General features: G+C 67.6%; 51 protein-coding genes and 2 pseudogenes (2 of these 53 only partly in view). 41 read left to right on the plus strand and 12 right to left on the minus strand.

Annotation, left to right across the window (positions count from 1 at the left end; all coding sequences use genetic code 11):
- Positions 1 to 204: the 5' portion of a UxaA family hydrolase gene (locus tag ACHMXA_RS07670; protein ID WP_395319813.1), read on the minus strand. 1323 nt of this gene lie to the left of the window's left edge; only the first 204 of its 1527 coding nucleotides appear in the window; the start codon lies at positions 202 to 204; its stop codon lies off the left edge, out of view.
- 33 nt (positions 205 to 237) lie between these two features.
- Positions 238 to 954, minus strand: a complete 717-nt coding sequence (locus ACHMXA_RS07675; protein ID WP_176667709.1) for a FadR/GntR family transcriptional regulator — start codon at positions 952 to 954, stop codon at positions 238 to 240.
- A gap of 140 nt (positions 955 to 1094) precedes the next feature.
- On the opposite strand from ACHMXA_RS07675, the gene ACHMXA_RS07680 reads away from it, so the two are divergent.
- The 16 genes and pseudogenes from ACHMXA_RS07680 (at position 1095) to ACHMXA_RS07755 (ending at position 17747) form a co-directional block, all read left to right on the plus strand.
- A complete protein-coding gene (locus ACHMXA_RS07680; protein ID WP_395319815.1) occupies positions 1095 to 1859 on the plus strand; it encodes an SDR family NAD(P)-dependent oxidoreductase in 765 nt (254 codons plus the stop codon).
- Between the two features lie 57 nt (positions 1860 to 1916).
- The gene (locus ACHMXA_RS07685; protein ID WP_176667711.1) at positions 1917 to 2765 is read left to right on the plus strand and encodes a fumarylacetoacetate hydrolase family protein; all 849 of its coding nucleotides are present in this window, start codon (positions 1917 to 1919) and stop codon (positions 2763 to 2765) included.
- A gap of 108 nt (positions 2766 to 2873) precedes the next feature.
- Positions 2874 to 3654 (plus strand): annotated as a pseudogene (locus ACHMXA_RS07690) (GntR family transcriptional regulator).
- A gap of 20 nt (positions 3655 to 3674) precedes the next feature.
- Positions 3675 to 4877, plus strand: coding sequence for an ABC transporter substrate-binding protein (locus ACHMXA_RS07695; protein WP_395319818.1), 1203 nt, complete (start codon positions 3675 to 3677; stop codon positions 4875 to 4877).
- Between the two features lie 127 nt (positions 4878 to 5004).
- Positions 5005 to 5877: a branched-chain amino acid ABC transporter permease gene (locus ACHMXA_RS07700; protein ID WP_019656876.1), complete on the plus strand. Its 873-nt coding sequence runs from the start codon at positions 5005 to 5007 to the stop codon at positions 5875 to 5877.
- Positions 5874 to 6854: a branched-chain amino acid ABC transporter permease gene (locus ACHMXA_RS07705; protein WP_395319820.1), complete on the plus strand. Its 981-nt coding sequence runs from the start codon at positions 5874 to 5876 to the stop codon at positions 6852 to 6854. The genes ACHMXA_RS07700 and ACHMXA_RS07705 overlap by 4 nt, the downstream gene beginning before the upstream one ends.
- Positions 6847 to 7608 (plus strand): ABC transporter ATP-binding protein, encoded by a 762-nt coding sequence (locus ACHMXA_RS07710; protein WP_395319822.1) that lies wholly within the window; start codon positions 6847 to 6849, stop codon positions 7606 to 7608. The genes ACHMXA_RS07705 and ACHMXA_RS07710 overlap by 8 nt, the downstream gene beginning before the upstream one ends.
- Positions 7605 to 8315 (plus strand): ABC transporter ATP-binding protein, encoded by a 711-nt coding sequence (locus ACHMXA_RS07715; RefSeq protein WP_395319824.1) that lies wholly within the window; start codon positions 7605 to 7607, stop codon positions 8313 to 8315. Before ACHMXA_RS07710 ends, ACHMXA_RS07715 begins: the two co-directional genes overlap by 4 nt.
- 38 nt (positions 8316 to 8353) lie before the next feature.
- Entirely contained in the window at positions 8354 to 9310 is a 957-nt protein-coding gene (locus tag ACHMXA_RS07720) for a tripartite tricarboxylate transporter substrate binding protein (RefSeq protein ID WP_395321248.1), read from the plus strand.
- On the plus strand, positions 9307 to 10611 hold the full coding sequence (locus ACHMXA_RS07725) for a 3-isopropylmalate dehydratase large subunit (protein ID WP_395319826.1): 1305 nt from the start codon (positions 9307 to 9309) through the stop codon (positions 10609 to 10611). The genes ACHMXA_RS07720 and ACHMXA_RS07725 overlap by 4 nt, the downstream gene beginning before the upstream one ends.
- Positions 10608 to 11129, plus strand: a complete 522-nt coding sequence (locus ACHMXA_RS07730) for a 3-isopropylmalate dehydratase (RefSeq protein WP_395319828.1) — start codon at positions 10608 to 10610, stop codon at positions 11127 to 11129. Before ACHMXA_RS07725 ends, ACHMXA_RS07730 begins: the two co-directional genes overlap by 4 nt.
- Positions 11122 to 12819 (plus strand): hydantoinase B/oxoprolinase family protein, encoded by a 1698-nt coding sequence (locus ACHMXA_RS07735; RefSeq protein ID WP_395319830.1) that lies wholly within the window; start codon positions 11122 to 11124, stop codon positions 12817 to 12819. The genes ACHMXA_RS07730 and ACHMXA_RS07735 overlap by 8 nt, the downstream gene beginning before the upstream one ends.
- Complete coding sequence (locus ACHMXA_RS07740; RefSeq protein WP_395319832.1) at positions 12816 to 14870, plus strand: hydantoinase/oxoprolinase family protein; 2055 nt, start codon at positions 12816 to 12818, stop codon at positions 14868 to 14870. The genes ACHMXA_RS07735 and ACHMXA_RS07740 overlap by 4 nt, the downstream gene beginning before the upstream one ends.
- Complete coding sequence (locus ACHMXA_RS07745; RefSeq protein ID WP_395319834.1) at positions 14867 to 15481, plus strand: cysteine hydrolase family protein; 615 nt, start codon at positions 14867 to 14869, stop codon at positions 15479 to 15481. The genes ACHMXA_RS07740 and ACHMXA_RS07745 overlap by 4 nt, the downstream gene beginning before the upstream one ends.
- Positions 15478 to 16887, plus strand: coding sequence for an FAD-dependent oxidoreductase (locus tag ACHMXA_RS07750; RefSeq protein ID WP_395319836.1), 1410 nt, complete (start codon positions 15478 to 15480; stop codon positions 16885 to 16887). Before ACHMXA_RS07745 ends, ACHMXA_RS07750 begins: the two co-directional genes overlap by 4 nt.
- On the plus strand, positions 16884 to 17747 hold the full coding sequence (locus ACHMXA_RS07755; RefSeq protein WP_395319838.1) for an oxaloacetate decarboxylase: 864 nt from the start codon (positions 16884 to 16886) through the stop codon (positions 17745 to 17747). The genes ACHMXA_RS07750 and ACHMXA_RS07755 overlap by 4 nt, the downstream gene beginning before the upstream one ends.
- A 15-nt stretch (positions 17748 to 17762) precedes the next feature.
- Here ACHMXA_RS07755 and ACHMXA_RS07760 read toward each other — a convergent pair whose 3' ends face one another.
- Positions 17763 to 18650: a LysR family transcriptional regulator gene (locus ACHMXA_RS07760; RefSeq protein WP_395319840.1), complete on the minus strand. Its 888-nt coding sequence runs from the start codon at positions 18648 to 18650 to the stop codon at positions 17763 to 17765.
- Positions 18651 to 18772: 122 nt separating this feature from the next.
- Between ACHMXA_RS07760 and ACHMXA_RS07765 the strand changes: the two genes are divergently transcribed.
- The 12 genes from ACHMXA_RS07765 (at position 18773) to ACHMXA_RS07820 (ending at position 31684) form a co-directional block, all read left to right on the plus strand.
- On the plus strand, positions 18773 to 19531 hold the full coding sequence (locus tag ACHMXA_RS07765; protein WP_395319842.1) for an SDR family oxidoreductase: 759 nt from the start codon (positions 18773 to 18775) through the stop codon (positions 19529 to 19531).
- A 141-nt stretch (positions 19532 to 19672) separates the two neighbouring features.
- Positions 19673 to 20362 (plus strand): TetR/AcrR family transcriptional regulator, encoded by a 690-nt coding sequence (locus tag ACHMXA_RS07770; protein ID WP_395319844.1) that lies wholly within the window; start codon positions 19673 to 19675, stop codon positions 20360 to 20362.
- A gap of 77 nt (positions 20363 to 20439) precedes the next feature.
- The gene (locus ACHMXA_RS07775) at positions 20440 to 22236 is read left to right on the plus strand and encodes an acyl-CoA dehydrogenase C-terminal domain-containing protein (protein ID WP_395319846.1); all 1797 of its coding nucleotides are present in this window, start codon (positions 20440 to 20442) and stop codon (positions 22234 to 22236) included.
- Between the two features lie 44 nt (positions 22237 to 22280).
- Positions 22281 to 22724, plus strand: coding sequence for a DUF2147 domain-containing protein (locus tag ACHMXA_RS07780; protein ID WP_176667728.1), 444 nt, complete (start codon positions 22281 to 22283; stop codon positions 22722 to 22724).
- A gap of 36 nt (positions 22725 to 22760) precedes the next feature.
- A complete protein-coding gene (locus ACHMXA_RS07785) occupies positions 22761 to 25160 on the plus strand; it encodes a 3-hydroxyacyl-CoA dehydrogenase/enoyl-CoA hydratase family protein (RefSeq protein WP_395319848.1) in 2400 nt (799 codons plus the stop codon).
- An 11-nt stretch (positions 25161 to 25171) separates the two neighbouring features.
- Positions 25172 to 26371, plus strand: coding sequence for an acetyl-CoA C-acyltransferase (locus ACHMXA_RS07790; RefSeq protein ID WP_093057296.1), 1200 nt, complete (start codon positions 25172 to 25174; stop codon positions 26369 to 26371).
- A 55-nt stretch (positions 26372 to 26426) separates the two neighbouring features.
- Positions 26427 to 27329: an alpha/beta fold hydrolase gene (locus ACHMXA_RS07795; protein ID WP_395319850.1), complete on the plus strand. Its 903-nt coding sequence runs from the start codon at positions 26427 to 26429 to the stop codon at positions 27327 to 27329.
- A 28-nt stretch (positions 27330 to 27357) separates the two neighbouring features.
- Positions 27358 to 28194: an acyl-CoA thioesterase gene (locus ACHMXA_RS07800; protein ID WP_395319852.1), complete on the plus strand. Its 837-nt coding sequence runs from the start codon at positions 27358 to 27360 to the stop codon at positions 28192 to 28194.
- 4 nt (positions 28195 to 28198) lie between these two features.
- Positions 28199 to 28948 (plus strand): SDR family oxidoreductase, encoded by a 750-nt coding sequence (locus tag ACHMXA_RS07805; protein ID WP_395319854.1) that lies wholly within the window; start codon positions 28199 to 28201, stop codon positions 28946 to 28948.
- 26 nt (positions 28949 to 28974) lie between these two features.
- Entirely contained in the window at positions 28975 to 29571 is a 597-nt protein-coding gene (locus ACHMXA_RS07810) for a 2-hydroxychromene-2-carboxylate isomerase (RefSeq protein ID WP_395319856.1), read from the plus strand.
- 46 nt (positions 29572 to 29617) lie between these two features.
- A complete protein-coding gene (locus ACHMXA_RS07815) occupies positions 29618 to 30382 on the plus strand; it encodes an enoyl-CoA hydratase (protein WP_395319858.1) in 765 nt (254 codons plus the stop codon).
- Between the two features lie 195 nt (positions 30383 to 30577).
- Positions 30578 to 31684: an ABC transporter substrate-binding protein gene (locus tag ACHMXA_RS07820; RefSeq protein WP_395321250.1), complete on the plus strand. Its 1107-nt coding sequence runs from the start codon at positions 30578 to 30580 to the stop codon at positions 31682 to 31684.
- 111 nt (positions 31685 to 31795) lie between these two features.
- Here ACHMXA_RS07820 and ACHMXA_RS07825 read toward each other — a convergent pair whose 3' ends face one another.
- Positions 31796 to 32221, minus strand: coding sequence for an acyl-CoA thioesterase (locus ACHMXA_RS07825; protein ID WP_019656901.1), 426 nt, complete (start codon positions 32219 to 32221; stop codon positions 31796 to 31798).
- Positions 32222 to 32262: 41 nt separating this feature from the next.
- Here ACHMXA_RS07825 and ACHMXA_RS07830 point away from each other — a divergent pair, with 41 nt between their 5' ends.
- Both ACHMXA_RS07830 and ACHMXA_RS07835 read left to right on the plus strand, forming a co-directional pair.
- Positions 32263 to 34098 (plus strand): ABCB family ABC transporter ATP-binding protein/permease, encoded by a 1836-nt coding sequence (locus ACHMXA_RS07830; RefSeq protein WP_395321252.1) that lies wholly within the window; start codon positions 32263 to 32265, stop codon positions 34096 to 34098.
- A 46-nt stretch (positions 34099 to 34144) separates the two neighbouring features.
- Positions 34145 to 35084, plus strand: a pseudogene (locus tag ACHMXA_RS07835) (2-hydroxyacid dehydrogenase).
- Positions 35085 to 35192: 108 nt separating this feature from the next.
- On the opposite strand, the gene ACHMXA_RS07840 reads toward ACHMXA_RS07835, so the two are convergent.
- A complete protein-coding gene (locus ACHMXA_RS07840) occupies positions 35193 to 36635 on the minus strand; it encodes an amidase (RefSeq protein WP_395319860.1) in 1443 nt (480 codons plus the stop codon).
- A gap of 61 nt (positions 36636 to 36696) precedes the next feature.
- On the opposite strand from ACHMXA_RS07840, the gene ACHMXA_RS07845 reads away from it, so the two are divergent.
- The 8 genes from ACHMXA_RS07845 to ACHMXA_RS07880 all read left to right on the plus strand — a co-directional run bounded on the left by ACHMXA_RS07845 (position 36697) and on the right by ACHMXA_RS07880 (position 45221).
- Positions 36697 to 37680: a LysR substrate-binding domain-containing protein gene (locus ACHMXA_RS07845; RefSeq protein ID WP_395319862.1), complete on the plus strand. Its 984-nt coding sequence runs from the start codon at positions 36697 to 36699 to the stop codon at positions 37678 to 37680.
- Positions 37681 to 37866: 186 nt separating this feature from the next.
- Positions 37867 to 39333, plus strand: a complete 1467-nt coding sequence (locus ACHMXA_RS07850) for an aspartate ammonia-lyase (protein WP_395319864.1) — start codon at positions 37867 to 37869, stop codon at positions 39331 to 39333.
- A gap of 168 nt (positions 39334 to 39501) precedes the next feature.
- Entirely contained in the window at positions 39502 to 40401 is a 900-nt protein-coding gene (locus ACHMXA_RS07855; RefSeq protein WP_176667742.1) for an amino acid ABC transporter substrate-binding protein, read from the plus strand.
- A 99-nt stretch (positions 40402 to 40500) separates the two neighbouring features.
- Positions 40501 to 41229: an amino acid ABC transporter permease gene (locus tag ACHMXA_RS07860; protein WP_176667743.1), complete on the plus strand. Its 729-nt coding sequence runs from the start codon at positions 40501 to 40503 to the stop codon at positions 41227 to 41229.
- Position 41230: 1 nt separating this feature from the next.
- Positions 41231 to 41920 carry an amino acid ABC transporter permease gene (locus tag ACHMXA_RS07865; RefSeq protein ID WP_176667744.1) on the plus strand — a complete coding sequence of 230 codons (690 nt, stop codon included), beginning with the start codon at positions 41231 to 41233 and terminating at the stop codon, positions 41918 to 41920.
- A gap of 40 nt (positions 41921 to 41960) precedes the next feature.
- Positions 41961 to 42698 carry an amino acid ABC transporter ATP-binding protein gene (locus ACHMXA_RS07870; protein WP_125948202.1) on the plus strand — a complete coding sequence of 246 codons (738 nt, stop codon included), beginning with the start codon at positions 41961 to 41963 and terminating at the stop codon, positions 42696 to 42698.
- A 146-nt stretch (positions 42699 to 42844) separates the two neighbouring features.
- Positions 42845 to 43288, plus strand: coding sequence for a surface-adhesin E family protein (locus ACHMXA_RS07875; protein WP_395319867.1), 444 nt, complete (start codon positions 42845 to 42847; stop codon positions 43286 to 43288).
- A gap of 64 nt (positions 43289 to 43352) precedes the next feature.
- Positions 43353 to 45221 carry a DUF1963 domain-containing protein gene (locus ACHMXA_RS07880; protein ID WP_395319869.1) on the plus strand — a complete coding sequence of 623 codons (1869 nt, stop codon included), beginning with the start codon at positions 43353 to 43355 and terminating at the stop codon, positions 45219 to 45221.
- Between the two features lie 20 nt (positions 45222 to 45241).
- On the opposite strand, the gene ACHMXA_RS07885 is transcribed toward ACHMXA_RS07880, so the two are convergent.
- On the minus strand, positions 45242 to 45748 hold the full coding sequence (locus tag ACHMXA_RS07885; RefSeq protein WP_395319871.1) for a hypothetical protein: 507 nt from the start codon (positions 45746 to 45748) through the stop codon (positions 45242 to 45244).
- 530 nt (positions 45749 to 46278) lie between these two features.
- Here ACHMXA_RS07885 and ACHMXA_RS07890 point away from each other — a divergent pair.
- The gene (locus tag ACHMXA_RS07890; RefSeq protein ID WP_395319873.1) at positions 46279 to 47253 is read left to right on the plus strand and encodes a Bug family tripartite tricarboxylate transporter substrate binding protein; all 975 of its coding nucleotides are present in this window, start codon (positions 46279 to 46281) and stop codon (positions 47251 to 47253) included.
- Between the two features lie 33 nt (positions 47254 to 47286).
- On the opposite strand, the gene ACHMXA_RS07895 is transcribed toward ACHMXA_RS07890, so the two are convergent.
- From ACHMXA_RS07895 to ACHMXA_RS07905, 3 genes are all read right to left on the minus strand, one after another.
- Complete coding sequence (locus tag ACHMXA_RS07895; RefSeq protein WP_395319875.1) at positions 47287 to 48366, minus strand: nucleoside hydrolase; 1080 nt, start codon at positions 48364 to 48366, stop codon at positions 47287 to 47289.
- Positions 48367 to 48589: 223 nt separating this feature from the next.
- Positions 48590 to 49432: a dienelactone hydrolase family protein gene (locus tag ACHMXA_RS07900; protein ID WP_395319877.1), complete on the minus strand. Its 843-nt coding sequence runs from the start codon at positions 49430 to 49432 to the stop codon at positions 48590 to 48592.
- An 18-nt stretch (positions 49433 to 49450) separates the two neighbouring features.
- Positions 49451 to 49918 (minus strand): tautomerase family protein, encoded by a 468-nt coding sequence (locus tag ACHMXA_RS07905; RefSeq protein WP_395319879.1) that lies wholly within the window; start codon positions 49916 to 49918, stop codon positions 49451 to 49453.
- A 105-nt stretch (positions 49919 to 50023) separates the two neighbouring features.
- On the opposite strand from ACHMXA_RS07905, the gene ACHMXA_RS07910 reads away from it, so the two are divergent.
- Positions 50024 to 50989, plus strand: a complete 966-nt coding sequence (locus ACHMXA_RS07910; RefSeq protein ID WP_395319881.1) for a GlxA family transcriptional regulator — start codon at positions 50024 to 50026, stop codon at positions 50987 to 50989.
- A 22-nt stretch (positions 50990 to 51011) separates the two neighbouring features.
- On the opposite strand, the gene ACHMXA_RS07915 is transcribed toward ACHMXA_RS07910, so the two are convergent.
- The 3 genes from ACHMXA_RS07915 to ACHMXA_RS07925 are packed head-to-tail and all read right to left on the minus strand — an operon-like array spanning position 51012 to position 53974.
- Complete coding sequence (locus ACHMXA_RS07915) at positions 51012 to 52049, minus strand: DctP family TRAP transporter solute-binding subunit (RefSeq protein ID WP_395319883.1); 1038 nt, start codon at positions 52047 to 52049, stop codon at positions 51012 to 51014.
- Between the two features lie 57 nt (positions 52050 to 52106).
- Positions 52107 to 53405, minus strand: coding sequence for a TRAP transporter large permease (locus ACHMXA_RS07920; RefSeq protein WP_395319885.1), 1299 nt, complete (start codon positions 53403 to 53405; stop codon positions 52107 to 52109).
- A complete protein-coding gene (locus ACHMXA_RS07925; protein ID WP_395319887.1) occupies positions 53402 to 53974 on the minus strand; it encodes a TRAP transporter small permease in 573 nt (190 codons plus the stop codon). Before ACHMXA_RS07925 ends, ACHMXA_RS07920 begins: the two co-directional genes overlap by 4 nt.
- Before the next feature lie 430 nt (positions 53975 to 54404).
- Between ACHMXA_RS07925 and ACHMXA_RS07930 the strand changes: the two genes are divergently transcribed.
- Positions 54405 to 56252, plus strand: partial view of an RNA 2'-phosphotransferase gene (locus ACHMXA_RS07930; protein WP_395319889.1) — the 5' portion only. 1032 nt of this gene lie beyond the right edge of the window; 1848 of the gene's 2880 nt are visible here — the first part of the coding sequence; its start codon is at positions 54405 to 54407; its stop codon lies beyond the right edge, outside the window.

A 56252-nucleotide genomic window follows, 5' to 3' on the forward strand; every position in this document is an offset into this window, starting at 1 on the left:
GGCGGCGATGGGGCGGCTCGCGAAACCGATGATCTGGTTGTAGCGGCGCACCGGCTCGCCCTGCGCGATGTCGCGCATCGCGATCTTGTGGCCCGGCGGAATCAGCCCGCGCACGGCCACGCCTTCGACGACGGCGCCGCCGAGCAGCTGGGAGCGCGCGATGACTACGTCGTCGGCGGGATGGAGGCGGATGTAGGCAGTCATCGTGAGTTTCTTCGCGTGTTCAGGAGGCCGGATTCAGGAAGCCTTTGTGCGGCGCCAGCTCGCGCTGAACCGCTGGTGGAACTTGTCCATGTGTTCGTGCATGGCGCTGCGCGCGGCAGCCGGGTCGCGCGCGGCGATGGCGTCGAGGATCAGTTCGTGTTCGCCGATGGCGGCCTGCCATGACTCCATGGTCTCGAAGTAATCGATCATGCGGGCGAAGATGGCGCCATGGCGCGACTCCCAGAAGCCCTGCACCGTCTCGGTCAGAACCACGTTGTCGCAGGCGTTGACGATGGCCAGGTGGAAGGCGCGGTCACCCTCGTGCGGCACCTCGCCGCCCGCGGCCAGCTCGCGCATCATGCGGATGGCGCGGCGCATGGCGTCCACGTCCTTGCGCTTGCCGTGCTGGGCCGCGGTGGCGGCTGTCTCGCCTTCCACCATGCGGCGCGCGCGGATGATCTCCAGCGGCCCCCATTCGATGCCCGCCGCGCCGTTGGCCGGCGGCGGCGTGCGCTGCGAGCGGTCGAGCACGTAGACGCCCGAGCCTGTGCGCACCTCGACCCAGCCCTCCACCTCCAGCGCGATCAGCGCCTCGCGCACCGACGGCCGGCTCACGCCCAGCTGCCGGGCCAGGTCGCGCTCGGCGGGAATGCGCGCGCCCACCGCGAATTCGCCCTTGCCGATGAGCTCGCGCAACTGCTCGGCGATCTGGCGGTACAGGCGCTGGGGTTCGAGGGTCTGGATCGGCACGGAGGAGCGGGGAAGGAGAAACGGACAGAGTTAAGGGTTGTCCTGAATTGGCCAAGTGGTAAGGCCAATTCAGAATACGACAGATCGCCCGCACCACCATCGGGCTTAACCCGAGGACGCGGCCCCAGGAGACGACCGAATTGAACCAGCTCGATTTCAATGGCCGCCACGCGGTCGTCACCGGCGGCGCCACGGGGCTGGGCTTCGGCATCGCCCAGCGGCTGATCGCGTCGGGCGGCAGCGTCACGCTGTGGGATCGCGACGAGGAAGCCGCCGCGAAGGCCGCCGAATCGCTGGGCGCCAGGGCCTTCGCGCTGAAGGTCGACGTGTCGCAGCACGCCTCGGTCGCCCAGGCCGTGGCCGCCACGCTGGCGCATGCGCCGCGCATCGATGCCCTGGTCAACAGCGCCGGCATCACCGGCCCCAACACGAAGCTGTGGGACTACCCGGTGGACGCCTGGCGCCAGGTGATGGAGGTCAACATCAACGGCGTGTTCCTGTGTTGCCGCGAGGTGGTGGCGCAGATGCGCAGGCAGGGGCAGGGCAGCGAAGGCGGCTACGGCCGCATCGTCAACATCGCCTCCGTGGCCGGCAAGGACGGCAACCCCAACGCCAGCGCCTACAGCGCGAGCAAGGCGGCCGTCATCGGCCTGACCAAGTCGCTGGGCAAGGAGCTGGCCGACACCGGCATCCGCGTGAACTGCGTGACGCCCGCGGCGGTGAAGACGGCCATCTTCGACCAGATGACGCCCGAGCACATCGCCTTCATGCTCTCGAAGATTCCCGTGGGCCGCTTCGGCACGGTGGAAGAGGTGGCCGCGATGGTCGGCTGGCTCTGCACGGAAGACTGCTCTTTCTCCACCGGCGCCGTGTTCGACCTCTCGGGCGGCCGCTCGACATACTGACCGGCCGGGCCCGCTCATCCCACACACTTCCGAATTCCAACGCACTGAAAGGAAAGCATGAAACTCGTCCGCTACGGCAACCCCGGCAAGGAAAAGCCCGGCCTCATCGATGACAACGGCCAGCTGCGCGACCTGAGCGCCATCGTCAAGGACATCGGCCCAGAGCAGCTCGGCGACGCCGCGCTCGCCAAGCTGCGCAAGCAGAAGATCGACAAGCTGCCGCTGGTCAAGGGCAAGCCGCGCTTCGGCTGCCCGGTGGCGAACGTGGGCAAGTTCATCGCCATCGGCCTGAACTATGCGGACCACGCCGCCGAATCCGGCCTGCCGGTGCCCAAGGAGCCTGTGGTGTTCACCAAGGCCAACAGCTGCATCCAGGGTCCGAACGATCCGGTGATGCTGCCCAAGGGCTCCGTCAAGACCGACTGGGAGGTCGAGCTCGGCGTGGTCATCGGCACCCGTGCGCGCTACGTGCCGCAGAAGAGCGCGCTCGACTACGTGGCCGGCTACTGCACCATCAACGACATCAGCGAGCGCGAATACCAGATCGAGCGCGGCGGCACCTGGGACAAGGGCAAGGGCTGCGACACCTTCGGCCCCATCGGCCCCTGGCTGGTGACGCGCGACGACGTGCCCAACCCGCAGAAGCTGGCGATGTGGCTCGACCTGAACGGCAAGCGCGTGCAGACCGGCAGCACCAAGACCATGATCTTCACCGTGGCCAAGATCGTGAGCTACGTGAGCCAGTTCATGACGCTGATGCCGGGCGACATCATCACCACCGGCACGCCCCCGGGGGTGGGCATGGGCATGAAGCCGCCGCTCTTCCTGAAGAAGGGCGACGTGATGACGCTGGGCATCGAGGGCCTGGGCGACCAGCGCCAGGAAGTGATTCCCTTCAAGCTCTGAGGCACGCAGCCTCTTTTCACGAAAGGCGCCTCTGGCGCCTTTTTTGCGGTTTTAAATGTCCCATTGACAGAACATTGAAACTGCAAAAACATCAAAGGCATGTCGCAGATGCCTTTGCCGAAATACCACCAGATCTATCTGGTGCTGCGTGAGCAGCTGCACGAAGGCCGCTTTGCGGAAGGCCTTCCCGGCGAACTGGCGCTGATGGGGCAGTTCAACGTGGCGCGCGTCACCGTGCGCCGCGCGCTCGAGCAGCTGGCTTCCGAAGGGCTCATCGAACGCAATCCCGGGCGCCGCACCGCGCGCGGTGCCGCCCGCCGGCGGTGAAGGCCCGGGCACCAGAAGCATGGAGCGCGCCAACCTGCGCGGCCTGCTCGAGAACCTGGTCACCATGGGCCTGCACACCTCGGTCAAGGTGATCGAGGTGGCCACCATCACGGCATCCACGCAGGTGGCCGAGGCGCTGCAGTTGCAGCTCGGCGATGCGGTGCAGAAGGCGGTGCGCGTGCGCTCCACCAAGGAAGGGCCGCTCTCTCACATCACGACCTACGTGCCCGACACCATCGCGCGCCGCTTCGGCCGCCGTGAGCTGTCGAAGAAGCCCATTCTGGTGCTGCTGGAGGAATCGGGCGTGAAGGTGGGGCGCGCCCACCAGACCATTTCCGCCCGGCTGGCCGACAACGTGCTCGCGCAGCACCTCGATGTCTCCGTCGGCTCGGCCCTGCTCGCGGTGCGCCGCCTGATCTACGACGAGGACGAGCGGCCCGTGCAGTGGCTGCACGGCTTCTACCGCCCCGACCGCTACACCTATGAAATGCAGCTCTCCCGCGTGGGCAGCATCGACGCGAAGGTGTGGGTGAGCAAGGACGTGTCAGCCCAGTTCAACTGAAGAGAAAAAAGGAAAGCCCCATGCAGAACCGCCGCAGTTTCGTGTCCCGGTCAGCCGCGCTGGCCACCGCCGTCGCCTTCCCGCTCGTGGCCGGCGCGCAGCCCAAGACCGTCAAGGTGGGCGTGCTGCACCCGGTCACCGGGGCGCTGGCCTATTCGGGCCAGCAGTGCCGCCTGGGTGCGCTCATGGCCATCGAGGACATCAACGCGGCCGGCGGCATCAAGTCGCTCGGCGGCGCGAAGCTGGAGGCCCTGCTGGGCGACGCGCAGTCGCAGCCGCAGGCCGGCGCAGCCGAGGTCGAGAAGATGAACGAGGCCGGCGTGTCGGCCATCGTCGGCGCCTACGCCTCGGCCATCTGCCTGGCCACCACGCAGGCAGCGGCCAAGTACAACCTGCCGCACGTGGTCGACGTGGGCGTGGCCGACCAGATCGTCGAGCGCGGGCTGAAGAACACCTTCCGCTTCGGGCCCGGCTACAAGAAGTCGACCGAGGTGGCCATGGCCAACCTGCTGGTGCTCAACAAGGCCGCGGGCAACCCCGCCAAGACGGTGATGATCATCCACGAGGAGTCGCTGTTCGGCGCGGGCACCGCGCAGCTGCTCTCGCGCGAGCTGCCGGGCTACGGCTTCGAAGTGAAGGAGGTGGTGAAGCACGCCAACCCCACGCGCGACTTCAACAACATCGTGCTGAGGATGAAGTCGGTCAACCCCGACATCGTGATTCCCGCCAACTATTACAACGAATACGCGCTGCTGGTGCGGACCATGCAGCAGCAGAAGGTGGTGCCCAAGGCGATCTTCTCGGTGCTGGGCGGCGCGGCGTCGAGCTACAAGTTCGTGAAGGAATTTCCGGAAGCGGCCAACGGCATCATCGACTGCAACCACTGGTTCAATCCGAAGGACAAGCGCTCGCAGGAGCTGCGCAAGCGCGTGGAGGCCAAGGGCCAGTTCTTCAGCTACGAGGTGTTCATGACCTACACCTCGATGTGGCTGCTGGCCGATGCCATCGAGCGCGCGAAGTCCGCCGAGCGCGCGGCCATCATCGACGCGCTGGAGAAGAGCACCTTCTCCAACCACATCATGCCGTACGGCCCCACCCGGTTCGTCAACGGCCAGAACGAAGGCGCGCAGCCGCTCATGACGCAGGTGGTGAAGAACGACATCAAGGTCATCATCCCGCGCGACTACCGCGAGACCGACCCGGTCTTCCCGCTGAAGGCCTGACGCCAAGCCGGGACGAGGCACCACCCATGAAGCGCTTCGACGGATTCCGTACACGCACGGAGTCCGGTGGAGTGGCACGCCCACGCAAGACGCAAAGCCAGGAAAGCGGCCCAGCCCCCGACAGCCAATGCCAGACATCACCATCCTCTTCCCGTCGGTCCTGAACGGACTGACGACCGGCGCCGTGTACGCGCTGATCGCGGTCGGGCTCACGCTGATCTACGGCGTGCTGCACATCATCAACTTCGCGCACGGTGCGAGCCTGATGCTGGCGCTCTACGCGGTGTACTTCCTGAAGGAGCGCTGGGGCATCGATCCCTACCTGGCGCTGCCCATCGCCGTGGCGGGCATGTTCGCGCTCGGCTATGCGCTGCAGCGCGTGGTCATCAACCGCGCGGGCCATGGCAAGGACGAGAACATCCTGCTCGCGACGCTCGGCATCGCCATCGTCATGGAGAACCTGGCGCTGCTGTTCTTCAAGTCCGACACGCGCAGCATCGACACTGCCTACTCGCTGAGCACCGTGGCCATCGGCCCCGCGATGATCGCCGTGCCCAAGCTGGTCGCCTTCGCTGGCGCGCTGGCGGTGTCGGGCATCCTGTTCTGGATCATGGGCCGCACCGACCTGGGCCGCGCCATCCGCGCGGTGGCCAAGGAGAAGGAGGGCGCCAAGCTCATGGGCATCGACGTCGACCACGTCTACGCGATGAGCTTCGGCATCGGCCTCGCATGCCTCGGGGCAGCGGCCTGCTTCCTGCTGCCGGCCTATTACGTCAACCCGCAGGTGGGCAGCGGCTTCGTTCTGGTGGCCTTCACGATCGTGGTGCTGGGCGGCATGGGCAGCTTCGTGGGGGCGCTCGTCGGCGGCTTCCTGATCGGCGTGGTCGAGTCGCTCGGCGGGCTTTATCTGGGCGAGTCACTGGGGCAGATCGGGATCTTCGCGATCTTCATCGGCGTCGTGCTGTTCCGCCCGCAGGGCATGTTCGGAGCGAAAGCATGAGCGCGGGCATGAAGCAACTTGCGGGCATTGCGCTCTTCGCGGTCGTCATCGGCTGCGTGCCGCTCATCACCCAGTCGGGCGTGATGCTCAACTTCGTGATGATGGCGCTCTATGCCACGCTCATCGCGCAGGCCTGGAACATCCTCGGCGGCTTCGGCGGGCAGTTCTCGTTCGGGCACGCGCTGTTCTTCGGCACGGGCGCCTACATCCAGGCCATCGCGCAGCTGCAGGGCGGCATCAACGCGTGGGTCGCGCTGCCGCTGGCCATTGCCGGCAGTGCGCTGGTGGGCCTGTTCGTCGGCGCGCTGACCTTCCGCTACGGGCTGAAGGGCTCCTACTTCGCGCTCGTCACGCTGGCCTTCGCGGAGGTGTTCCGCATCCTCGCGACCTCGGTGTCGTTCACCGGCGGCGGCGTGGGCCTCATGGTGCCGCTGCGCGAGTCGATGGCGAACATGCAGTTTCCATCGCGCGCGGGCTACCTGTGGGTGGTGCTGGCGATGGTGGTCGTGGCGCTGCTGGTAACCTGGTGGCTGCGCAACGGCCGCTTCGGCGCCTACCTGCAGGCCGTGCGAGACAACGAGGACGCCGCGCGCGCCGTGGGCGTGAACCCGTTCCGCGTCAAGCTCGCGGCCATCGGCCTGTCGGCGGCCTTCATGGGCGCGGCCGGTGCCTTCTACGTGCAGGTGTTCCAGTACATCGACGCGGGCATCGCCTACGGCTCCGTCACCTCGGTCGAGGCGCTGGTCGCGGCCATCGTGGGCGGCATGGGCACGCTGTGGGGGCCGGTGCTGGGCGCGGCGGTGCTGCACCTGCTGTCGGACTTCACGCGCAACCTGTTCGGCGAGCTGCCGGGCATCAACATGGTCATCTACGGGACGGTGCTCGTGCTCATCGTGATCTTCCTGCCGCGCGGCGTGGCGGGCCTGGGGCTGTCGGTGCGGCAGCTGTGGAAGGCGAAGGGAGGCCGCGATGACTGAGCCCCTGCTGCAGCTCGACGGCATCTCGCGCTCCTTCGGCGGCCTGAAGGCCGTGCAGGGCGTGAGCCTGTCGGTGAAGGAGGGCAGCCTCACCGCGCTGATCGGCCCCAATGGCGCGGGCAAGACGACGCTGTTCGCGCTGATGTCGGGCTTCCTCAAGCCCGATGCCGGCACCGTGCGCTTCGCCGGCCAGGACATCACCGGCCGCGAGCCGCACCGCAACGCCGTGCTCGGCATGACGCGCACCTTCCAGATCGTGAAGCCCTTCGCCGCGCAGACCGTGCGCGAGAACATCGCCGTGGGCGCGCACCTGCACGTGCGTAACCGCGCCCAGGCACTGGCCAGCGCAGAGGCCGTGGCGCTGCGCGTGGGCCTGGCGCCGCAGCTAGACAAGCCGGCTTCCGACCTCACCGTGGCCGGCCGCAAGCGGCTCGAACTCGCCCGCGCGCTTGCCACGCGGCCCCGCCTGCTGCTGCTCGACGAAGTGCTCGCAGGCCTCAACCCGCAGGAGATCGCCGATATGTTGCCGGTGGTACGCGGCATCGCCGACAGCGGCGTGACCGTGCTGATGATCGAACACGTCATGCAGGCCGTGATGAACCTGGCCGAGCACGTGTGGGTGCTGGCGCAGGGCCGGCTGATCGCCGAGGGCAACCCGGCGCAGGTGACCTCCGACGAGCGCGTCGTCGAGGCCTACCTGGGCCACGGCACGGCGGCGCGCCTGCGCAAGGCCGCCGCGGGAGCTGTCGCATGAACCCCTTGCTCGAAATCCGGGGCCTGCGCGGCGGCTACGGCCGCGTGGAAGTGCTGCGCGGCGTCGACCTGCAGGTCGATGCCGGCGAGATGGTCGCGCTGCTCGGCAGCAACGGCGCGGGCAAATCGACGCTCAACAAGATGGTGTGCGGCCTCGTGCCCACCTGGGCCGGCAGCGTGCGCTTCGACGGGCGGGACCTCACCGGGGCGCACTACCGCGACGTGGTGAAGGCCGGCCTCATCCAGGTGCCCGAGGGCCGCAAGGTGTTCCCCAACCTCAGCGTGCTCGAGAACCTCGAGCTCGGCTCCTTCACCCGCGCCCGCGAGCGGCGCGCGGCCAACGTCGAGAAGATGTTCCACGTCTTCCCGCGCCTGCGCGAGCGCATGACGCAGCACGCCGGCACCATGAGCGGCGGCGAGCAGCAGATGCTGGCCATCGCACGCGGGCTCATGGCCGAGCCGGTGCTGCTGATCCTCGACGAGCCCTCGCTCGGCCTCTCTCCGCTGCTGGTGGAGGAGATGTTCACGCTGATCCGCGAGCTGCGCGACGGCGGCCTCGCGGTGTTGCTGGTCGAGCAGAACGTGGGCCAGTCGCTGGAGATCGCCGACCGCGCCTACGTGCTGGAGAACGGCAGCGTGCGCTTCTCGGGCAAGCCCGACGCGCTGCTGCAAAGCGACGACCTGCGGCGTGCGTACCTGGGCCTCTGAAGCCCCGAAGAACAAAGAGACAACAAGGACTCCCCATGATCCATCGCCGCGACATCCTCATCGCATCTTCCGCGCTGGCCTTCGCCGCCGGCGCCCGGGCGCAGCTCGGCAATGCGCCGGTGCGCATCCTGGTCGGCGCGCCGGCGGGCGGCTCGACCGACACGCTGGCCCGCTCGCTCGCCGTCAGCATGGGGCCCGCGCTGGGCCGCACCGTGATCGTCGAGAACAAGCCCGGCGCCGGCGGCAACATCGCCGCCGATGCCGTCGCCAAGGCCGCGCCCGACGGCAACACGCTGCTGATGAGCTTCACCAGCCATGCCATCAACGCCACGCTGTACCCCTCGCTGCCCTTCGACCCGGTGAAGGACTTCACCGCGCTCACCTGCGTGGCCACCTCGCCGTCGATCCTGGTGGCCAGCCCCTCGGTGCCGGCGAAGGACGTGAAGGAACTCATCGCGCTCGCCAAGGCCAGGCCGGGCCAGCTCAACTTCGCCATCGGCGCGGTGGGTTCGTCGCTGCACATGGCGGGCGAGGCCTTCAAGATGCAGTCGGGCGTGGACATCGTGAACATTCCGTACAAGGGAACCGCGCCCGCGGTGCAGGACCTGCTGGCCGGCCAGGTGCAGCTGATGTTCGCGGCGGTGGGCAACGTCAAGGCGCACATCCAGGCCGGCAAGCTGAAGGCGCTGGGCGTCACCACGGCCAAACGCCTGCCTGCGTTCCCCGACGTGCCGGCCATCGCCGAGGCCCTGCCGGACTACGAATCGAGCGCATGGTTCGGCCTGTTCGGCCCCGCGCGCCTGCCAGCGGACGTCGCGCGCAAGCTCAGCGACGCGGCTCGCCATGCGCTGCAGCAGCCCGACATGCTCAAGCGGCTGGACACCGAAGGCGCCATTCCCGTCGGCAACTCGCCCGAGCAGTTCGCCGCCTTCGTGCAGAGCGAAATCCCGCGCTGGGCCAAGGTCGTGAAGTTCTCCGGAGCCAAGCCCGAATGAGCGCCCCCGCAGCAACCCGCGCACCCGTGGCTGTACCAGCCCGGCCGCAGACGCTGGCGCAGAAGCTCATCGCGCGTGCCAGCGGCCGCGAGCACGTGGCGGTGGGCGAGATCGTGACCTGCGGCGTCGACCTGGCCATGTTCCACGACTCCTCGGGTCCGCGCCGGCTCAAGCCCATGCTCGAGGAACTGGGCGCGCAGATCTGGGACCCCTCGCGCATCGTGCTGGTGATGGACCACTACGTGCCCGAGCGCGACGACGACTCGCGCCGCATCGTGCGCATCGCGCGCGACTGGGCGCGCGACCAGGCGCTGCCGCACGTGTACGACAGCCAGGGCATCTGCCACGTGGTGGTGCCGCAGCACGGGCACATCCGCCCCGGCATGCTGTGCGTGGGCGGCGACTCGCACTCGCCCACGGGCGGTGCCTTCGGCGCCTACATGTTCGGCGTGGGCAGCACCGAGATGCTCGGCGTGGTCGTCACCGGCGAGATCTGGCTGCGCGTGCCCGAGACCATCCAGATGTGGTGGGACGGCGCGCTGCCGGCCGGCGTCACCGCCAAGGACATGATGCTGCACATGATCGGCCGCTTCGGCATGAACGGCGGGCGCTACCAGGCGGTGGAGTTCGCCGGGCCGGCGGTGGCCGCGCTGTCAATGCAGGAGCGCATGACGCTGTCGAACATGAGCGCGGAGCTCGGCGCGCAGGTCGGCCTGATCGCGCCGGACGACACCACCGCTGCCTTCCTCGCCGAGGCCGGCGCGCCGTCGGCCGACACATCGGCGTGGTTCACCGACGACGGCGCCGAGCTCACGCGCCACCGCTTCGACGCGGCCACGCTCGAGCCGCACGTGGCCGCCCCGCACAGCCCCGCCAACTCGCGCGGGGTGAGCCACTACGCCGGCACGCCGGTGGACGTGGCCTACATCGGCGCATGCACCGGCGCCAAGCTCGACGACCTGCGGGCCGCGGCACGGGTGCTGCGCGGGCACAAGGTGGCGGCGGGCATCCGGCTGATCGTCGCGCCCGCGAGCATCCAGGACCAGGAGCGGGCGCGCGCCGAGGGCGTGCTGCAGGCGCTGACGGACGCGGGCGCGGAACTGTTCCCGACCGCGTGCGGGGCCTGCTCGGGCTATGGCGACCCGATGGGCGACGACATTACCGTCATCTCGACCACGGCGCGCAACTTCAAGGGCCGCATGGGCTCGCCCACCGCGCAGGTGTACCTGGGCTCGCCCTACACCGTGGCGGCCGCAGCGCTGCGCGGCCGCGTGACCGATCCGCGGGAGGTTCTCGCATGAGCATCACGCTCGCCACGCACCGCGTCTGGCGCCTCGGTGCCGACATCGACACTGACCTGCTCGCGCCGGGCCATGCCATGAAGCACGGCCTCGACATCATCGCCAGGCACTGCCTCGAGGCCGTGCGCCCCGATTTCGCCGCCTGCGTGCAGCGCGGCGACGTGATCGTGGCCGGCCCCAACTTCGGCATCGGCTCGTCGCGGGAACAGGCCGCCGCGGTGCTCGTCCACCTGGGCGTGAGCGCGGTGATCGCGCCGTCGTACAGCGGCCTGTACTTCCGCAACGCCTTCAACGTGGGCCTGCTGCTGCTGACCTGCGCGCAGGCCGAGACCCTGGCCGAAGGCGATCGAATCGCCCTCGACGCCACGGTGCCCGAGGTCGTCGGACCGGACGGCAGGCCCCTGGCCTGCGAGCCGGTGCCCGGATTCCTCATGGACATGGTCCGCGCCGGCGGACTGTTGAACCAGCTGCGCCAGCGCGCTGGCCGCCCCGCCTCGAAGAAAGCTACCGATGCCTGACACTTCCTCTGCCACAACCATCGACCCCGTCACGCTCGCCGTGCTGCGCGGCCGCCTCGAGCAGGTGGCCGACGAGATGGACGCCACGCTCTACCGCAGCGCGTTCAATCCCATCATTGCCGAGGCGCACGACGCCTGCCATGGCCTGTACGACGCCGCCACCGGCGACACGCTGGTGCAGGGCAAGTCGGGCCTGCCCGTCTTCGTGGGAGCCATGGCCTTCGCCGTGCGCGCCACGGCGAAGGCGGCCGAGCCGCGCGGCGGCATGAGGGACGGCGACATCTGGATCAGCAACGACGCCTACGACGGCGGCACGCACGCCAACGACTTCAAGCTGGTCAAGCCCTTCTTCCGCAACGGCAGGCTCTACTGCCACATGGCCTCCGCCGCACACTGGCACGACGTGGGCGGCGCGGTGCCGGGCAACTACAACCCGGCGGCCACCGAGTGCTGGCAGGAGGCGGTGCAGATCCCGCCGGTGCGCATCGTGCGCGACGGCGTGCTCGACGCCGACGTGCTGGCCATCCTGCAGGCCAACACGCGCCTGCCCGACAGCCTCTGGGGCGACCTGAACGGCCAGCTCGCGGCACTGGAGCTGGGCGCGAAGCGCCTGGACGGCCTGCTCGACGAATACGGCGACGAGCTGGTGCTGAGTGCGCTGGGCGAGCTGCGCGGCCGCGCGCTGCGCCTGATGCGCTCGCACATCGCCTCGCTGCCCGACGGCCGCTACAGCGTCGAGGACGTGCTGGACAACGACGGCATCGTCAACGAGCCGCTGACCATCGCGCTGGACATGACGGTGGCCGGCGACCGGCTCACGCTGGACTTCTCCCGCACCTCGGCGCAGTGCGCGGGCCCGGTGAACATCTCGCGCGCCACCGCGGTGGCCGCCTGCTACGTGGCGCTCAAGCACCTGTTCCCCGACGTGCCGGCCAATGCCGGCGTACTCGACGCGGTGGACTTCGTCATTCCCGGGCGGCTGGTGATCAGCGCCGAGCGACCGCGCCCCGTGGGCGGCTACACCGAGACCATCCTGCGCATGATCGACGTGATCTTCAGCGCCGCCGCGCAGGCCGACCCCACGCGCGCCGTGGCGCAGGCCTACGGCACCATCAACGCGCTGTCGATCGCGGGCCACCGCAGCGACAAGAGCCGCGAAGGCCAGCGCTGGGTGATGTTCAGCTTCTTCGGCGGCGGGCACGGCGGCCATTCCGACGGCGACGGGCTCGCCCACGGCAACGCGCCCATCTCGACCGCGACGATCCCGCCGCTGGAGATCCTCGAGGCCGCCTACCCGGTGCGCTTCACCGAATGGTCGCTTCGCCCCGACTCCGGCGGCGACGGCCGGCATCGCGGCGGACTGGGCGCCGTGTACGAGATCGAGCTGCTCGAGAAGGACGCCGAGGTGTTCGTCTTCGGCGAGCGCGGCACCTCGCCGCCCAAGGGCATCGCGGGCGGAGGCGAGGGCGCGCTCAACGTGTTCCGCTACGAGAACGCCGGCCAATGGCACACGCCCCCCATGGTGTCGAAGATGCGCGGCATCGCGCTGGCGCGCGGCGAGCGCGTGCGCCTCGAAACCCCTGGCGGCGGCGGCTGGGGCCCTGCGGCCGAGCGCACCCCCGCGCAGCGCGAGGCCGACGCGGCCATGGGCTATGTGAGCAGCGACAAGACGAAGAAAGCATCCGAATGACCTCTCCTGGCAATTCCCTCGTCGTCGGCGTCGACGTCGGCGGCACCTTCACCGACCTCTTCGTGCTGGACGAAGCCAACGGTAGCGCGCGCATCGTCAAGGTGCCTTCCACCCGCGGCGAGGAAGCGCGCGGCTTCATGAACGGCGTCGCACGCGTGGCGGACTCGGCCGCCGCCATCGCCACCATCGTGCACGGCACCACGGTGGGCACCAATGCGCTGCTGGAGCGCAAGGTGGCGCGCACCGGCATCATCACCACGCGGGGATTCCGCGACGTGCTCGAGATGCGGCGCCGCGACCGCCCGCAAACCTGGGGCCTGCGCGGCAGCTTCCTGCCCGTCGTGCCGCGCGACCTGCGCCGCGAGGTGGACGAGCGCACGCTGGCCGACGGCACGCTGCACACCCCCGTCGACCTGCAGCAGGTGCGTGCCGAGGCTCGCGCGCTGCTGGAAGCCGGCTGCGAGGCCGTGTGCGTGTTCTTCATCAACACCTACGCCAACCCAGAGAACGAGCGCCTTGCCGTGGCGGCGGTGCGCGAGCTGTGGCCCAACCCGCACGTCACCTCGGCCAGCGAAGTGCTGCCCGAAATCCGCGAGTTCGAGCGCTGCTCGACCGCGACGCTCAATGCCGCGCTGCAGCCGGTGGTGGGCAGCTATCTCGGCCGCCTCGAAGGCGACCTGCGCGCGCAGGGCTTCGGCGGCGAACTGCTGGTGGTGCAGAGCAACGGCGGCGTGATGTCGCGCCAGACCGCGAGCGACCTGCCGGTGCGCACCGCGCTGTCGGGGCCGGCGGCCGGCGTCATCGCCTGCGCGGCCATCGCGCGCGCCGCCGGTTTCCCCAACGCGATCACCGGGGACATGGGGGGCACGTCCTTCGACGTGTCTCTGGTGGCCCACGGCGAGGCCGCGCTGGCTGCGCAGACCGCCATCGAGTTCGGCATGGTGATCCGCTCGCCGATGATCCAGATCGAGACCATCGGCGCCGGCGGTGGCTCCATCGCGTCGGTGGACGCGAGCGGCATGCTGCAGGTCGGACCCGAGTCGGCGGGCAGCGTGCCGGGGCCGGCCTGCTACGGGCGCGGCAACACGCGGCCCACGGTGACCGATGCGAACGTGCTGCTCGGGCGCATCGCTGCGGACCGCCCGCTGGGCGGCGGCCTGCTGGCGGCGCTGGATGCGCAGAAGTCGCGCGAGGCCATCGAGGAACACGTTGCGCGTCCGCTGGGGCTCGACGTGCATGCGGCCGCCGAAGCCATCCTCACCGTGGCCAATGCGCGCATGGCCGGCGCGATCCGCCTGGTGTCGATCGAACGCGGGCACGATCCGCGCCGCTTCGCCTACATGCCCTTCGGCGGCGGCGGCGCGCTGCACGTGTGCGCGATGATGCGCGAGGTGGGCGTGGCCACCGGCATCGTGCCGTGCTACCCCGGCGTGACCTCGGCGCTGGGCTGCGTGATCGCCGACATGCGCCACGACGCGGTGCAGACCATCAACAAGGCGCTGGCCGACCTCGACGTGGCCGACCTTCGGCACCGCATCGACGAGCTGGCCGCCAGCTGCCAGCAGCGGCTCGATTCCTCGGGCGTGCGCTTCGACGAGGTGCGCGAGGTGGTCGCGCTCGACATGCTCTACGCCGGCCAGACGCACACGCTGCCGGTGGTGCTGGCCGATGCGGGCCAGGCGCCGCTCACGGCGGAGTCGATCCGCTCGGCCTTCGAGGCCGCCTACACCGCAGCCTTCGGCCGCGTGCTCGACGGCATCGCGATCCGCGTGATGAACCTGCGCTATGCGCGCATCGGCGTGCGGCCCAAGTTCGACCTGAAGGTGCTGGCGCCGGAAGGCGAGGGCAGCACCGCGCCGCTGGGCACGCAGCGCGTGTTCCACCAGGGCCGGTGGCACGACGCGCTGCGCTACGCGCGGCTCGAACTGCCGGTGGCCGCACGCATCGACGGGCCGGCCATCCTCGAGCAGGCCGACACCACCGTGTGGCTGGAGCCCGGCTTCCATGCCGAGGTCGATGCATACGGCAACCTGCTGGTGAGGCCGTCATGAGCGCGGGCGCGAAGATCCTCCCGGCGAAGACGGCGCTGGTCGTCATCGACCTGCAGAACGACTTCCTCCACCCCAACGGTGCCTACGCGCGCGGCGGCGACGCCAACCCGCCCGCGCTGCTGCTGCCGGAACGCGTGGCTGGCGTCGCGCGCGCGCTGAAGGCGGGCGGCGGGCTGGTCGTGGCGAGCCAGTTCACCCTGTGGCCCGATGCGAAGGGCGAGCCGATGATCTCGCCGCACCTGAAGGCGCTGCGTCCCTATCTGGCCAGGGGCGACTTCGCGCCCGGCAGCTGGGGCCAGGCCAACGTCGATGCGCTGGCGGGGTTGGTCGACGTCACCGTCAGCAAGGTGGCGTACTCGGCTTTCTTCAACACCCAGCTCGACTGGGTGCTGCGCCGCGCGGGCATCGACACCGTGGCGGTGTGCGGCATCGTCACCAACGGCGGCGTGGCCAGCACGGTGCGCGACGCACACATGCGCGACTACCGCACCCTGGTGCTCGGCGACGGATGCGCGGCCTTCGGCGAGGAGCGCCACAACACCTCGCTGGCCGACATGCGCAACGTGGCCGAAGTGACGGACTGCGCGCCTTTCATCGCGTCGCTGGCATGAACGGTCCCGAAAGAACGCTCCGGCGTGCCGCGCAGGTGCAGGCCGACGTGCACGTGCCGGTGGCCATCGTCGGCGGCGGGGCCTGCGGGCTCACGGCCGCGCTGATGCTGGCCGACGCGGGCGTGGACTGCGTGGTGCTGGAACGCGATGCGCTGCCGAGCGGATCGACCGCGCTCTCGTCGGGCTTCATTCCCGCGCCCGGCACGCGCACGCAGCGCGAGCATGGTGTGACCAATGACAGCGCCGAGCGCTTCGCCGCCGACATCCAGGCCAAGGCGCACGGCCGCGCGGCGCCTGCGCTGGTCGAGGCGTACGCTGGTGCCATCGGCCCTGCGCTCGATGCGCTGCAGGCGCGCCACGGCCTCGACTGGATCCTGCTCGACGGCTTTCTCTACCCCGGCCACAGCGTGCATCGCATGCACGCGCTGGCGCAGAAGACCGGCGCCGCGCTCATGGCGGCGCTGCTGGCGGCGGTCGAGGCGGCGGGCATCCCCGTGCTGACGCAGGCGGTGGTCGACACGCTGGTGCTCGATGAACACGACCGGGCGGTCGGCGTTGACTACCTGCGCCCCGACGGCCGGCGCGAAACGCTGTGCTGCGACGCGCTGCTGCTCGCATGCAACGGCTTCGGCGGCAACGCGCAGATGGTTCGCGCGCTGCTGCCCGAGATGGGCGAGGCCGCCTTCGGCGGGCACGTGGGCAACGACGGCAGCGCGATCCTCTGGGGATCGGCGCTGGGCGCGCGGCTGCGCGACCTGGGGGGCTACCAGGGCCACGGCTCGTGGGTCACGCCGCAGGGGGCGCTGATGTCGTGGGCCGTGATGATGGAAGGCGGCGTGCAGCTCAATTGCGAAGGCCGCCGCTTCCACGACGAAACCCAGGGCTACTCCGAAGCCGCGGTGCACGTGCTCGCGCAGCCGGGCGGCATCGCCTGGAACGTGTTCGACGCGCCGCTGCTCGCACTGGCGCGCGGGTTCCCCGATTTCTGCGAGGCCGAGGCGGCCGGCGCGCTGCGCCGCTGCGACTCGGTGGCCGCGCTGGCCGAGTGCATCGGCTGCGAAGTCCATGTTCTGCAGGCCACGCTCGACGCGATGCGCGCAGGTGCCGCGCCCGACGGCCGCGTGTTCGCGCGCGGGCTCGAAGCGCCGTACTTCGCTGTCAAGGTGACGGGCGCGCTCTTCCACACCCAGGGCGGCCTCGACACCGCGCCCGACATGCGCGTGGTGCGCCAGGACGGCACGCCGCTGCCCAACCTGCTGGCCGCGGGCGGCGCTGCTGGCGGCGTGTCGGGCGACGCGGTGTGGGGCTACCTCTCCGGCAACGGCCTGCTGAGCGCCGTCGCCGGCGGCTACATCGCGGCGCGCACCGCCGCCGCACTCGTTGGACACAAGGAGGCGTCCGCATGACGACCCATGACTTCAAGACCCGGCTCGCCAGCCCCGACATCGTGCTGGCCCCTGGCGTGTACGACGCGCTGAGCGCGCTGGTCGCCGAGCAGGCCGGCTTCGAGGCGCTCTACCTGTCGGGCGCGTCCATCGCCTACACCCGCCTGGGCCGCTCCGACATCGGCCTGACTACCTTCACCGAAGTGGCCGACACGCTGGCACGCATCACCGAGCGGGTGGACCTGCCGGTGATCGTCGATGCCGACACCGGCTTCGGAAACGCGCTGAACACGCAGCGCACCGTGCGCGGCTTCGAGCGCGCGGGCGCGGCGATGGTGCAGATCGAGGACCAGACCTTTCCCAAGCGCTGCGGCCACCTCGACGGCAAGGCCGTGGTGCCCGAGCGCGAGATGGTCGGCAAGCTCAAGGCCGCGCTGGACGCGCGCGCCTCCGCCAACACCCTGATCCTCGCGCGCACCGACGCGGTGGCGGTCGAGGGCCTTGAGGCCGCGCTCGACCGCGCCGAGGCATACCTCGAATGCGGCGTGGACGCCCTGTTCATCGAGGCGCTGCGCTCGCCCGAGCAGATGGACGCCGCCTGCAGCCGCTTCGCGCATCGCGTGCCGCTGCTGGCCAACATGGTCGAAGGCGGCAAGACGCCGATCCAGGACGCCGATGCGCTGCAGCGCCACGGCTTTCGCATCGCCATCTTCCCCGGCGGCACGGCGCGCGCGGTGGTGCACACGCTGCAGGGCTACTACGCGAGCCTGCACCGGCACCGCACCACGCAGCCCTGGCGGGCGCAGATGCTGGACTTCGACGCGCTCAACGAAGTGATCGGCACACCCGAGCTGATGGTCGAAGGCCGCAAGTACGAGTAGGCAGCAGCTGCCGCCTCAGCGCAGCACGCGGATCAGCTCGTCGTACACCAGCCGCACGCGCGCCGGAACCGGTGCGCGCTGCGAGCGGTAGACATGGATCGGCCAGGGCTCGGGCGCCTCGGCCTCCAGCACCTCCACGAGCTCGCCCGATTGCAGCAGGGGCTCGGCCAGCGGGGCAACGAGCTGGCCGAAGCCCAGGCCCGCGCGCACTGCCGCGCATTCGGCATCGACGTCGTCGGTGACGAAGGCTGGCGCGGCCACCGGCACCTGCCGCCCCTTGCTGAAGAACCACGACCAGGGGCGGCCCGAGCTGCGGTCCATCAGCGCGGTGAGCGGAAAGCCGGGCAGCGCATCGAGGTTCTCCGGAATGCCGGTGCGCTCGATCAGCGCGGGCGCCGCCACCACATAGAGGCGCATCCTGCCGACCGTGCGGGCGACGAAGCGCGCATCGCGGATGGGGCCCGCGCGCACGCCGACGTCGATCTGCTCGTCGACCACGTCGGCGTGGCTCTCCGACAGCCGCAGGTCGAGCACCAGGCCGGGATGCGCGGCCAGCATCGGCGCGAGCGCCTGCGGTATCAGCCGCCGGCCGAACACGTTGGGCGCAGTCACGCGCACCGTGCCTGCATGCTGCGACAGCGCGCGCCGGTCGGTGCGATGGAACAGCGCGTCGACGCCGCCCACCGCGGCACGCGCGCGCTGCGCGAGCTGCCGGCCGAAATCGGTGAGCTGCACACCGCGCGTGCTGCGGTGGAAGAGGGGCTCGCCCAGTTCCTCCTCGAGCTCGCGCACCGCGCGCGTCACCACCTGCGGCGACACGGAAAGCCGCACGGCCGCCTCGCGGAAGTTGGAGGCATCGGCGGCGGTGAAGAAGACGCGCAGCGCTTCGAGGCGATTGGACATGGAGTGTTCCTTGAAGAGGAATTCTGAAGTCGCCAGAGTTTCATTTACTGGAACGCGTGGATTTTCCACACTGCATGCACTTCTTCAACACATCGTTCAATCCACCCGAAAGGAATTTCTCCATGACATCCGTTCAAGACAACATCAAGGGCAAGGTCGCCATCGTCACCGGCGCGAGCAGCGGGCTCGGCGAATCGACGGCGCGCCACCTGGCTGCGCGCGGCGCGAAGGTGGTGCTGGCGGCGCGCCGCACCGACCGGCTTCAAAAGCTCGTTGCCGAGATCCGCGAAGCCGGCGGCGAGGCCATCGCCGTGGCCACCGACGTGGCCAAGCGCGCCGACCTCGAGAAGCTCGCCCAAGCCACCGTCGAGGCCTTCGGCCGCATCGACGTGCTGGTCAACAACGCAGGCGTGATGCCGCTGTCGCCCATCCACAAGCTCAAGGTCGACGAGTGGGACCGCACCATCGACGTCAACATCAAGGGCGTGCTCTACGGCATCGCCGCGGTGCTGCCGCGCATGCAGACGCAGGGCAGCGGGCACATCGTCAACATCGCGTCCATCGCCGGGCTGAAGGTGTTCACGCCCATCGGCACGGTCTACAGCGCGACCAAGCACGCGGTGCGCGCCATCTCCGAGGGCCTGCGCGTGGAGGTGGGCAACAGCGGTGTGCGCGTGACGATCGTGTCGCCCGGCGCGGTGGAGTCGGAGCTCAAGTTCGGCAGCACCGACGCGGAGAGCGCCGCCGGCGTGCAGGCGTTCTACGAAGCCAGCCAGATCCCAGCCGATTCGGTGGCGCGCGCCGTGGTCTACGCGGTGGAGCAGCCGGCCGATGTGGACATCAACGAGGTCGTGCTGCGGCCTGTGTCGCAGGAGTTCTGAGCCGGCCTTGAAAGCAAAAGAGATGCGGGACGGACCCGATCCGCCTCGATTAACCTTCAATAACTGAAGGTCAATTCGCGGCCCCAGGCGGAAAGCCCTGCAAAATAGAACGACCGTTCGTTTTTGCATGGAAATTCCACGATGACCGCAACAGCCGTTCCCGCCAAGCCCGCGCGCGCCGCCCAGAAAGGGCAGCAGACCAAGGCCGTCATCGTCGATGCGGCGCTGGCACTGGCCGCGCAGATCGGCCTCGAAGGGCTGTCGATCGGCGCCGTGGCCGAGATCACCAAGATGAGCAAGTCGGGCGTCTTTGCCCACTTCGGTTCGCGCGAAGAGCTGCAGATCTCGGTGGTGCGCGAATACCACGCGCGCTTCGAGCAGGAAGTGTTCTTCCCCGCATTGAAGGCGCCGCGCGGCCTGCCGCGCCTGCGCGCCATGTTCGCCAACTGGATGAAGCGCACCTCGACCGAGATCGACTCGGGCTGCATCTACATCAGCGGCGCTTCCGAATTCGACGACCGCCCGGGCCCGGTGCGCGACGCGCTGGTCGAGTCGGTCAGCATCTGGCAGGCGGCCGTTCTGCGCGCCATCGTGCAGTCGCAGAGCGAAGGCCACCTGCGCGCCGACGCCGATGAGCGCCAGGTGGCGTTCGAGATCCACGGCCTGATCCTCGCGCTGCACTACGAAGCCCGTTTCCTGCAGGTGCCCGGCTCCATCGGCCGCGCCAACGTCGGCTTCGACAACATCCTCGCGCGCGCCGCCACGCCCGACGCGCCGAAACCCGAAGCGGCCGCCACCCCCGCGGCACGCCGCCTCAAGACCGTGCGCTGACTGAAGCCGCGCGGCTCGTACCTTTTTCGTTTTCCCTTTTTTCTTTTTCTATCTAGCTTCGACCAGGAGAGTTCCGGATGCCTACCTACAACCCCCCCGTACGCGACATGCAGTTCGTGCTGCACGAAGTGCTCAACGTCGCCGAGGAGCTCAAGGCGCTTCCGGCCCATGCCGAGACCGACGCCGACACCATCAACGCGGTGATCGAGGAGGCAGGCAAGTTCGCCGCCGAGGTGACATTCCCGCTCAACATCAGCGGCGACGAGGAAGGCTGCACGCTCGACAAGAACACGCATGAAGTGAAGACGCCCAAGGGCTTCAAGGAAGCCTACGCCAAGTACGTCGAAGGCGGCTGGCCCGCGCTGTCGTGCGACCCGGCCTTCGGCGGCCAGGGCCTGCCCTTCGTGGTCAACCAGTGCCTGTTCGAGATGCTCAACAGCGCCAACCAGGCCTGGACCATGTACCCGGGCCTCTCGCACGGCGCGTACGAAGCGCTCGCAGCGCACGGCACCGACGAGCAGAAGAAGACCTACCTGCCCAAGCTCACCAGCGGCGAGTGGACCGGCACCATGTGCCTGACCGAGCCGCACTGCGGCACCGACCTGGGCCTGCTGCGCACCAAGGCCGAGCCGCAGCCCGACGGCACCTATCGCATCACCGGCAACAAGATCTTCATCTCGGCCGGCGAGCACGACATGACCAGCAACATCATCCACCTGGTGCTGGCACGCCTTCCCGACGCGCCCAAGGGCAGCAAGGGCATCAGCCTGTTCGTGGTGCCGAAGTTCAAGGTCAAGGCCGACGGCTCGCTGGGCGAGCGCAACCCGATCTTCTGCGCCGGCCTGGAGCACAAGATGGGCATCCACGGCAACGCCACCGCGCAGATCGTGATCGAAGGCGCCACCGGCACCCTGGTGGGCGAGCCCAACAAGGGCCTGGCCGCGATGTTCGTGATGATGAACGCCGCCCGCCTGGGCGTGGGCAACCAGTCGCTGGGCCTCACGGAAGTGGCCTACCAGAACGCGCTGGCCTACGCCAAGGACCGCATCCAGATGCGCTCGCTGTCGGGCGTGAAGGCCAAGGACAAGGAAGCCGATCCCATCATCGTGCACCCAGACGTGCGCAAGATGCTGCTCACGGCCAAGGCGTACGCCGAAGGCGGCCGCGCGCTGCAGATCTTCTGCACGCTGCTGCTCGACAAGGAACACAACCACCCCGACGAGAAGGTGCGCAAGGACTCGGGCGAGCTGGTCGCGCTGCTGACCCCCATCGTCAAGGCCTTCATCACCGACAACGGCCATATCTCCACCAACGCCTGCATGCAGGTGTTCGGCGGCCACGGCTTCATCAAGGAATGGGGCATGGAGCAGTTCGTGCGCGACAACCGCATCAACATGATCTACGAAGGCACCAACACCATCCAGTCGCTGGACCTGCTGGGCCGCAAGGTGCTGGGCAACAACGGCGCGTCGCTCAAGAAGTTCGGCAAGCTCGTCGCCAGGCTGGTGGAAGAAGAGGGCGTGAACGAGAAAATGGCCGAGTTCATCAACCCGATCGCCGGCCTGGGCGACCAGCTCACCAAGTTCACGACCGAGATCGGCTTCAAGGGCTTCCAGAACCCCGACGAAGTGGGCGCTGCCGCGGTGGACTACCTGCGCGTGGCCGGCCACTTCGTGTTCGGCTACCTGTTCGCCCGCATGGCGCAGGTGGCGCTGCGCGAAATCGCGGTCGGCAACACCGACCCCTTCTACGTCGCCAAGCTGCAGACCGCGCGCTTCTACTTCGCCAAGCTGTTCCCCGAGACCGCGACGCTGATGCGCACCGCGCGCGCCGGCAGCAAGGTGCTGATGGACACCGACGCCGCACTGGCCTGAAGCCGCGAGTCTTTCCTCAACCGACACTCAACCTGGAACCGCTCATGAAAGCAACGCTTGCAGCCGTCCTGTTCACCGTCACCGCCGCCTCTGCCATGGCGCAAGGCGCGGGCATCACGCCGGTGGGCCTGTGGCGCAACGTCGACGACAAGACCGGCGAGGTCAAGGCCGAGATCCGCATCGCCGAGACCAACGGCGCGCTGAACGGCCGCATCGAGAAGTCGTTGAAGAAGGACACCAAGGCCGACGCGGTCTGCGAGGAATGCAGCGACGACCGCAAGGGCAAGCCCATCGCGGGCCTGGAGATCATCCGCGGCGGCAAGAAGGCCGAGGGCAAGGACGTCTGGGAAGGCGGAAAGATCCTCGACCCCGAGAACGGCAAGGAATACCGCGCGAGCTTCACGCCGGTGGACGGCGGCAAGAAGCTCGAAGTGCGCGGCTATCTGGGCCCCTTCTGGCGCACCCAAACCTGGAACCGCGTGCAGTAAGAGGCGCACGGTTTCCCACAACACATACCAATCAACATGTCCCGATTTCAAGTGAAGAAGGTCGCCGTGCTCGGCGCCGGCGTGATGGGCGCGCAGATCGCGGCCCACCTCGTCAACGTGCGCGTGCCTGTCGTGCTGTTCGACCTGGCGGCCAAGGAAGGCCCCAAAAATGGCATCGTCACGCGCGCCATCGACAACCTCAAGAAGCTCAAGCCCGCGCCGCTGGGCGACGTGGCCGACGCCGTGCTGATCGAGCAGGCCAACTACGACGACAACCTCGACAAGCTCGCCGAGTGCGACCTCGTCATCGAGGCCATCGCCGAGCGCATGGACTGGAAGCTCGATCTCTACAAGAAGATTGCGCCGCACGTCGCCAAGCACGCGATCCTGGCCTCCAACACCTCGGGCCTGTCGATCACCAAGCTCAGCGAGGCGCTGCCCGAGGCGCTGAAGCCGCGCTTCTGCGGCATCCACTTCTTCAATCCGCCGCGCTACATGTTCCTGGTGGAGCTGATCAACACGCCCACCACGCAGCCGCAGGTGCTCGACGACCTCGAAGCCTTCGTCACCAGCACGCTGGGCAAGGGCGTGGTGCGCGCGCACGACACGCCCAACTTCATCGCCAACCGCGTCGGCATTGCCGGCATGCTGGCCACGCTGAAGGAAGTCGAGAAGTTCGGCCTCACGCCCGACGTGGTGGACGACCTCACCGGCAAGAAGCTGGGCCGCGCGAGCTCGGGCACCTTCCGCACCGCCGACGTGGTGGGCCTGGACACCATGGCCCACGTCGTGAAGACGCTGCAGGACAACCTGAACGCCGAGACCGACCCGTTCTACGCGAACTTCGCGACGCCGCCCGTGCTCGCCAAGCTGCTGGAGCTGGGCAACCTGGGCCAGAAGACCAAGGCCGGCTTCTTCAAGAAGGCCGGCCGCGACATCCTGCGCTTCGACCTGAAGAGCGGCGAGTACGTGCCCGCCGGCGCCAAGGCCGACGAGGTGTACGGCCGCATGCTCAAGAAGCCCGCGGGTGAGCGCCTGAAGCTGCTGCGCGAGAGCGAAGGACCGCAGGGCCAGTTCCTCTGGGCCATCCTGCGCGACGGCTTCCATTACGCGGCCGTGCATCTTGCCGACATCGCCGAGAGCGCGCGCGACATCGACTTCGCGATGCGCTGGGGCTTCGGCATGAAGCAGGGCCCCTTCGAACTCTGGCAGGAAGCCGGCTGGGCGCAGGTCGCCAAGTGGGTGCAGGAAGACATCGATGCAGGCAAGGCGCTGAGCAGCGCGCCGCTGCCCAAGTGGGTGTTCGAAGGCCCGGTGGCCGAGGCCGGCGGCGTGCACACGCCCGAGGGCTCGTGGAGCGCCTCGCAGAACAAGTTCGTGCCGCAGCGCAGGCTGCCGGTGCATGACCGTCAGCTCTTCCCCGAGAGCGTGCTCGGCGCCAATGCGGCCGATGCCAACACCGCCGGCACCACCATCAGTGACGAAGGCGACGTGCGCGTGTGGACGCTCGACGGCGAGGTGCTCATCGCCAGCATCCATTCGAAGATGCACGCCATCAGCCCCGACGTGGCCGAGGCGCTGGGCGCCGCGGTCGACCTGGCCGAGGCCGAGTACAAGGGCCTGGTGATCTGGTCGCCCGACGAGGTGTTCTCGGTCGGCGCCGACCTGCAGGCGATGCTGCCGGCCTTCGTGGTCGCGGGCATCGGCGCGGTCGAGGGCGCGGAAGAAGAGCTGCAGAACGTGATGCTCAAGATCCGCTACGCCAACGTGCCGGTGATCTCCGCCGTGCGCGGCATGGCGCTGGGCGGCGGCTGCGAGCTGGCCATCCATTCGGCCAAGCGCGTTGCCGCGATGGAAAGCTACATCGGCCTGGTCGAAGTGGGCGTGGGCCTGATCCCCGGCGCGGGCGGCCTGACCTACATCGCCCGCCGCGCCGCGGAGAACGCATCGGCTTCCACCGGCACAGACCTGCTGCCCTTCCTGACCGAAGGCTTCACCGCCGCCGCGATGGCGAAGGTGGGCACCGGCGCGCTCGACTCGAAGAAGCTCGGCTACCTGCTCGACAGCGACGTGATCGTGCCGAACAAGGACGAGCTGCTGTACGTGGCGCTGCAGCAGGCCAAGGCCATGGCCGACGCCGGCTACCGCCCGCCGCTGCGCCGCACCTTCCGCGTCGCGGGCCGCAGCGGCGCCGCGACCATCAAGGGCCAGCTCGTGAACATGCGCGACGGCGGCTTCATCAGCGCGCACGACTTCCACATTGCCAGCCTGATCGCCAACGTGGTCACCGGCGGCGACGTCGACGCGGGCTCGCTCGTGACCGAGGAATACCTGATGACGCTGGAACGCAAGGCGTTCTGCTCGCTCATCGTGCATCCCAAGACGCAGGAGCGGATCATGGGGATGCTGAGCACCGGCAAGCCAGTGCGCAACTAAGGACAGATTTCATGAGCAAGCAAGTACAAGACGCCTACATCGTCTCCGCCACCCGCACCCCCATCGGCAAGTCGCATCGCGGCTACTTCCGCAACTACCGTCCCGACGACCTGCTGGCCACCACGCTGCGCGCCGCGCTGGCTGCGGTGCCCAGCCTCGATCCGAAGGCGATCGAGGACATCATCTGCGGCTGCGCGATTCCCGAATCGCAGCAGGGCCTGAACGTCGCGCGCATCGGCGCGGTGCTGGCCGGCCTGCCGACCAGCGTGGGCGGCATCACCGTCAACCGCTTCTGCGCCTCGGGCCTGTCGGCCGTGCAGATGGCGGCCGACCGCATCCGTGTGGGCGAGGCCGACGTGATGATCGCGGCCGGTGTCGAGAGCATGAGCATGGTGCCGATGATGGGCAATTCGCCCTCGCTGTCGCCCTCGATCTTCGAGCGCGAGGGCGACGTGGGCATCGCCTACGGCATGGGCCTCACGGCCGAGAAGGTGGCGCAGCAGTGGAAGGTGAGCCGCGAGGCGCAGGACGAGTTCGCGCTCGCCTCGCACCAGAAGGCGCTGGCCGCGCAGAAGGCCGGCAAGTTCGCCGACGAGATCACGCCCATCGAGGTGACCGACCGCACGCCGAACCTCGAGACCGGCGAATCCATCGCCAAGACCCGTACCGTCAACCTCGACGAAGGCGCGCGCCCCGACACCAGCATCGAAGGCCTGGCCAAGCTGCGCACCGTGTTCGCCGCCCGCGGCACCGTGACGGCCGGCAACAGCTCGCAGACCTCGGACGGCGCCGGCGCGCTGATCCTCGCGAGCGAGAAGGCCGTGAAGCAATACGGCCTCACGCCGCTCGCGCGCTTCGTGAGCTTCGCCAGCAAGGGCGTGCCGCCGCACATCATGGGCATCGGTCCGATCGAGGCCATTCCCGCGGCGCTGCGCTATGCCGGCCTGAAGCACGAGGACATCGACTGGTTCGAGCTGAACGAAGCCTTCGCCGCGCAGTCGCTGGCCGTCATCAACACGCTGGGACTCGATCCGTCGAAGGTCAACCCGATGGGCGGCGCAATTGCACTGGGCCACCCGCTGGGCGCCACCGGCGCCATCCGCTCGGCCACCGTGGTGCACGCGCTGCGCCGCGAGAACCTGAAGTACGGCATGGTCACGATGTGCGTGGGCATGGGCCAGGGCGCCGCAGGGATCTTTGAACGCGTCTGATAGACGACGCGCAAGGCACCGCGACGAGTGCCGGTTCAACGAAGGAGACAGCTTCATGCAGACGCAGCAGCAGCTTCCGGTCGACGGCGGCGCACAGCAACTGGCGGTGCGCCGCTACGAACCCGCCGGCACGCCGCGCGCGAGCGTGGTGATCGGCGGTGCGATGGGCGTGCGCCAGTCCTTCTACGCGCCCTTCGCGCAATGGCTCTCGCAGCAGGGCCTGCGCGTCTGGACCTTCGACTACCGGGGCTCGGGCGACTCGCGCGGCAACGTGCCGTTGCGCGAGGTCGATGCCGACCTGTTCGCCTGGGCTCGCGACTACGAAGCGGTGATCGATGCCGCCAAGGCCGCAGCGCCCGATGCGCCGCTCTACCTGCTGGGCCACAGTCTAGGCGCGCAGCTTCCGGGCTTCCTGCAGCGGCCGGAGCAGGTCGATGGCCTCGTGAGCATCGCGGCCGGCAGCGGCTACTGGCGCGAGAACGCGCCGAGGCTCAAGCGCTCCATCCTCTACTTCTGGTTCGTGCTGGTGCCGCTGGTCACGCGGCTGTTCGGCTACTTTCCGGGCCGCAAGCTCAGGAAGGTGGGCGACCTGCCGCGCGGCGTGATCCTGCAGTGGCGGCGCTGGTGCCTCAACCCGCGCTACAGCGTCGGCGCCGAGGGCGAACTTGCCGCGCGCAGCTACAGCCGCGTGCGCTTTCCGGTGCTCGCGCTGTCGATGACCGACGACGAACTCATGACGCTCGCGGGCACGAACAGCCTGTTGAGCTTCTATACCGGCGCGCCGAGCGCCATCGAACGCATCGCGCCGGCGGACGTGCAGGCGCGCCGCATCGGCCACTTCGGCTTCTTCCGCGAGCAGTTCAGCCAGAGCCTCTGGCCGAGCACGGTGGACAGGCTGAACAGGCTCGCATCGCTTACTGCGGTGCAGCACGCCAACGTCCCGCACACGACTGCATGACGCGGGCCACCGGAGGCACACTGCCGCCATGACGACGAGCACGCACCCCTTCGACAAGGCCCTGAAGATCCACCACAGCGACATCCGCGTGGGGCACTTCACCGGCATGACCAGCCCCGACTACTGGAACATGGTCGGACCGTTCGGCGGCACCACCGCGGCGCTCGCGCTGCAGGCCGTGATGCAGCACCCCGACGTGCTCGGAGCGCCCATCGCGCTCACGGTCAACTACGCGGCGGCACTCGAAGCCGGCGCGTTCGACATCCAGGCCACTGCCGTGCGCACCAACCGCTCCACGCAGCACTGGACGGTGCAGATCACGCAGGCCGGCCCCAGCGGCGCGCCCAGCATGACGACCACCGCCACGGTGGTGACGGCCGCGCGCCGCGAGACCTGGGGCGAGAGCGACATGCCCATGCCCGAGTCACCCAGGCCCGAGACGGTCGAGCGCATGAGCATCGGCCCCTCGGGCGTGGCGTGGATCAAGCAATACGAGATGCGCCCCTTCAGCGGCGGCATTCCCGCCAGGTGGGACGAGAGCCTGAGCCATAGCGAAACCCGCATCTGGCTGCGCGACGCCGAGCCCAGGCCGCTGGACTTCGCATCGCTGGCCGCGATGAGCGACATGTTCTATCCGCGCGTGTGGCTGCGCCGCGCGAAGCATGTGCCGGCGGGCACGGTGTCGATCACCACCTACTTCCACGCCGGGCCGCAGCAGCTCGCCGAGGTCGGCACCGGCTACCTGCTGGGCCGTGCCGCGGGCCAGCAGTTCTTCAACGGCTTCTTCGACCAGACGGCGCATCTGTGGAGCGAGAAGGGCGTGCTGCTCGCCACCTCGAACCAGATCGTCTACTACAAGGAATAGCGACATGGCCACCCTGCAGAAAGCCGTTCTCGTCGTGGGCGCCGGCGACGCCACCGGCGGCGCCATCGCCCGCCGCTTCGCGCGCGAGGGCTATGCCGCCTGCGTCACGCGGCGCAGCCTCGACAAGCTGCAGCCGCTGGTCGCGCAGATCGAGGCCGACGGCGGCCGCGCCCGTGCCTTCGCGTGCGACGCACGCAAGGAAGAGGAGGTGGTCGCGCTCGTCGAGCAGATCGAATCGACCATCGGGCCCATCGAGGTGATGGTGTTCAACATCGGCGCCAACGTGCCCGAGAGCATCCTCACCGAGACCGCGCGCAAGTACTTCAAGGTGTGGGAGATGGCCTGCTTCTCGGGCTTTCTCAACGGCCGCGAGGTGGCGAAGCGCATGGTGGCGCGCGAGCTCCCCAGAGGTGGCCATCGCGGCACGATCATCTTCACCGGCGCCACCGCATCGCTGCGCGGCGCGGCGAACTTCGGCGCCTTCTCGGGCGCCAAGATGGCGCTGCGCGCGCTGGCCCAGTCGATGGCGCGCGAACTGGGGCCGCAGGGCATTCACGTGGCGCACGTGGTGGTCGATGGCGCCATCGACACCGAGTTCATCCGCAGCAACTTCCCCGAGCGCTATGCGCTGAAGGAGAGCGACGGCATCCTGAACCCCGACCACATCGCCGACACCTACTGGATGCTGCACGCGCAGCCGCGCGATGCATGGACGCACGAGATCGACCTGCGTCCGTGGTCCGAGAAGTTCTGAAGAATTCCAGGAAGGAGACAAGAGCGATGACGAAATCCGTCGACTTCTATTTCGACTTCGGCAGCCCCGCCGCCTACCTCGCCGCGACGCAGCTGCCGCACGTGTGCGCCGACACCGGCGCGCAGCTGGTGTGGAAGCCCATGCTCCTCGGCGGCGTGTTCCAGGCCACCGGCAACCATTCGCCGGCCGAAATCAAGCCCAAGGGCCCGTACATGACGACGGACCTCAAGCGTTTTGCCAAGCGCTACGGCGTGCCCTTCGCGCACAACCCGCACTTCCCGATCAACACGCTGCTGCTGATGCGCGGCGCCACCGGCATCCAGATGAAGGAGCCAGACCGCTTCGGCGCGTATGTCGACGCGGTCTTCCACGCGATGTGGGTGGAGCCCAAGAACCTCAACGACCCGGCGACGGTCGGCGCCGTCCTGCAGAATGCCGGCTTCGATGCAGGCGCGCTGCTCGCGCTGGCCGGCGTGCAGGAAACCAAGGACCGGCTCAAGGCCGTCACCCAGGAAGCCGTGGAGCGCGGCGTGTTCGGCGCGCCCACCATGTTCGTCGGCGACGAAATGTTCTGGGGCCAGGACCGGCTCGATTTCGTACGCGAAGCACTCGACGCCGCCTGAGGGCGGCACCACACGGCACTACACGTTTTCATTCAAGGATTTTTCTATGAGCGACATCCTCGTCCACACCGAAGCCGGTGTGATGACCATCACCTTCAACCGCGTCGACAAGAAGAACTCGATCACAAGCGGCATGTACGCCGAGCTGGCCGATGCACTGGCCAACGCGGAGACCGATGCGGCCGTGCGCTGCGTGCTGATCCAGGGCGACCCGACGATCTTCAGCGCGGGCAACGACATCGGCGACTTCCTCAACGCCCCGCCGGCCACGCAGGAATCGCCGGTGTTCCGCTTCCTGCGCGGCATCGCGACCTTTCCCAAGCCGCTCGTCGCTGCGGTGTGCGGCCCCGCCGTGGGCATCGGCACCACGATGCTGTTCCACTGCGACCTGGTCTACGCGGGCGACAACGCGGCCTTCTCGATGCCCTTCGTGAACCTGGGCCTGTGCCCCGAGGCGGCTTCGAGCCTGCTGGTGCCGCAGATGCTGGGCTACCACCGCGCCGCCGAGGCGCTGCTGCTGGGCGAGCCCTTCATGGCCGAGGCCGCGCTCGAAGTGGGCCTGGTCAACCGCGTGGTGCCGCCGACCGAGGCGAACGCCATCGCCCAGGCGCAGGCCCGCAAGCTGGCGGCCAAGCCGCTGAGCGCGCTGGTGGAAACCAAGCGCCTGCTGAAGAAGGGCCAGATGCCCGCCGTGCTGGAGCGCATGGGCGAAGAGGGCGCGAGCTTCGGGCGCATGCTGCGTGAGCCGGCTGCGCGGGAGGCTTTCGGCGCCTTTATGGAGAAGCGCAAGCCGGATTTCTCCAAGGTCTGACAAGGGTCGGAAGCGTCTGCGCAGGCTTGCACGCTTACACTGACCGGCGTGCAAAATCTGGAGACAAGAACGCTCGCAACGCCCGGCCAACGGGCGAAGGATGCTACTGAAAAAGTAGCATCCGGCATCTCGCGCAGGCGTACTTTCGGTTTGCTGGCCGGCGCCCTCGCGGCGCCTTCGCTGGCCTTGGCGCGCATCAGGCCGCTGCGCATCGGCGTCATCGGTTCATGGTCCGGCCCCTACGCGGGCGGCGGCCGGCAGTTCGATGCCGGCATGTCCGTGTGGCTCGCGGCGCACAACCAGCACATTGCCGGAAGGCCCGTCGAACTGCTGCGGCGCGACGTGCCGGGCAGTGCGCCCGACCAGGCCCGTCGCCAGGCGCTCGACCTCGTGGAAAGCGAGCGCGTCGAGTTGCTCGCGGGCCTGGATTTCAGCTCCAACGCCTATGCCGTGGGCAACGTCGCCACGCAGGCCAGGCTGCCGCTGATCGTGATGAACGCGGCGTCCTCGGGCATCACGGCGCGCTGCCCGTATGCGGTGCGCGTGTCGTTCACCATCGGGCAGGTCACGCTGCCATTGGCCCGATGGGCGCTGCAGCAGGGGCTGCGCGACGTCTGCACCGTGGTGGCCGACTACGCCTCGGGCGTCGATGCCGAAAGCGCCTTCGTCTCGGGCTTCACCGCGGGCGGCGGCCGCATCGGCGCGATGCTGCGGGTGCCGCTGACCACGCTGGACTACTCGGCCTACATGCTGCGGCTGCGCGAACTGAAGCCGCAGGCGGTGTTCTTCTTCCTGCCCTCGGGGCAGATGCCGGCCACCTTCCTCAAGTTCTGGCGCGACCGGGGCATGGCCGACACCGGCATCCGCCTGCTGGCCACCGGCGACGCCACCGACGACCACTACCTGGAAGGCATCGGCGAGCTGGCCGACGGCCTTGTCACCAGCCACCACTATTCCTTCGCCCACGACTCGCCGGCCAACCGCCGCTTCACCGGCGTCTTCGAGACCGAATACGGCAGCCATCTGCGGCCAGGGTATTTCGCAGTCGCGGCGCACGACGCGCTGGAGGCCATCGACGCCGCGATGACCTCGCCCGCCGCGCGCGGCAACGCGAGCGGGGAGCGGCTGGTGGATGCATTCCGCGGGTTGAAGCTCGAAAGCCCGCGCGGCCCGGTCGAGATCGATGCCCATACCCGCGACATCGTGCAGAGCGTGTACATCCGCCGCGTGGAGCGGCGCGACGGCCGCTGGGTCAATCGCGAGTTCGAGCGCTTCGAGCGGGTGCGCGACCCGGGCGTCTGAGAGGGTGTCGCCTTCACCAGAAACACCGCGGAACCGGCTTTGCCGGGCCGCAGGTGTTGTCCCCGGCAAGGGGGTTGCCGAAGCGACACGAAGTGCGCGAAGCCTGGGGGATTACTTTTCGATCGGACGCGGACGGCCGTTGTCGTCGATGGCCACGTAGGTGAAGGTGGCCTGCGTCACCTTGATGTATTCGCCCTGCGCGCGGAAGCGCTCGGCGAAGACTTCGACCGTGACGGTGACCGAGGTGCGGCCGATGCGCACCAGCTTCGAATAGAACGACAGGATGTCGCCCAGGCGTACGGGCTGCTTGAAGATGAACTCGTTGACCGCCACCGTCGCCTGCCGGCCCTTGGCGTAGCGCGCGGGAATGACGGAGCCGGCCAGGTCGCACTGCGCCATGACCCAGCCGCCGAAGATGTCGCCGTTGGCGTTGCAGTCCGCCGGCATCGGAATGACCTTGAGCACCAGCTCCATGTCGGTGGGCAGGCTCTTGAGGGTGGCGGCGGCCGTGGAGGCGGCACTGGAAGTATCTGACATGGGCACAATCTGGAACAAACAAGCAACCACGATTGTCCTCCATGCGCCGCAGCGGCGAAGCCCTTCCTTCCTCCCACGCCGCCGGCGGCCAGGCGCCGGCACCCGCAGGCGATCGCTCCGACTGGGCGACCCTGCGCCGGCTGTTCCCCTATCTCTGGCAGTACAAGTGGCGCGTTGCCGCCGCGCTGGCCTTCATGGTCGGCGCCAAGGTGGCCAACGTCGGCGTGCCGGTGCTGCTGAAGAACCTGGTCGACACCATGACGCCCAAGCCAGACATGGCGCAGGCGCTGCTCATCGTGCCCATCGGGCTGCTGCTGGCCTACGGGCTGCTGCGCTTTTCCACATCGCTGTTCGGCGAACTGCGCGAGCTGATCTTCGCCAAGGCCACCGAGGGCACCGCCAGGCAGATCGCGCTGGAAGTGTTCCGCCACCTGCATTCGCTGAGCCTGCGCTTCCACCTGGAGCGCCAGACCGGCGGCATGACGCGCGACATCGAGCGCGGCACGCGCGGCGTGCACTCCCTCATCTCGATGTCGCTGTACAGCATCGTGCCGACCATCATCGAGTTGGTGCTGGTGCTCACCATCCTGGGCGTGAAGTTCGACTCGCTGTTCGTCTGGATCACGGCGGCGGCGCTGGTGCTGTACATCACCTTCACCGTGACGGTGACCGAATGGCGCACGCAGTTCCGCAAGACCATGAACGAGCTCGACTCGGTGGCGCAGAGCCGCGCGGTCGATTCGCTGCTGAACTACGAGACCGTCAAGTACTTCAACAACGAGGAATTCGAGGCCGGCCGCTACGACGCCAGCCTCGACCGCTACCGCAAGGCCGCCATCAAGAGCCAGCGCACGCTGAGCATGCTCAACACCGGCCAGCAGGCGCTCATTGCCATCAGCCTGGTGCTGATGCTGTGGCGCGCCACCTCGGGCGTGGTCGACGGGCGCATGACGCTGGGCGACCTGGTGATGGTCAACGCCTTCATGATCCAGCTCTACGTTCCGCTCAATTTCCTGGGCGTGATCTACCGCGAGATCAAGCAGAGCCTGACCGACCTCGACAAGATGTTCGTGCTGATGGAAAAGGAGCGCGAGGTGCGCGACGCGCCCGATGCGCAGCCGCTGGCCGGCGTGGATGCCACGGTGCGCTTCGAGGACGTGAGCTTCGCCTACGAGCCCGCGCGGCCCATCCTCAAGCACGTGAGCTTCGAGATCCCGGCAGGCAAGACGGTGGCCGTGGTCGGCCCCTCGGGCTCGGGCAAGTCGACGCTCGCGCGGCTGCTCTACCGCTTCTACGACGTGCAGCAGGGCCGCATCACCATCGGCGGCCAGGACATCCGCGAGGTGACGCAGTCGAGCGTGCGCCATGCCATCGGCATCGTTCCGCAGGACACCGTGCTCTTCAACGACACCGTCGAATACAACATCGCCTACGGCCGCCCCGGCGCCACGCGTGAGGAAGTGGAAGCCGCCGCCCGCGCCGCGCGCATCCACGACTTCATCGCCGCCACGCCCAGGGGCTACGAAACGACCGTGGGCGAGCGCGGCCTGAAGCTCTCAGGTGGCGAGAAGCAGCGCGTGGCCATCGCGCGCACTCTGCTGAAGAACCCGCCCATCGTGATCTTCGACGAAGCCACCTCGGCGCTGGACTCGGCCAACGAGCGTGCCATCCAGTCGGAGCTCAAGAGCGCCGCGCAGGACAAGACCACGCTGGTCATCGCGCACCGGCTGTCGACGGTGGTGGATGCGCACGAGATCCTGGTGCTTGAAAGCGGCGTGATCGTCGAGCGCGGCACGCATGCCGAGCTCCTCGCGAAGCAGGGCCGCTACGCGCAGATGTGGGCTTTGCAGAAGAGCGAAGCAGCACCGCTGATGTAGCGCGATCATCCGTTCCTTCTTTTTTATCGATTCCAGGAGTTCAGACGTGTCGAACAAGATCCCCCTGCTGGTGCTCAACAGCCTTTCGAGCGCCCACCAGGCCCAGATCGCCGAGGTCTACGACATGACCTACGCCTTCGGCCCCGAGCAGCGCGCGGCCGCCATCGCCGAGCACGGCAAGAAGTTTCGTGCGGTGTTGACCATCGGCGTGATCGGCATCACGCCCGAAGAGATCGACGCGATGCCGGCGGTGGAACTGATCTGCTGCATGGGCGCCGGCTACGAAGGCGTGCCGCTCGAAGGTGACGCGCGCACGCGGCATCGCCACCGCCAACGGCGCCGGCACCAACGACGACTGCGTGGCCGACCACGCCTTCGGCCTCCTGATCGGCATCGTGCGCGAGTTCCGCAAGCTCGACCGGCTGTGCCGCGAGGGCGTGTGGCGCGAAGCCATTCCGCAGCCGCCGAACGTGTCGGGCAAGAAGCTGGGCATCCTTGGGATGGGCACCATCGGCCAGAAGATCGCGAAGCGCGCGGCGGCCTTCGACATGGAAGTGGGCTATCACAACCGCAAGCCGAAGGAAGGCGTGACGCAGCGCTACTTCGACGACCTGAAGTCGCTCGCCGCATGGGCCGACTTCCTGGTGCTGGCCGCTCCGGGCGGGCCGGCGACGAAGCACCTGGTCAATGCCGAAGTGCTCGACGCGCTGGGGCCGCAGGGCTACCTGGTGAGCATCGGGCGCGGCAGCGTGGTCGACACCGAGGCGCTGGCGGCTGCGCTGCGCGAGAACCGGATCGCCGGTGCGGGCCTCGACGTGTACGAGAGCGAGCCGAAGCGGCCCGAGCAGCTGATCGGGTTGGACAACGTGCTGCTCACCCCGCACATGGCGGGCTGGTCGCCCGAGGCGACGCAGAAGTCGGTGGACCACTTCCTCGCGAATGCCGAAGGGCACTTCGCGGGGCGTGGCGTCGTTACACCCATTTGATGTCTTGCTCCTTCCCCCTCTGGGGGAAGGTTGGGATGGGGGCGGGCAGGGCGCCCGCAATGAGCGCCGCTTGCCCCCACCCCCGCCCTCCCCCAGAGGGGGAGGGGGTCAAGCCAATACCGAGGGCCGGCGCGCCGCCCAGCCGCATGCCTGGTCATACGCATGCCCCAGCCGCAGCACATCGAGATCCGAATGGATCGGCCCCGCCAGTTGCAGCCCCATCGGCAGCCCGCCTTCGCCGAAGTCCGCGCGCACGTTCAGCGTCGGCAGCCCCGCCAGCGTGAACGGCGTGACGATCTCCATCCAGCGGTGGTAGGTGTCGCTCTTCACGCCGGCCACCCCGGGCGGCCAGTGCAGTTCGGCGTCGAAGGGAAAGACCTGCGCCGTCGGCGCCAGCACGAAGTCGAAGTGCTCGAAGAGCTTGAGGAAGGCGCGGTAAACGTTCGAGCGGTACACCGAAGCCTGATAGAGCGAGGCCGCGTCGAGATGGCGGCTCTGCTCGATCTCCCATTGCGCCTCGGGCTTGAGCTGCGCGAACAGCTTCGGGTCGCTCAGGTAGGCGCCCAGCTTGCCGCCCACCAGCAGCTGCCGCAGGCGCAGCCAGGCGCTCCAGTTGTGCTCGCGCGGCACGTCGAGCGTGCAGGGCTCGACCTCGCAGCCGATGTCGCGGAAGGTGACTAGCGCCTTCTCGCCGAGCTCGCGGATGCCCGGATCCAGCGGCAGCTCGGGCCAGATGCTGCCGAGCCAGCCGATGCGCAGGCCCTTGCCGTCGCCCTCCAGCCGCAGTTCGTCGGGCGAGGGCAGGGCATGCGGCGAAGACAGCGGCACGCGCGTGTCGAAGCCCGCCTGCACGGCCAGCAGCCGCGCCGCGTCTTCCACCGTGCGCGCCATCGGGCCCTCGCAGCCCAGCTGCTGGAAGAAGAGTTCCTCGTCGGGGTTGCCCGGCACGCGCCCGCGCGAGGGCCGCATGCCGATCACGTTGTTGAAGGCCGCCGGGTTGCGCAGCGAGCCCATCATGTCGCTGCCGTCGGCCACCGGCAGCATGCCCAGGGCCAGCGCCACCGCGGCGCCGCCGCTGCTGCCGCCCGCGCTGCGGTCGGGCGCATAGGCGTTGCGGGTGATGCCGAACACGGTGTTGTAGGTGTGCGAGCCGAGGCCGAATTCGGGCGTGTTGGTCTTGCCGATGACGACGGCGCCGGCCGCCCTGGCGCGCGCCACGTGCAGGCTGTCGTTGCGGGCCGGCGAGCGCGGCGACAGCGGCGAGCCCATCGATGTCGGCAGGCCGGCGGCATGGCTCAGGTCCTTCACCGCCAACGGAAAGCCGTGCATCCAGCCGCGCCGTTCGCCGCGCGCCAGCTCGGCATCGCGCTCGTCGGCCTCGGCCAGCGACTGCACCGGATCGCGCAGCGACACGATGGCGTTGAAGCGCGGGTTCAGCGCCTCGACGCGGGCCAGCGAGGCCTGCATCAGCTCCCGGCAGGACAGCTCGCGCGCGGCGATGCGGCGGGAGAGTTCGGTGGCGCTGAGGTCGAGCAGGTCGGCTTGGGGCATGGCGGATGAGGGAAAAGGAGGGGGAGCCCAGTATGGCGCGGCGCTCGCATAATCGCCGCGTATGGAAACAAAGTGGCTCGAAGACTTCATCAGCCTTGCGGAAACGCGCAGCTTCAGCCGCTCGGCCCAATTGAGGCACGTGACGCAGCCGGCGTTCTCCCGCCGCATCCAGGCGCTCGAAGGCTGGGCCGGCACCGATCTGGTGGACCGCAGCTCGTACCCCACGCGGCTCACGCCTGCGGGCCAGACGCTCTACAGCCAGGCCATCGAGATGCTGCAGTCGCTGCAGAGCACCCGCGCCATGTTGCGCGGCCACTCGGCCGCCGGGCAGGACGTGATCGAGATCGCGGTGCCGCACACGCTGGCCTTCACCTTCTTTCCCTCGTGGGTGACCAGCCTCAGGGAGCACTTCGGGCCCATCAAGAGCCGCCTGATCGCGCTCAACGTGCATGACGCGGTGCTGCGGCTCGTCGAAGGCAGCTGCGACCTGCTGATCGCCTACCACCACCCCTCGCAGCCGCTGCAGCTCGACGCCAACAAGTACGAGATGGTCAGCCTCGGCGAGGAAACCGTGGCCCCCTGGGTCAAGGCCGACGCCGAGGGCGCTCCGCGCTACCGCCTGCCGGGCCGGCCCGGCCAGCCGCTGCCCTACCTGGGCTATGCGCCGGGCGCCTACCTGGGCCGCGTGGTCGACCAGCTGCTCAAGGAGTCGGGCACCGCCATCCACCTCGACCGCGTGTACGAGACGGACATGGCCGAGGGCCTGAAGGTCATGGCGCTCGAAGGGCACGGCATCGCCTTCCTGCCGCAGAGCGCGGTGCGCAAGGAGATCAAGGCCCGCAAGCTGGTGAGCGCGCTGCCGCCCGAGATCGACAGCCTGGAAGCCACCATGGAAATCCGCGCGTACCGCGAGCGCCCGGGCACGCCGGCCCCGGTCAAGGCCGGCGCCGGCCGTGCGGCGCTGAAGGCGGCCGACACCCTGCAGCCCAAGCGCACGGCCGATGCGCTGTGGTCCTACCTCGTCGGCACCCAGCCGCAGCGCTGACGGCATGGCGGCCTCACCGGAATTTGTGCATCGCACAATCTATAAATGCCGCGCATAGGCCCTCCCGCAAAAGGCATTGGCGCACCGAATCCGGCGCCACTACAGTCGCGGCTGCTTTTCGCTGTCACGCCCCCAACCCACGGCACGCGCCCTACGCGTGCTTTTTTTTAAGCCGAGGAACCGCAGATGAGCTCCAACTTCAGGACGGAACACGACTTCCTCGGCGAGAAGCAGATCCCCGCCATTGCCTACTGGGGCGTGCACACGGCGCGCGCGGTCGAGAACTTCCCCATCTCCGGCACCCGCATCTCGGCCATGCCCGACCTGGTGCGCGCGCTGGCCTACGTGAAGAAGGCCGCCACCCGCGCCAACGCCGACCTGGGCGCCATCGACCGTGACCGCGCCGCGGCCATCATCCTGGCCTGCGACGACATCGTCGACGGCAAGCTGCTCGACGAGTTCGTGGTCGACGTCATTCAGGGCGGCGCCGGCACCTCGACCAACATGAACGCCAACGAGGTCATCTGCAACCTCGCGCTGGAAAAACTGGGCCACGAGAAGGCGCGCTACGACGTGCTCCACCCCAACGACCACGTCAACGCCTCGCAGAGCACCAACGACGTGTATCCCACGGCGGTGCGCCTGGCGCTGTGGTTCGCCATCGGCCGGCTGCTGGAGTCGATGGCTTCGCTGCGCCGCGCCTTCGAGGCCAAGGCGCTGGAGTTCAAGGACATCCTCAAGATCGGCCGCACCCAGCTGCAGGACGCCGTGCCCATGACGCTGGGGCAGGAGTTCCTGACCTACGCGATCATGATCGAGGAGGACGAGGCCCGCCTGCGCGAGGCGCGCGCGCTCATCGAGGAAATCAACCTCGGCGCCACGGCCATCGGCACCGGCATCAACGCGCCGCACGGCTACGCGAACCTCGCCTGCCAGTACCTTGCCGAGCAGACCGGCGTGCCGCTGAAGCAGGCGGCCAATCTCATCGAGGCCACGCAGGACACGGGCGCCTTCGTGCAGCTGTCGGGTGTGCTCAAGCGCGTGGCGACCAAGCTCAGCAAGACCTGCAACGACCTGCGCCTGCTCTCCAGCGGCCCGCAGGCCGGCTTCGGCGAGATCCGGCTGCCGGCGCGGCAGGCGGGCTCGTCGATCATGCCGGGCAAGGTCAACCCGGTGATCCCGGAAGTCATGAACCAGGTGGCCTTCGAGGTCATCGGCAACGACATCACCGTGACGCTGGCGTCAGAAGCCGGCCAGCTGCAGCTCAACGCCTTCGAGCCGATCATGGGCTGGAGCCTGTTCAAGAGCATCCAGCACCTGAGCCGGGCCTGCACCACGCTGCAGCACAACTGCGTGGAGGGCATCGAGGCCAACCGCGAGTTCCTGGCGAAGCGGGTGCGGGAGTCGGTCACGCTGGTCACGGCGCTCAACCCGCTGATCGGCTACGAGAAGGCCGCGCTCATCGCCAAGACCGCGCTGGCCACCGGCGGGCCGATCGACCTCGTGGCCGAATCGCTGGGCATCATGACCCGCGCCGAGATGGACGCGCTGCTGGTGCCCGAGAACCTCACGCAGCCGGTGCGGCTGTCGGCGGCACCGGTGCCGGCAGCGGCCGAGCCGACGGTCAACAATCCGGGCACAAAGGCTGCTTAGTGAAAATCGGACAATGCCAGGAGGCAGGATCGCACCATGCTGGCGCTGAGATGCGCATGGCCGGTGCAGGCTGTGTGTGTATGCACCGGGTTGGTCCGGGTATCACGCAAAATGCGAGTGTCTAGAATTTAGTTGTATCTGTTTCAGTCACCCTCAGGAGTTTTCCTCATGAAAAAACAAGTATTGGCATTGGCGGTTGCGGCACTGGCCGCTGGCGGCGCGATGGCGCAGGCCAACGACACGCTGGCCAAGATCAAGGCTTCGGGCGTCATCACCGAAGGCGTGCGTGAATCTTCCGGTCTGTCGTACACGCTGGGCAATGGCCAATACACCGGCTTCCACTACGACGTCTGCGCCAACATCATCAAGGACCTCGAGAAGGCCGCCGGCAAGAAGCTCGAAGTCAAGTACCAGCCCGTGACCTCGCAGAACCGCATTCCGCTCGTGCAGAACGGCACCGTGGACATCGAGTGCGGCTCCACCACCAACAACGCCACCCGCCAGAAGGACGTGGCCTTCGGCGTGACCACCTACGTCGAAGAAACCAAGATCGTCGTCAAGGCCAACTCGGGCATCAACTCGCTGGCCGACCTGAAGGACAAGACGGTTGCCACCACCACCGGCACCACGCCGCTGCAAACCGTGCGCAAGCAGAAGCGCGCCGAGAACCTGACCTTCAAGGAGGTCTACGGCAAGGACCACTCCGACAGCTTCCTGCTGCTCGAAACCGGCCGTGCCGACGCCTTCGTGATGGACGGCTCCATCCTGGCTGCCCTGGCCGCCAAGTCGAAGTCGCCCAAGGACTACAAGATCCTGCCCGACGTGCTGGCCGTGGAACCCATCGCCATCATGATCCGCAAGGACGACCCCGCCTTCAAGAAGGCCGTGGACGACAGCATCAAGGCACAGGCCAAGTCGGGCGAACTCGCCAAGCTGTACGACAAGTGGTTCCTGAAGCCGATTCCCCCGGCTGGCGTGACCATCGGCCTGCCGCTGGGTGAAGCCACCAAGAACGCCTGGGCCAACCCGAACGACAAGCCCGCCGAAGAGTACGTCACCAAGGAATAAGCGCGGCGTCGCTGCGTGATGACGCCCACCTTTCGCGGTGGGCGTTTCTTTTCAAGGGACTGGCTTTCGCAAGAGACGGTGAAGAAGGAGTAAAGACAAATGGGCAACTGGGATTGGCAGGTTTTCCTGCAGGACCCCGGGGGGGAATATCCGAGCTACCTGCAATGGATGCTCTCGGCGTGGGGCTGGACCGTGTCGGTCGCGCTGCTGGCGCTGGTGGTGGCACTGGTGCTGGGCTCGCTGATCGGCATCATCCGCACGCTGCCCGACAGCCCGTGGCTGGTGCGGCTGGGCAATGCATGGGTGGAGCTGTTCCGCAACATTCCGCTGCTGGTGCAGATCTTCCTCTGGTATCACGTGATCCCGGCGCTCATTCCCGTCATGAAGGGCGTGCCGAGCTTCATCCTCGTGGTGCTGGCGCTGGGCTTCTTCACCTCGGCGCGTATCGCCGAGCAGGTGCGCTCGGGCATCCAGGCGCTGCCCAAGGGCCAGCGCTACGCGGGCATGGCGGTGGGCTTCACCACCGCGCAGTACTACCGCTACGTGATCCTGCCGATGGCCTACCGCATCATCATCCCGCCGCTCACGAGCGAGACGATGAACATTTTCAAGAACTCGTCCGTCGCGTTCGCCGTGTCGGTCGCCGAACTCACCATGTTCGCGATGCAGGCGCAGGAAGAAACCTCGCGCGGCATCGAGGTCTACCTTGCGGTGACGGCGTGCTACGTGGTCTCGGCACTCATCATCAACCGCCTCATGGCGTTCATCGAGAAGAAGACCCGCGTGCCGGGCTTCATCGTCTCGGCCGGCGGTGGCGGAGGACACTGAAATGATGAATCTCGACCTGTCCTTCTACAACTGGGACGTCATCAGCAACTTCGTCGTCAAGGGCTTCTACTTCAGCGTCACGCTGACGGTGGTGGCCACGATCGGCGGCGTGATCTTCGGCACCCTGCTGGCGCTCATGCGCCTGTCGGGCAAGAAGTGGCTCGATGCGCCCGCTGCCCTGTACGTCAACGGCATGCGAAGCATCCCGCTGGTGATGGTGATCCTGTGGTTCTTCCTGCTGGTGCCGGCGTCGTTCTATTCGCTGTTCGGCTCGGTGGGCTCCAACTACCGTTCCGAGATCTCGGCGGTGATCACCTTCGTCGCGTTCGAGGCCGCCTATTTCAGCGAGATCATGCGCGCGGGCATACAGTCGATCCCGCGCGGCCAGGTCAACGCCGGCCAGGCCGTGGGCATGACCTACGGCCAGAACATGCGCCTGGTGGTGCTGCCGCAGGCCTTCCGCAACATGCTGCCCGTGCTGCTCACGCAGACCATCATCCTGTTCCAGGATACGTCGCTGGTCTACGCCATCGGCGCCTACGACATGCTCAAGGGCTTCGAGACTGCCGGCAAGAACTTCGGCCGCCCGATCGAGGCCTACCTGCTCGCGGCCGTCGTCTACTTCGTCATGTGCTACGCCCTTTCTTGGCTGGTCAAGCGCCTGCACAAGAAGATCGCCATCATCCGCTGACAGTTTGAGTGGCTAACCGGAGAAAGAAATGTCCGAAAAAATGATCGAAATCAAGAACGTATCGAAGTGGTACGGCCCGGTGCAGGTGCTCAACGACTGCTCCGTGAACATCGCCAAGGGCGACGTGGTGGTGGTGTGCGGCCCGTCGGGTTCCGGCAAGTCCACGCTCATCAAGACCGTGAACGCGCTCGAGCCCTTCCAGAAGGGCGAAATCACCGTCAACGGCATCCCGCTGCACGACCCCAAGACCAACCTGCCCAAGCTGCGCTCCAAGGTCGGCATGGTGTTCCAGCACTTCGAGCTGTTCCCGCACCTGTCGGTGACCGAGAACCTCACCATCGCCCAGATCAAGGTGCTCGGCCGCTCGCCCGACGAAGCCAAGACCCGCGGCCTGAAGATGCTCGACCGCGTGGGCCTGATGGCGCACAAGGACAAGTTCCCGGGGCAGCTGTCCGGCGGCCAGCAGCAGCGCGTGGCCATCGCCCGCGCGCTGTCGATGGACCCCATCGTCATGCTGTTCGACGAACCCACCTCGGCGCTCGACCCCGAAATGGTCGGCGAAGTGCTCGACGTGATGGTGAACCTGGCCAAGGAAGGCATGACCATGATGGTGGTCACGCACGAAATGGGCTTCGCCCGCAAGGTCGCCAGCCGCGTGATCTTCATCGACGTGGGCGGCCGCATCCTGGAAGACTGCTCGAAGGACGAGTTCTTCGGCCATCCGGAAAACCGCCAGCCGCGCACCAAGGACTTCCTGAACAAGATCCTGCAGCACTGATCGGCTGCGCTGCACAAGCGACAAGGGGCCATGCTGGCGACGGCATGGCCCTTTTTCTTCGCGTCCTTCGCGTCCTCTGCGTGCGGATGTCCGGTTTCAACTCGCGGCCGAAGCACGGAGCTATGCTGCACACGGAGGAGAAAAGAATGAAACACCCCGATCGACCCTCGCATCGCACCACGGCTGTGTGCCGCCTCGTCGCAACGGCTTGCGCGGCGGCGGCCCTGCTGGCGGCGTTGCCGGCACAGGCCGCCGAGAACTGGACCGAGATCGCATCGACGCCCCGCAAGAAGGTGCTGCTGCAGCGCGATTCCATCCGGCCGCACGACGGCATGGTGGAAGCCTGGACGCTCTACCGCTACGACGAACTGCAGACCGACGTGGGCAAGACCCCGTACCGCACCTCGCGCTATCTCTACGACTACGACTGCAAGGGCGGGCGTGAGAAGGCGCGCCGCGTCGTGAGCCACAACGGGCCGCTGGAGGTGCACGATATCGACCTCAGCCGGCACACCGAATGGAAGGCCGTCGGCGGCCCCACCACGGTGAGCGGCATCGTGTTCAAGCAGGTGTGCGCGCAGGCGCGCTGATAGTTAGCGGCGCCGCGCTTGCCGTGCTGATAGGCTCTGCGGCCAGTTTCCCCGCGGAGCCCTCGTGTCCAGCAACAAGTTCCAGATCGGCAAGTGCGCGTTCGAGTTCGACCCCGAGACGGAGGTCGCGTTCGAGGACGGCGGCATGTCCTTCCACCTCAAGGCCCGGCCCGTCGGCTACGACAAGTCGCGGCACACGCCGCCCTTCGATCCGGAGGGCTCCGACAACCCCGCCGCAGGCCGGATCGCACCTTCGTTCCGGTCCTCGACCTTCCATTTCTACGACAACCACGACACGCCCCGGCGACACATCCGCTACCTCCAGAACCAGCCGACGAACGGCTTCTTCGCTCTCTGGGAAAACGGCTTCGCCTTCGGCACGCGCTTCTTCGGCCAGATCGACCTGCGCCCCGACCGCATCGAATTGCAGGGCCTGCTGCGGCACGACTACGAGACGGACGCGCAGGGCGTGCCGGTGCATGTGGTGTGGCATTGCCCGCCGGGAGAGGTCGAACTGCGCCCCTACACCTACGGCAGCTTCGAGGAGGCGATGGCCGCTGCGCCCGAGCGCGTGCGCCGGCTGCTCATCCGCGATTGGGACGGCCGCTGGCGCGACGAGCTACTGCGCTTCACCCGGCTCGAGCACCTGTCGCTGCAGCATTCGTGGGGCACCGACACGTCGAACTCGGCCACCGCGTTCCCGGAATCCTTCTGCACGCTGACCCGGCTTCGCGAGCTGTACCTGCGCAGCCCCGTCTTCTCACGCCTCCCCGAAGGCCTGGGTGCGCTCGAATCGCTGGAAGTGCTCTCGCTCGAGTACTGCCGCATCGAGGCATTGCCCGACAGCATCTCGCGGCTCGTGCGCCTGCAGCGCCTGCTGCTCGACGGAAACCAGCTCGCGACCTTGCCCGAGTCCGTGGGCAACCTGCCGGCCCTCACGCGCCTGAGCATCAACAAGAACCCCTTCGAGTCGCTGCCGGCCACGTTGAGGAACATCGAGAAGGTCGACATCGAAAGGAAGAACGAGGCCTTGTTCCGCGACATCCGCTATCGCCCCGAGGTCGAGGCCGCGGTGGATCGCGAGGCCTTCATGGCCCGCAGCAGCCAGCGGCACGTGGCACTGCTGGGCGATGCTCTGGCGCGGCACGGCCTCCAGCGCTATGAAGACGCCCTCCTGCGCCATGCGCGCCAGGCGCTGCGCCTGCGCACCGTGGAACCCGAAGACTACGCAAGCCTGGGCAACACCCGCATCGGCGGCAGGCCCGACCTGCCGCCCGGCATCGACTACCCCGCGACCGACGGAAAGCCCTGGCGCTTCTACGCCCAGATCGACCTGGCCGACATTGCGCCGCTGCAACCGTGGCTGCCGCGCTCGGGCCGCCTCTATTTCTTCGGCGAAGGCCAGGAGCAAGGCGACGGCGTGCGCGTGCTGCATTCCGATGCGCCGGCCGATGCGCTGCGCACGCACGCGTGGCCGGAGGACGCCGAGTTCGCCGACGGCTGCAGCGTGTCCGATGCGTACGAGGGCTACAAGACCAGCGTCGACATCACGGTGTCGTTGCCGAATCTCTACAACGCCGGCGGCGGTCGTCTGCTCGGTGACGACGTCGTGCTGCTGGAGATCGACAGGGACGACAAGCTGCAGGAAGCCTACTGGGCACTCGAAGCCGAACTGGCCGGCGACGGCGAGCGGCGCAACACCGCGCACCTGATGAACGCCCACGTCTTCACCCAGCATGAGAACCCGCAGGAGCAGGCATCGCGCGAGAAGGGCGGGCTGCCCGTGGAGTGGGTCAACCTGCTGACGCTGTGCTCCGACGGCAACCCGGGCTTCTGCTTCTGGGACGCGGGCACCTTCACCTTCAGCATCCACGAGAAGGACCTGGCGCTAGGCGATTTCTCCCGCGTGCACTGGAGCCTGGAGAGCAGTTGAGGCCGCCGCCCGGCCGGCGGTCACGACACCCACCACGACACCACGAAGAACGGCCCCGGCTCGCCCGGCACAAGGAACAGGATGTCGCCCCTGCCGCAGGTCGGCCCGCATTTCAAGCCGAGATAGCGGACCGTGATCCGGGGCTGAGCCTTGCCGGAGAGCAGGACGGATGCGATGCCCCGCTCCAGGAAGTCCGCAACCAGATGCTGTGCGTCGGAATTGGCAGGGCCATGCAGCGCCTGGCAACCGTTGGCATCGGCAGTCGATCCGTCCCCCGCCGCCTTCAGCAGCGCAGCGGCCCGTCGTCCCTGGATGAGCGCCTGGCGCTCGGCCTCGGTGGTCCATGCGGTCGGCGCACCGGCGGCCATCTGCTCCAGTTCGCGACGCGGTAGCAGCACCGTGGCCGGTCCGCCGGGCACGGCGATGCACGGCCGGGGAAGCTCGCCCGGAAGCGCGATCGAACGCGATTCGTCGACTTCCTGACCGGCTGCAGGGCGAGCGGCTTGGGCGGGCGGGATGGAGCTCATGAGTGCGAGTGCAGCAAGGGTGGCAAGGGCGGATGAGGCCAGTCTGTGCATCCGCAAGACTGTACCCCGCCCCTTCCGCATCGCCTTCTGCGATCCAGTTCACGGTGGCGTCGTGCACCGGGGCCACCGGGCAGGCGCAAGTCTTCTCGAAAACTGAACACCTGTTGCCCGATCCGGCCTGTCGCCTGAAGGGCCGCCTGCCTACAGTCTCCTCCCCAACAAGGAGACAACGAGTGAGCGATGAAGATGTCGATGTCCTGGTCCCAGGCGGCGGCGGGCCACGGGGCGTGCTTGTCGAGGGCTGCCTCGAGAAACAGCGCTGGCAGGCCCCGCTCCAGTGGCCTGGCCCTGATGCTTTGCCTCCATTTCGGTGCCGCGATGGCACTGCTCGCCCCATGCCCTGCGGCAAGTTCGCCCACGGAGTCTTCCGTAGCGCCGCGTGCCGCGCCATGCCCTCGAGAAGCGCCCGCCAAACCTTGTCGGCCCCGGCACGGACCTGATCACCCATACGACAACCCGAGAAGACTCCGATGAAAAAGCGAAATTTTCTGCACGTCACGGCCCTGGCCGCCACCCTTTTCCTGGCAGGGCATGCGCATGCCCAGGACTTCCCGCCGAAGAAGCCTGTCACCCTGGTGGTCGGCTTCGCACCGGGCGGCGCGGCGGACGCCGCCGCACGCCTGATCGCCAGGAAGCTCGGCGAAGACATCGGCCAGACGGTGATCGTCGACAACAAGGCGGGTGCCGGCGGGAACATAGCTCACCAATTCGTGGCCAACGGCCCCGCCGATGGGTCGATGCTGTTGCTCGGTTCCATCGGACCGTTGACCATTGCACCGCATGTGATGAAGGTGAGCTACGACCCGTTCAAGGATCTGGCCGCGGTTTCCGGCGGCGTCAACTTTCCCAACGTGCTGGTGGTGCACAAGGGCCTGGGTGTGAAGACCTTGGCCGAGTTCGTGGCCCTGTCGAAGAAGAAGCCCGGCAGCGTCGACTTCGCTTCGACCGGTGCCGGCTCCGCATCCCACTTGGCCGGGGAGCTGTTCAACCAGCGAGCCGGCATCGACATGGTGCATGTGCCTTACAAGGGCGGGGCCCCGGCCCTGCAGGACTTGCTGGGCCAGCGCATCGCCTCGTATTTTTCGGCGCCGCCGACTGCGTTGCCGCAGATCGAGGCCGGCAATCTGATTCCGCTGGCCAGCACGGGCCTGACCCGTCCGGCCTACATGCCCAACATCCCGACGGTGGCGGAGTCGGGCTACCCCGGCTTCGAAGCCCTCAATTGGTACGCCTTCGTGGCGCCAGGCAAGACACCGGCGGCCCTCCTGGACCGCTGGAACCATGCCATCGTCAAGGTACTGGCCGATCCTGGCGTGAAGGAGGCCCTGAACAAGCACGGCTTGACACCGCAGCCGACCACCCGTGCCGAACTCAGCGACTTCATGAAAAAAGAGGACGCCAAATGGAGTGCGATCGTGCGGGACCGCAAGATCACCGCAGACTGAATCCGATGATTCATCGAGCCCGCGCAATGCAGCTCAGGGCAACCGCGAAATCCTCTGCGTCAGCAGATCGAAGAACCCCTGCGCATCGCCTTCCGCAATCCAGTTGACGTTGGCCGGCTTCTTCAGTCCGCCGTACCAGTCGACCACCGTCTGCCCGAAGCCGAGCCCTTCGCGGCTGTCGACTTCCACGTTGACCTTGCGGCCCCTGAAGAGCGAGGGCTGCAGCAGGTAGGCGACGACTGTCGCATCGTGCACCGGCCCGCCGGGCAGTCCGTAGTACTGCATGTCGTGCTGCACGTAGGCGTCGAGGATGTCTGCCACGGTCCGTCCGGCCTGGTTGCCGAGGCCGCGCAGCTTGGCAATGCGCTCGGGGCTCGTGAGCACCTTGTGCGTGAGGTCCAGCGGCAGCATGGTGATGGGCACGCCGCTCTTGAGCACGATCTCGGCCGCGTGCGGATCGGCGAACACGTTGAACTCCGCCGTGGGCGTGATGTTGCCGCCGTTGAAGTGCGCGCCGCCCATGAGCACCAGTTCGCGCAGGCCGCGAGTGATGTCGGGCGCCTGCGTGAGCGCCAGCGCGAGGTTGGTCTCGGGGCCGAGCATCGCGAGCGTCACGCTCTTTTCGGGCGCGGCGCGCAGCGTGCGGATCAGGTAGTCGACCGCGTTGCCGTCGGCCAGCGGCTGGCTGGGCTCGTGCACCTTCACGCCGGTGATGCCTTCGCTGCCGTGGATGTCCGCCGCGTAGATCGGCGTGCGCAGCAGCGGGCGAGGCGCGCCGGCATAAATGGCGATGTCAGGCCGCTTCGCCCACTCGCGCGCCAGGCGTGCGTTGCGCGAGGTCTTTGCAAGCGGCACGTTGCCGGCCACGGTGGTGAGCGCCTGGATCTTCAGCTGCTCGGGCGACGCCATGGCGAAGAGCAGCGCAATCACGTCGTCGGCACCGGGGTCGGTGTCGATGATGAGCGTGTGCGTCGTGGCCGGCGTGGCGTCTGCGGCGTGGGCTTTCGGAGCGATGAGGCTGGCGGTCAAGAGGGCAACAAGTCCGAGGAAAAGAATCGGGAAGAGCGCGACGAGGCGCGATGGCAGCGCCGGTGCCGCAGGCCTGAAATGCATGGGAAGACTCCTTGCGGACGCTGTGGAAGAAGCGCCTCTCGAGTCAGTCTGCCAGAGCATCGCGCGGCAAGGACACCGGATCGTGATGGCATTTTCGATGCGCTCGTGCGCGGCTGCAACGTTGCGCAAACCAAGGCGTTAGCGCATCCGAAAGGCCGAAACTGAAAGTGCGCAAGGCACGGCGAAGAGGTTTCATTCGCCGTGTTGCGAAAACGCCGCTTGCTCAGCCCCCGTTCGAACCAGTCAGCAGCCGCCGGGCGAAGAAAGCCAGTATCTCGTCGCGCGCAGCCACCGTCGGCTGCCCCGCCTCGTCGATCAGGTGCGCCGTCACCACGCTGTGCGGGCTCGCCACCACCTGCGCGAAGAAGGGCGGCGTCTGGGTGTTGGCCGCGCTGTCGGGCAGCACGCGCGCCACGAAGCGTTCGCCCAGCGCCTGCTGGAAGGCCGCGAAGCGCTGCGCCCTGCAGTGCCTGTCGCCCTCGAAGCGGTAGGCCATCACGGTCAGGTCCTCGCGCTCCAGCCGTTCGCGCACTGCAGCCAGCTCCTCGGGCGCCATGTTCATCGCCTCCGGCTTGTCCATCGGCAGCGAGGGCTGGCACATCACCGGTGCGAGCATCGCCGGCTCCAGCATCATCGAGAGCGCGAAGTTGCCGGTGAAGCACATGCCGATCGCGCCGACACCGGGCCCGCCGCACTCGGCGTGCGCGAGCCGCGCCAACGCGCGCAGCCACTGCGTGACCGGGCTCGACTCGTTGGCCGCGAAGGCGCGGAACTCGGCGCTCACGCAGGCGCGCTTGAACACCGCGATGCCTTCCTCCGCACCGGGCACGGCGCCGTCGCGGCCGAAGAGCGACGGCATGTAGACGGTGAAGCCCGCGTCGCGCACCCAGCGTGCGAAGCGCGCCACGTGCGGGCTGATGCCGGGCATCTCGGTCATCACGATCACGGCCGGGCCCCGGCCCATGACGTAGACCTTCTTCTCGATGCCGTCCAGCGTGATCTGGCGCGCGGTGAAGTCGTCGAGCGGGTCGTCTTCGGTCAGGGGGCGTTGGTGCTGTTGCGCCATGGGTGTCTCCTCCGGTGTTCAGTTGGTCTGTGCCGCATCGACCAGATGCTGCAGATGCGCGCAACCTGCGCTGCGTGCGAAGTCGGGCAGGTGCCAGACCTTGCCGCCCACGCCCCACGCGCCATCGGGCACCTCGTGCATCACCACGGATGTGGCGAGTCTGCGGCGGTCGTCTGCCGGCAGGGCTTCCTCGAAAGCAGCGTGAATGCCGGCGACGAAGAGTTCGCGCGATGCGTCATCGAGCACACCGGCCGGCAGGTATGCGAGCACGGTGCAGGGCAGCAGCCTGGCCGTCACGTCAGCACCGCCACAGGTCCAGGCACCGGCGGCGGCTTCCTCGACCAGCACCCAGCACATGCTCCGCGCGCGAGGCTCGTCCGGCATCTGTTCGGCTGCAGCAGCCGCTTCGTTGATCTTGCGGACCAGCACGGCGCGGGTCTCACCGGGAAACGAGCCATGGGGGATCTTCACGAGGATGGTGGGCATGCGACTGCGGCCTGGGAGCTTCGAAGCTTGTATTGGACGTTCGGCGCCGACAGAATGGCAGTGTCCAATTCGACTCCTTTGAGGCCTTATCGGCCAATCTTCCAGATGCATGACTTCACCGTGCTGGTGCTGCCCGGCGCCTTCAACTCCAGCGTCGCGGTCACGATGGACATCCTCGGCGCAGCTGAAGCGATGGCTGCCCGCGCAGGCGTCGCGCCGCCTCGCTGGCGGCTGTGCTCGGTGCATGGCGGACCGGTGCAGCTGCGCGCAGGCATGAGCCTCGACACCGCGCGCCTGCCCGTGCGCCCGCGCGACGACCGCTCCACCTGGGTGGTGCCGGGGCTCGGTCTCAACACCCCCGGCGAGATCCGCCGATGCCTCGAAAGCGACGACGCAGCCAAGGCCATCGCCGCCCTCGCTCGTCACGCCAAGTCAGGCGGCCAGGTCGCGGCCTCGTGCTCGGCCGTGTTCCTGCTCAACGCCGCCGGCCTGCTGCAGGGCCGGCGCGCGACCGTCTCATGGTGGTATGCCCCGCTGCTCGCACGCATGGCGCCCGGCTGCACCGTCGATGCCGACCGCATGGTGTGCTCCGACGGCCCCGTGGTCACCGCAGGCGCCGCCTTCGCCCAGACCGACCTGATGCTGCACCTGCTGCGCGAGCGCTGCGGCAGTGCGCTCACCGATCTGGTCTCGCGCATGCTGCTGATCGACGGCCGCCAGGCGCAGGCGCCGTTCATCGCGGCGGAGGTGCTGGCCAGCGGCAACGACCTGGTGGCGCGGCTCGCAGCCCGTGTCGAATCGGCATTGCCCGAGGCGCCCGCGGTGAGCGAGCTGGCGCGCGAGTTCTGCATGTCGGAGCGCACGCTGTCGCGGCACATCCACAAGGCCACCGGCAAGAGCACGCAGGCGCTGGTGCAGAGCGTGAGGCTGCGGCGCGCCCGCGCGCTGCTCGAATCGAGCCGCATGACGGTCGAGCAGGTGGCGGGGGCGGTGGGGTATCAAGACGCCACGGCACTGCGGCGCCTGATGAAGAAGGTGGCCGGAGCGAACCCCAGCCGCTACCGCGCCTGAGCAGGCGCGGCAGCTATCGCCATTACTTCTTGCGTGCAGCGATCGCCTGCTCGGCCTTCGCCACCAGATCGGCGCCGATGGTCGACTTCCACTTGTCGTACACCGGCCGCGTCGCCTTCACGAACGCGGCGCGCTCGTCGGGCGTGAGGCTGGTCACGGTCACGCCCATGCCTGCGATGTCCTTGAGCACCGGCTTGTCGGCCTCCACCAGGCCCTTGCGCGCGATGGCGATCTCTTCCTTGCCCGCGTCGATGGCGGCCTGGCGCACGATGGCCTGGTCGGCCGGCGTCCACGAGGCCCAGATTTCCTTGTTGACCACGAACACCAGCGGGTCGGCCACGTAGCCCCAGGTGGTCACGAACTTCTGGCCCACCGTCTGCATCTTGAGCACCGTGAACAGGAAGAGCGGGTTCTCCTGCCCGTCGACCGCGCCGCTGGCCAGCGCGGGCTGTGCGTCGGCCCAGCTCATCTGCGTGGGGTTGGCGCCCAGCGCGGTGAACATGTCGGAGTAGATGGGCGAGCCCACCACGCGGATCTTCATGCCCTTGATGTCGGCCGGCGATTTGATCGGCTTCTTCGAGTTGGTGATCTCGCGGAAGCCGTTCTCGCCCCATGCGAGCGGCACCACGCCGGCCTTCTCCAGAGTCTTGAACATGTCCTTGCCCACCTCGCCCTGCGTGAGCGCGTCGATGGCAGCGTAGTCGGGCATCAGGAACGGCATGGAGAACAGGTTGAGCTGCTTGACCTGCGGCGACCAGTTGATGGTTGAGCCCACGGCCATGTCGATCACGCCCTGGCGCAGCGCGCTGAACTCGCGCGTCTGGTCGCCCTGGATGAGCGACACGCCCGGGTACAGCTTGATGTTGATGCGGCCCTGCGTGCGCTCCTTCACCAGGTCGGCCCAGATCTTCCCGGCCTGGCCCCACGGCGTGGGCGGGCCCAGCACCAGCGACATCTTGTACTCGGGCTTGTAGGCGGCCTGCGCCATGGCGCCGGACGAGAACATGCCGAGGGCGACAGCCGTGGCGGCAAGGCCGAGCAGGGTGCGGCGGAATTTCATGATCAAGGCTCTCCTAATAATGGTTCTGCGACGGGACGGACGAAAGAAACAAAGAAATCAGTAGCCGAGCTTGCGCGGCAGCCAAAGCGCCAGTTCGGGGAAGACGATGACCAGCACCATCACCACGAACATCGAGAACAGCATCCAGCCCACCCAGCGCACGGTTTCTTCCATGCGCACCTTCGCGATGCGGCACGACACCATGAGGTTGACCGCCAGCGGCGGCGTGAACTGGCCCAGCGCCACCTTCAGCGTGAGGATCACGCCGAACCACACCGGGTCCCACTTGTAGTACTGCACGATGGGCAGCAGCAGCGGCACGAAGATCAAAAAGATCGACACGCCGTCGAGGAACATGCCCACGGTGATGAGCAGCAGGATGAGCAGCGCCAGGATGCCGTACTCGCCCAGCCCTGAGTTCACGATGGCGCGCGTCACCGGGTCGATCACGCCCAGCGTCGAGAGCGAATACGCGAAGATGCCCGCGAGCGACACCACCAGCAGAATCACCGCCGAGAGCTCGCCCGATTCGCGCAAGATCACGAACAGGTCGCGCACCTTGATGGTCCGGTGGATGCACATGCCCACGAAGAGGCCGTAGAACACCGCCACCACCGCAGCCTCGGTGGGCGTGAACCAGCCCGCGCGCATGCCGCCCAGAATGAGCACCGGCGCCGCCAGCCCCCAGGTCGCTTCGCGAAAGCTCTTCCAGAAGGGCGGGCGCGGCAGCGTGGCCTCGAGCGCGCCCATCTTGTGCTTGCGGGCGAGCCACACGGCCGGAATCATCAGCGCCAGGCCGGCCATCACGCCGGGCACCATGCCGGCCGCGAACAGCGCCGGCACCGAGGCGCCGGGCACCAGCACCGAGTAGACGATGAAGGCGACCGAAGGCGGAATCAGAATGTCGGTGGCCGCTGCCGCGCCCACCACGCTGGCCGAGAATGCCGCCGGGTAGCCGGCGCGCGACATGGCCGCGATCATCACCGCGCCCACGGCAGCCGCATTGGCCGGGCCCGAGCCCGAGATGCCGCCGAGGAACATCGCCACCGCAATTGCCACCAGCGGCAGCATGCCGGGGCCGCGCCCCACGATGGCAATGGCAAAGTTCACGAGGCGCAGCGCCACGCCCGAGCGGTCGAAGATGGAGCCGACCAGCACGAACATCGGAATGGCCAGCAGCGGATATTTGCCCAGCCCCGCATAGAAGTTCTGCGGCACGGCCAGCAGGCCGAACCACTGGGCGTCGCTGTTGGCCAGTGCAATGCAGGCGGCGCCCGCCAGGCCCAGCGCGGCGCCGATGGGCACGCCCACCAGCATCATCACGACGAAGGCAACGAAGAGCAGGGTGGCGATCACGATGCGCTGCCCTTGCTGTCGGAGTCGTAGTTCGTCTCGCGCCCGCGCCGGATCATGAGGCCTATGGCCCGCAGCGCGATGCCGAAGGACACGATGGGCAGCCAGATCGAATACCACCAGGAGGGCAAGCCGATGCCGGGCGTCGTCTCCTCGAAGCGGTAGTCGTCCCACACCATGCGGATGCTGAGCGCGCCGATGAGCGTGAAGAGCACCGCGATCATCAGCGCGCCGAACTGCGCCAGCCGCTTGCGCCGCGCCATCGAGCCGCTTTCGGAGAAGTACTCGATGCGGATGTGCCTGTCGCGCGCCACCGCGGCCGAGCCGGCCACCAGCGCCAGCATGATCATGAGGAACACCGAGAACTCCTCCGTCCAGGCGAAGGACGAATCGGTGAAGTAGCGGACGATGACGTTGGCAAAGGTGATGAGCGCCAGCGCGCCCATGATGATGACCGTGAGCCAGTCCTCGATGGCAAGGGGAACCTTGGTCGGTTCGTCTGCGGCTTCGATGTCGGGGGGAATGGGGCTGGCGGCGTCCAGCGTGGGGCCGGACTCGGTTGGAGTTGTCATCGCAGGATGGTCAGTGAGGCACGCACGAACGCCATGTCACCGGGCGGACGCCGGGACGCGTTCCGTACACCTCGACAGGGGAGCTGTGACCGATGCTAGGGGGTCCATGACCATTCATGTATCGGGGGTTTCCTTAGCCGCTCGGCCTGGGGCTGGCTCTTGGAGCGGCTTTCGGGGCGTGTGCACAGGGCGCCGGGTACTCCCCTCCGCGAATGTCCCCCGGCCTTCGGCCTCCTCCTTTATTTCGCTGCGGGGAGTACCCGGCGCCCTGTGCGTGGGGAGTGGGGCTGTGGGGTTGGTGGGGCGAGCGCTGCGGCGGATTGGCCAGATTTTTGCGTTGAGGTATCGCTTGAGCAGCAAAATGCGGTCATGAGCGGATCGCAAGGTTCGTCCGGCAAACTAAGTTCTACGGCCCAGAAAGAGGTAGTCCATGATCCGAGCGGATATGGTTGCGACCGAGCTTCATGCTTGGGCGCCCGAGCTAGCAGATGGCTTCAATTCTCTCGCATACCTAGGGTCAGAGCCTTCGATTGAATGGCTCACCCATTCTGAATGGCACTTGCAGCTAGAACTCCTCAGCCGCCAAGAAGGGCACGCGATCGCGTCGGAGATGTGGCGCAAGGTTCTCAAGGAACGTGTTTATCTCCCGGCACCAGCATTGCTCCTGATACTCGAACACATGCGCCGAAACCCTGCCGATATGGGGAGTTCATTGATGTCGGTTGGCTTCGAGTTTTCCAAGACGTTAGCGAATGTCGCGTACCGAGCCGCTGATGCGCTGCACGAAGACGCGAAGGATAGTTTTGCAAGCGACGAGATCGATGTTGCCATCGCGAGATTTCGCGTAGCGCTCTCTGAGTTCCGGTTCGCCATCGAGAGCCAACAACTTACCGCTCCTACAAGACGAATAGCGACTGGCAAATACGCGACTGCAGTTGCAATGATCGGACGTTGGATCAATGTGTCGCCTGAGGCGGTCTCAAGAGCTTTGTCGTATTCCCAGGAATCGATGGATCTTGGAAACTTGAAACGCGAGACACTGATCTATCGACTTGAGCTTCTAGTTCTGCAGTTCGATCAGACTGGCGACGTCCAACTTTTGCGAGACGCGCTAGAACTCCTTTCGGCGAACCAGAATATTGCAGAGGGTTCAGAACTCGCCGAGGCCGAGGCGAGATTTCGCCTTGCACAGCTTTCGGTGTCGGGGTCCAGAGAAGCTAGACGTTACCTCGAAGGCGCGGCAAATAGGCTCTTACGGTTTCAACCCAGAAGTGGCGTCGAAGAAGCCCGCCACAGCGTGCTCTCCACCCTAGTTGAAGAGGTTCAGCAGGGGCGACTAGTTATTTCAGCCAGATCAATTGCGATTCCGAGAGGGGTAATCGTTCTGATGGCTATGCAGCCATCCGCCGAGCTTTGGAGAGCCATAAGACGAGTGGTCCATCGACTCGAAGATCTGCGAACGAGACGAGAATGGGTACCTGCCGCAGTGCTAAGTGCTCGATTCCTGCGCCAGATGGTTGATGGGCCAGCCGAGCTTCTTGCACCTAGCGACCTTTCTCTCTACGTAGAGGTCACAGGCTGGCTCTCTGAGAGGTCTCCATGGAATAGACACCTTCAATGGGAGGCGGGAGCGGCTGCACTCTCAGCCGCGAAGCGAACTGAAAATCATGATCTGGCGCACCGGGCTCAGAGAATATTTGATGCGCTCGCCAGCAGCCATCCAACGTGGCCACTTCCGCGGATCGGCATTGCACGGGTGCAAGACTACCTTGTAGGTGGTCAAGGAAGTGCAGCTTCATCTACTGCTGACAGCTGGCGTGATGCTGCGACCCTTGCGCTTAAATCGGTCGCGTACGCGCGATCAAATTTAGGTGGGCGCAATGAGGTCTTTGCAGTTGCAGACGCAAGAGGATTTTTGTCGGAGACGTTCGTCTTTAAGCGGACAACGAAATCCAAAGCGGAACATGAAGCGTCGATGCTGAATGCTCTGCGAGATGAGATTGCTCGGCTGGGCTATACAAGCCGTTTCGAAGTGCCTCGGTCGCTGGCGATTGTCGAGGTGCAGTCAGACGATGAGCGGCGGTGGGTGCACGTCTCTCAGCGAGCTGCTGGAAGATTGGTAAGCGAACTCCGTCCTGAGGAGATCCCTGGTGTACTCGAGCCGATCGCAGAACTCTTGGCGGTCTTCCATCGTGTAGCAGGGAGTCCGGCGGAAGGTAGGTCAGCATGGCGGCGGCTGAAAGACTATCTCAAGATGTGGTCAAAAACTCTTTTCGAT

It is taken from the genome of Variovorax sp. UC74_104, assembly GCF_044055375.1.
Classification (GTDB): Bacteria; Pseudomonadota; Gammaproteobacteria; order Burkholderiales; family Burkholderiaceae_C; genus Variovorax.

What these genes read in the sequence shown, in the direction of transcription:
- ACHMXA_RS07685 (WP_176667711.1), top strand. Translation starts at nt 1,917, where the DNA reads ATGAAACTCGTCCGCTACGGCAACCCCGGCAAGGAAAAGCCCGGCCTC.
- ACHMXA_RS07695 (WP_395319818.1), top strand. Translation starts at nt 3,675, where the DNA reads ATGCAGAACCGCCGCAGTTTCGTGTCCCGGTCAGCCGCGCTGGCCACC.
- ACHMXA_RS07700 (WP_019656876.1), top strand. Translation starts at nt 5,005, where the DNA reads ATGCCAGACATCACCATCCTCTTCCCGTCGGTCCTGAACGGACTGACG.
- ACHMXA_RS07705 (WP_395319820.1), top strand. Translation starts at nt 5,874, where the DNA reads ATGAGCGCGGGCATGAAGCAACTTGCGGGCATTGCGCTCTTCGCGGTC.
- ACHMXA_RS07710 (WP_395319822.1), top strand. Translation starts at nt 6,847, where the DNA reads ATGACTGAGCCCCTGCTGCAGCTCGACGGCATCTCGCGCTCCTTCGGC.
- ACHMXA_RS07715 (WP_395319824.1), top strand. Translation starts at nt 7,605, where the DNA reads ATGAACCCCTTGCTCGAAATCCGGGGCCTGCGCGGCGGCTACGGCCGC.
- ACHMXA_RS07725 (WP_395319826.1), top strand. Translation starts at nt 9,307, where the DNA reads ATGAGCGCCCCCGCAGCAACCCGCGCACCCGTGGCTGTACCAGCCCGG.
- ACHMXA_RS07730 (WP_395319828.1), top strand. Translation starts at nt 10,608, where the DNA reads ATGAGCATCACGCTCGCCACGCACCGCGTCTGGCGCCTCGGTGCCGAC.
- ACHMXA_RS07735 (WP_395319830.1), top strand. Translation starts at nt 11,122, where the DNA reads ATGCCTGACACTTCCTCTGCCACAACCATCGACCCCGTCACGCTCGCC.
- ACHMXA_RS07740 (WP_395319832.1), top strand. Translation starts at nt 12,816, where the DNA reads ATGACCTCTCCTGGCAATTCCCTCGTCGTCGGCGTCGACGTCGGCGGC.
- ACHMXA_RS07745 (WP_395319834.1), top strand. Translation starts at nt 14,867, where the DNA reads ATGAGCGCGGGCGCGAAGATCCTCCCGGCGAAGACGGCGCTGGTCGTC.
- ACHMXA_RS07750 (WP_395319836.1), top strand. Translation starts at nt 15,478, where the DNA reads ATGAACGGTCCCGAAAGAACGCTCCGGCGTGCCGCGCAGGTGCAGGCC.
- ACHMXA_RS07755 (WP_395319838.1), top strand. Translation starts at nt 16,884, where the DNA reads ATGACGACCCATGACTTCAAGACCCGGCTCGCCAGCCCCGACATCGTG.
- ACHMXA_RS07760 (WP_395319840.1), bottom strand. Translation starts at nt 18,650, where the DNA reads ATGTCCAATCGCCTCGAAGCGCTGCGCGTCTTCTTCACCGCCGCCGAT.
- ACHMXA_RS07765 (WP_395319842.1), top strand. Translation starts at nt 18,773, where the DNA reads ATGACATCCGTTCAAGACAACATCAAGGGCAAGGTCGCCATCGTCACC.
- ACHMXA_RS07770 (WP_395319844.1), top strand. Translation starts at nt 19,673, where the DNA reads ATGACCGCAACAGCCGTTCCCGCCAAGCCCGCGCGCGCCGCCCAGAAA.
- ACHMXA_RS07775 (WP_395319846.1), top strand. Translation starts at nt 20,440, where the DNA reads ATGCCTACCTACAACCCCCCCGTACGCGACATGCAGTTCGTGCTGCAC.
- ACHMXA_RS07780 (WP_176667728.1), top strand. Translation starts at nt 22,281, where the DNA reads ATGAAAGCAACGCTTGCAGCCGTCCTGTTCACCGTCACCGCCGCCTCT.
- ACHMXA_RS07785 (WP_395319848.1), top strand. Translation starts at nt 22,761, where the DNA reads ATGTCCCGATTTCAAGTGAAGAAGGTCGCCGTGCTCGGCGCCGGCGTG.
- ACHMXA_RS07790 (WP_093057296.1), top strand. Translation starts at nt 25,172, where the DNA reads ATGAGCAAGCAAGTACAAGACGCCTACATCGTCTCCGCCACCCGCACC.
- ACHMXA_RS07795 (WP_395319850.1), top strand. Translation starts at nt 26,427, where the DNA reads ATGCAGACGCAGCAGCAGCTTCCGGTCGACGGCGGCGCACAGCAACTG.
- ACHMXA_RS07800 (WP_395319852.1), top strand. Translation starts at nt 27,358, where the DNA reads ATGACGACGAGCACGCACCCCTTCGACAAGGCCCTGAAGATCCACCAC.
- ACHMXA_RS07805 (WP_395319854.1), top strand. Translation starts at nt 28,199, where the DNA reads ATGGCCACCCTGCAGAAAGCCGTTCTCGTCGTGGGCGCCGGCGACGCC.
- ACHMXA_RS07810 (WP_395319856.1), top strand. Translation starts at nt 28,975, where the DNA reads ATGACGAAATCCGTCGACTTCTATTTCGACTTCGGCAGCCCCGCCGCC.
- ACHMXA_RS07815 (WP_395319858.1), top strand. Translation starts at nt 29,618, where the DNA reads ATGAGCGACATCCTCGTCCACACCGAAGCCGGTGTGATGACCATCACC.
- ACHMXA_RS07825 (WP_019656901.1), bottom strand. Translation starts at nt 32,221, where the DNA reads ATGTCAGATACTTCCAGTGCCGCCTCCACGGCCGCCGCCACCCTCAAG.
- ACHMXA_RS07830 (WP_395321252.1), top strand. Translation starts at nt 32,263, where the DNA reads ATGCGCCGCAGCGGCGAAGCCCTTCCTTCCTCCCACGCCGCCGGCGGC.
- ACHMXA_RS07840 (WP_395319860.1), bottom strand. Translation starts at nt 36,635, where the DNA reads ATGCCCCAAGCCGACCTGCTCGACCTCAGCGCCACCGAACTCTCCCGC.
- ACHMXA_RS07845 (WP_395319862.1), top strand. Translation starts at nt 36,697, where the DNA reads ATGGAAACAAAGTGGCTCGAAGACTTCATCAGCCTTGCGGAAACGCGC.
- ACHMXA_RS07850 (WP_395319864.1), top strand. Translation starts at nt 37,867, where the DNA reads ATGAGCTCCAACTTCAGGACGGAACACGACTTCCTCGGCGAGAAGCAG.
- ACHMXA_RS07855 (WP_176667742.1), top strand. Translation starts at nt 39,502, where the DNA reads ATGAAAAAACAAGTATTGGCATTGGCGGTTGCGGCACTGGCCGCTGGC.
- ACHMXA_RS07860 (WP_176667743.1), top strand. Translation starts at nt 40,501, where the DNA reads ATGGGCAACTGGGATTGGCAGGTTTTCCTGCAGGACCCCGGGGGGGAA.
- ACHMXA_RS07865 (WP_176667744.1), top strand. Translation starts at nt 41,231, where the DNA reads ATGATGAATCTCGACCTGTCCTTCTACAACTGGGACGTCATCAGCAAC.
- ACHMXA_RS07870 (WP_125948202.1), top strand. Translation starts at nt 41,961, where the DNA reads ATGATCGAAATCAAGAACGTATCGAAGTGGTACGGCCCGGTGCAGGTG.
- ACHMXA_RS07875 (WP_395319867.1), top strand. Translation starts at nt 42,845, where the DNA reads ATGAAACACCCCGATCGACCCTCGCATCGCACCACGGCTGTGTGCCGC.
- ACHMXA_RS07885 (WP_395319871.1), bottom strand. Translation starts at nt 45,748, where the DNA reads ATGAGCTCCATCCCGCCCGCCCAAGCCGCTCGCCCTGCAGCCGGTCAG.
- ACHMXA_RS07890 (WP_395319873.1), top strand. Translation starts at nt 46,279, where the DNA reads ATGAAAAAGCGAAATTTTCTGCACGTCACGGCCCTGGCCGCCACCCTT.
- ACHMXA_RS07895 (WP_395319875.1), bottom strand. Translation starts at nt 48,366, where the DNA reads ATGCATTTCAGGCCTGCGGCACCGGCGCTGCCATCGCGCCTCGTCGCG.
- ACHMXA_RS07900 (WP_395319877.1), bottom strand. Translation starts at nt 49,432, where the DNA reads ATGGCGCAACAGCACCAACGCCCCCTGACCGAAGACGACCCGCTCGAC.
- ACHMXA_RS07905 (WP_395319879.1), bottom strand. Translation starts at nt 49,918, where the DNA reads ATGCCCACCATCCTCGTGAAGATCCCCCATGGCTCGTTTCCCGGTGAG.
- ACHMXA_RS07910 (WP_395319881.1), top strand. Translation starts at nt 50,024, where the DNA reads ATGCATGACTTCACCGTGCTGGTGCTGCCCGGCGCCTTCAACTCCAGC.
- ACHMXA_RS07915 (WP_395319883.1), bottom strand. Translation starts at nt 52,049, where the DNA reads ATGAAATTCCGCCGCACCCTGCTCGGCCTTGCCGCCACGGCTGTCGCC.
- ACHMXA_RS07925 (WP_395319887.1), bottom strand. Translation starts at nt 53,974, where the DNA reads ATGACAACTCCAACCGAGTCCGGCCCCACGCTGGACGCCGCCAGCCCC.